The organism is Nocardioides sp. zg-1230 (assembly GCF_013155335.1).
Classification (GTDB): Bacteria; Actinomycetota; Actinomycetes; order Propionibacteriales; family Nocardioidaceae; genus Nocardioides.
Genome location: NZ_JABJQZ010000001.1, coordinates 57,515 through 112,830, shown reverse-complemented (window position 1 = coordinate 112,830; position 55,316 = coordinate 57,515). Strand labels below are relative to the sequence as shown.

The 55,316-nt window shown below is 72.9% G+C and carries 54 protein-coding genes, 1 tRNA gene and 1 pseudogene (2 of these 56 running past the window's edge); 36 read left to right on the top strand and 20 right to left on the bottom strand.

Annotated elements, in window-relative coordinates; genetic code table 11:
• Nucleotides 1–572 carry the final stretch of an extracellular solute-binding protein gene (locus HOO61_RS00535; protein ID WP_172255961.1) on the top strand. 835 nt of this gene lie to the left of the window's left edge, so the window shows 572 of its 1,407 coding nt (coding positions 836–1,407); its start codon lies beyond the left edge, outside the window; the stop codon is at nt 570–572.
• Between the two features lie 19 nt (nt 573–591).
• Here HOO61_RS00535 and HOO61_RS00530 read toward each other — a convergent pair whose 3' ends face one another.
• Nucleotides 592–1,911: an HRDC domain-containing protein gene (locus HOO61_RS00530; protein WP_172255959.1), complete on the bottom strand. Its 1,320-nt coding sequence runs from the start codon at nt 1,909–1,911 to the stop codon at nt 592–594.
• Between the two features lie 4 nt (nt 1,912–1,915).
• On the bottom strand, nt 1,916–2,536 hold the full coding sequence (locus HOO61_RS00525) for a DUF3000 domain-containing protein (RefSeq protein ID WP_172255957.1): 621 nt from the start codon (nt 2,534–2,536) through the stop codon (nt 1,916–1,918).
• 71 nt (nt 2,537–2,607) lie between these two features.
• Between HOO61_RS00525 and hemE the strand changes: the two genes are divergently transcribed.
• Nucleotides 2,608–3,669, top strand: a complete 1,062-nt coding sequence (gene hemE / locus HOO61_RS00520) for a uroporphyrinogen decarboxylase (RefSeq protein WP_367649963.1) — start codon at nt 2,608–2,610, stop codon at nt 3,667–3,669.
• Here hemE and HOO61_RS00515 read toward each other — a convergent pair.
• Nucleotides 3,615–4,559, bottom strand: coding sequence for a LysR family transcriptional regulator (locus tag HOO61_RS00515; protein ID WP_172255955.1), 945 nt, complete (start codon nt 4,557–4,559; stop codon nt 3,615–3,617). The two genes, hemE and HOO61_RS00515, sit on opposite strands and share 55 nt — an antisense overlap.
• Nucleotides 4,560–4,689: 130 nt before the next feature.
• On the opposite strand from HOO61_RS00515, the gene HOO61_RS00510 reads away from it, so the two are divergent.
• The 5 genes from HOO61_RS00510 (at nt 4,690) to HOO61_RS00490 (ending at nt 9,844) form a co-directional block, all read left to right on the top strand.
• Nucleotides 4,690–6,003, top strand: a complete 1,314-nt coding sequence (locus HOO61_RS00510; protein WP_172255953.1) for an acyl-CoA dehydrogenase family protein — start codon at nt 4,690–4,692, stop codon at nt 6,001–6,003.
• 202 nt (nt 6,004–6,205) lie between these two features.
• Nucleotides 6,206–7,348: an LLM class flavin-dependent oxidoreductase gene (locus tag HOO61_RS00505; RefSeq protein ID WP_172255950.1), complete on the top strand. Its 1,143-nt coding sequence runs from the start codon at nt 6,206–6,208 to the stop codon at nt 7,346–7,348.
• Complete coding sequence (locus HOO61_RS00500; RefSeq protein WP_216658495.1) at nt 7,345–7,890, top strand: NAD(P)H-dependent oxidoreductase; 546 nt, start codon at nt 7,345–7,347, stop codon at nt 7,888–7,890. The genes HOO61_RS00505 and HOO61_RS00500 overlap by 4 nt, the downstream gene beginning before the upstream one ends.
• On the top strand, nt 7,887–8,498 hold the full coding sequence (locus HOO61_RS00495; RefSeq protein WP_172255947.1) for a flavin reductase family protein: 612 nt from the start codon (nt 7,887–7,889) through the stop codon (nt 8,496–8,498). Before HOO61_RS00500 ends, HOO61_RS00495 begins: the two co-directional genes overlap by 4 nt.
• A complete protein-coding gene (locus HOO61_RS00490; protein WP_172255944.1) occupies nt 8,495–9,844 on the top strand; it encodes an MFS transporter in 1,350 nt (449 codons plus the stop codon). Before HOO61_RS00495 ends, HOO61_RS00490 begins: the two co-directional genes overlap by 4 nt.
• Before the next feature lie 77 nt (nt 9,845–9,921).
• Here HOO61_RS00490 and HOO61_RS00485 read toward each other — a convergent pair whose 3' ends face one another.
• Together HOO61_RS00485 and HOO61_RS00480 are read right to left on the bottom strand one after the other, a co-directional pair.
• Nucleotides 9,922–10,908, bottom strand: coding sequence for a DUF4349 domain-containing protein (locus HOO61_RS00485; protein WP_172255941.1), 987 nt, complete (start codon nt 10,906–10,908; stop codon nt 9,922–9,924).
• A gap of 58 nt (nt 10,909–10,966) precedes the next feature.
• Nucleotides 10,967–11,824, bottom strand: coding sequence for an NYN domain-containing protein (locus HOO61_RS00480; protein ID WP_172255938.1), 858 nt, complete (start codon nt 11,822–11,824; stop codon nt 10,967–10,969).
• Nucleotides 11,825–11,878: 54 nt separating this feature from the next.
• Between HOO61_RS00480 and hemG the strand changes: the two genes are divergently transcribed.
• The 3 genes from hemG to HOO61_RS00465 all read left to right on the top strand — a co-directional run bounded on the left by hemG (nt 11,879) and on the right by HOO61_RS00465 (nt 14,864).
• The gene (hemG, locus tag HOO61_RS00475; RefSeq protein ID WP_367649962.1) at nt 11,879–13,228 is read left to right on the top strand and encodes a protoporphyrinogen oxidase; all 1,350 of its coding nucleotides are present in this window, start codon (nt 11,879–11,881) and stop codon (nt 13,226–13,228) included.
• A 4-nt stretch (nt 13,229–13,232) separates the two neighbouring features.
• Nucleotides 13,233–13,952: a hydrogen peroxide-dependent heme synthase gene (hemQ, locus tag HOO61_RS00470; protein WP_172255936.1), complete on the top strand. Its 720-nt coding sequence runs from the start codon at nt 13,233–13,235 to the stop codon at nt 13,950–13,952.
• A gap of 66 nt (nt 13,953–14,018) precedes the next feature.
• A complete protein-coding gene (locus tag HOO61_RS00465; protein WP_172255932.1) occupies nt 14,019–14,864 on the top strand; it encodes a hypothetical protein in 846 nt (281 codons plus the stop codon).
• A gap of 86 nt (nt 14,865–14,950) precedes the next feature.
• On the opposite strand, the gene HOO61_RS00460 is transcribed toward HOO61_RS00465, so the two are convergent.
• Nucleotides 14,951–16,357 carry an FAD-binding oxidoreductase gene (locus HOO61_RS00460; RefSeq protein WP_172255929.1) on the bottom strand — a complete coding sequence of 469 codons (1,407 nt, stop codon included), beginning with the start codon at nt 16,355–16,357 and terminating at the stop codon, nt 14,951–14,953.
• Between the two features lie 172 nt (nt 16,358–16,529).
• On the opposite strand from HOO61_RS00460, the gene HOO61_RS00455 reads away from it, so the two are divergent.
• The gene (locus HOO61_RS00455) at nt 16,530–17,705 is read left to right on the top strand and encodes a helix-turn-helix transcriptional regulator (protein ID WP_172255926.1); all 1,176 of its coding nucleotides are present in this window, start codon (nt 16,530–16,532) and stop codon (nt 17,703–17,705) included.
• On the opposite strand, the gene msrB is transcribed toward HOO61_RS00455, so the two are convergent.
• Nucleotides 17,689–18,087 carry a peptide-methionine (R)-S-oxide reductase MsrB gene (gene msrB, locus HOO61_RS00450; RefSeq protein ID WP_172255923.1) on the bottom strand — a complete coding sequence of 133 codons (399 nt, stop codon included), beginning with the start codon at nt 18,085–18,087 and terminating at the stop codon, nt 17,689–17,691. The genes HOO61_RS00455 and msrB overlap by 17 nt on opposite strands.
• 51 nt (nt 18,088–18,138) lie before the next feature.
• Here msrB and HOO61_RS00445 point away from each other — a divergent pair, with 51 nt between their 5' ends.
• The gene (locus tag HOO61_RS00445; protein WP_172255920.1) at nt 18,139–19,236 is read left to right on the top strand and encodes a DNA polymerase domain-containing protein; all 1,098 of its coding nucleotides are present in this window, start codon (nt 18,139–18,141) and stop codon (nt 19,234–19,236) included.
• A gap of 61 nt (nt 19,237–19,297) precedes the next feature.
• Here the strand turns inward: HOO61_RS00445 and HOO61_RS00440 are convergent, their stop codons facing one another.
• Entirely contained in the window at nt 19,298–22,054 is a 2,757-nt protein-coding gene (locus HOO61_RS00440; protein WP_172255917.1) for a stealth conserved region 3 domain-containing protein, read from the bottom strand.
• Nucleotides 22,055–22,130: 76 nt separating this feature from the next.
• Between HOO61_RS00440 and HOO61_RS00435 the strand changes: the two genes are divergently transcribed.
• Nucleotides 22,131–23,264 carry a sulfotransferase family protein gene (locus HOO61_RS00435; protein WP_172255914.1) on the top strand — a complete coding sequence of 378 codons (1,134 nt, stop codon included), beginning with the start codon at nt 22,131–22,133 and terminating at the stop codon, nt 23,262–23,264.
• An 11-nt stretch (nt 23,265–23,275) separates the two neighbouring features.
• Here HOO61_RS00435 and HOO61_RS00430 read toward each other — a convergent pair whose 3' ends face one another.
• Entirely contained in the window at nt 23,276–23,860 is a 585-nt protein-coding gene (locus tag HOO61_RS00430; protein ID WP_172255912.1) for a hypothetical protein, read from the bottom strand.
• Nucleotides 23,857–24,978 (bottom strand): ATP-dependent DNA ligase, encoded by a 1,122-nt coding sequence (locus tag HOO61_RS00425; RefSeq protein ID WP_367649961.1) that lies wholly within the window; start codon nt 24,976–24,978, stop codon nt 23,857–23,859. The genes HOO61_RS00430 and HOO61_RS00425 overlap by 4 nt, the downstream gene beginning before the upstream one ends.
• 40 nt (nt 24,979–25,018) lie before the next feature.
• On the opposite strand from HOO61_RS00425, the gene HOO61_RS00420 reads away from it, so the two are divergent.
• The 5 genes from HOO61_RS00420 (at nt 25,019) to HOO61_RS00400 (ending at nt 27,883) form a co-directional block, all read left to right on the top strand.
• Nucleotides 25,019–25,414 (top strand): hypothetical protein, encoded by a 396-nt coding sequence (locus HOO61_RS00420; protein ID WP_172255910.1) that lies wholly within the window; start codon nt 25,019–25,021, stop codon nt 25,412–25,414.
• An 81-nt stretch (nt 25,415–25,495) separates the two neighbouring features.
• A complete protein-coding gene (locus tag HOO61_RS00415; RefSeq protein ID WP_172255908.1) occupies nt 25,496–25,855 on the top strand; it encodes an SAV_915 family protein in 360 nt (119 codons plus the stop codon).
• Nucleotides 25,852–26,148: a hypothetical protein gene (locus HOO61_RS00410; RefSeq protein ID WP_172255906.1), complete on the top strand. Its 297-nt coding sequence runs from the start codon at nt 25,852–25,854 to the stop codon at nt 26,146–26,148. Before HOO61_RS00415 ends, HOO61_RS00410 begins: the two co-directional genes overlap by 4 nt.
• Nucleotides 26,145–27,425 (top strand): hypothetical protein, encoded by a 1,281-nt coding sequence (locus HOO61_RS00405; RefSeq protein WP_172255904.1) that lies wholly within the window; start codon nt 26,145–26,147, stop codon nt 27,423–27,425. The genes HOO61_RS00410 and HOO61_RS00405 overlap by 4 nt, the downstream gene beginning before the upstream one ends.
• Nucleotides 27,413–27,883: a hypothetical protein gene (locus tag HOO61_RS00400; RefSeq protein WP_172255902.1), complete on the top strand. Its 471-nt coding sequence runs from the start codon at nt 27,413–27,415 to the stop codon at nt 27,881–27,883. The genes HOO61_RS00405 and HOO61_RS00400 overlap by 13 nt, the downstream gene beginning before the upstream one ends.
• Here the strand turns inward: HOO61_RS00400 and HOO61_RS00395 are convergent.
• From HOO61_RS00395 to HOO61_RS00375, 5 genes are all read right to left on the bottom strand, one after another.
• Entirely contained in the window at nt 27,804–28,505 is a 702-nt protein-coding gene (locus tag HOO61_RS00395; protein WP_172255900.1) for an ABC transporter permease, read from the bottom strand. The two genes, HOO61_RS00400 and HOO61_RS00395, sit on opposite strands and share 80 nt — an antisense overlap.
• The gene (locus tag HOO61_RS00390; protein ID WP_172255898.1) at nt 28,502–29,413 is read right to left on the bottom strand and encodes an ABC transporter ATP-binding protein; all 912 of its coding nucleotides are present in this window, start codon (nt 29,411–29,413) and stop codon (nt 28,502–28,504) included. Before HOO61_RS00390 ends, HOO61_RS00395 begins: the two co-directional genes overlap by 4 nt.
• Nucleotides 29,410–30,306, bottom strand: a complete 897-nt coding sequence (locus tag HOO61_RS00385) for an ABC transporter permease (protein ID WP_172255896.1) — start codon at nt 30,304–30,306, stop codon at nt 29,410–29,412. Before HOO61_RS00385 ends, HOO61_RS00390 begins: the two co-directional genes overlap by 4 nt.
• Nucleotides 30,299–31,258 carry an ABC transporter ATP-binding protein gene (locus HOO61_RS00380; RefSeq protein ID WP_367649960.1) on the bottom strand — a complete coding sequence of 320 codons (960 nt, stop codon included), beginning with the start codon at nt 31,256–31,258 and terminating at the stop codon, nt 30,299–30,301. Before HOO61_RS00380 ends, HOO61_RS00385 begins: the two co-directional genes overlap by 8 nt.
• Nucleotides 31,259–31,333: 75 nt before the next feature.
• Nucleotides 31,334–31,792 (bottom strand): hypothetical protein, encoded by a 459-nt coding sequence (locus HOO61_RS00375; RefSeq protein ID WP_172255893.1) that lies wholly within the window; start codon nt 31,790–31,792, stop codon nt 31,334–31,336.
• A gap of 158 nt (nt 31,793–31,950) precedes the next feature.
• On the opposite strand from HOO61_RS00375, the gene HOO61_RS00370 reads away from it, so the two are divergent.
• A tRNA-Gln gene (locus HOO61_RS00370) sits at nt 31,951–32,029 on the top strand.
• 109 nt (nt 32,030–32,138) lie between these two features.
• On the opposite strand, the pseudogene HOO61_RS24710 reads toward HOO61_RS00370, so the two are convergent.
• From HOO61_RS24710 to HOO61_RS00355, 3 genes and pseudogenes are all read right to left on the bottom strand, one after another.
• Nucleotides 32,139–32,708 (bottom strand): annotated as a pseudogene (locus HOO61_RS24710) (alpha/beta hydrolase); the annotation flags it as partial.
• Nucleotides 32,709–33,137: 429 nt separating this feature from the next.
• Nucleotides 33,138–34,151: a zinc-dependent alcohol dehydrogenase gene (locus HOO61_RS00360; RefSeq protein ID WP_172255890.1), complete on the bottom strand. Its 1,014-nt coding sequence runs from the start codon at nt 34,149–34,151 to the stop codon at nt 33,138–33,140.
• Nucleotides 34,148–35,653, bottom strand: a complete 1,506-nt coding sequence (locus HOO61_RS00355; RefSeq protein WP_172255887.1) for a DUF4389 domain-containing protein — start codon at nt 35,651–35,653, stop codon at nt 34,148–34,150. The genes HOO61_RS00360 and HOO61_RS00355 overlap by 4 nt, the downstream gene beginning before the upstream one ends.
• Nucleotides 35,654–35,854: 201 nt before the next feature.
• Here HOO61_RS00355 and HOO61_RS00350 point away from each other — a divergent pair, with 201 nt between their 5' ends.
• A complete protein-coding gene (locus tag HOO61_RS00350; protein WP_172255883.1) occupies nt 35,855–36,139 on the top strand; it encodes a hypothetical protein in 285 nt (94 codons plus the stop codon).
• On the top strand, nt 36,136–37,497 hold the full coding sequence (locus HOO61_RS24400; protein ID WP_172255880.1) for a glycosyltransferase: 1,362 nt from the start codon (nt 36,136–36,138) through the stop codon (nt 37,495–37,497). The genes HOO61_RS00350 and HOO61_RS24400 overlap by 4 nt, the downstream gene beginning before the upstream one ends.
• Nucleotides 37,498–37,503: 6 nt before the next feature.
• Here the strand turns inward: HOO61_RS24400 and HOO61_RS00340 are convergent, their stop codons facing one another.
• Nucleotides 37,504–39,201: a SulP family inorganic anion transporter gene (locus HOO61_RS00340; protein ID WP_172255877.1), complete on the bottom strand. Its 1,698-nt coding sequence runs from the start codon at nt 39,199–39,201 to the stop codon at nt 37,504–37,506.
• Nucleotides 39,202–39,353: 152 nt separating this feature from the next.
• On the opposite strand from HOO61_RS00340, the gene HOO61_RS00335 reads away from it, so the two are divergent.
• The 6 genes from HOO61_RS00335 (at nt 39,354) to HOO61_RS00310 (ending at nt 45,421) form a co-directional block, all read left to right on the top strand.
• Nucleotides 39,354–40,256, top strand: a complete 903-nt coding sequence (locus HOO61_RS00335; protein WP_172255875.1) for a CPBP family intramembrane glutamic endopeptidase — start codon at nt 39,354–39,356, stop codon at nt 40,254–40,256.
• Between the two features lie 12 nt (nt 40,257–40,268).
• A complete protein-coding gene (gene glmU / locus HOO61_RS00330; RefSeq protein WP_172255873.1) occupies nt 40,269–41,729 on the top strand; it encodes a bifunctional UDP-N-acetylglucosamine diphosphorylase/glucosamine-1-phosphate N-acetyltransferase GlmU in 1,461 nt (486 codons plus the stop codon).
• 111 nt (nt 41,730–41,840) lie between these two features.
• Entirely contained in the window at nt 41,841–42,812 is a 972-nt protein-coding gene (locus HOO61_RS00325; RefSeq protein ID WP_172258063.1) for a ribose-phosphate diphosphokinase, read from the top strand.
• 59 nt (nt 42,813–42,871) lie between these two features.
• On the top strand, nt 42,872–43,858 hold the full coding sequence (locus HOO61_RS00320; RefSeq protein ID WP_172255871.1) for an ABC transporter ATP-binding protein: 987 nt from the start codon (nt 42,872–42,874) through the stop codon (nt 43,856–43,858).
• Nucleotides 43,855–44,625, top strand: a complete 771-nt coding sequence (locus HOO61_RS00315; RefSeq protein WP_172255869.1) for an ABC transporter permease — start codon at nt 43,855–43,857, stop codon at nt 44,623–44,625. Before HOO61_RS00320 ends, HOO61_RS00315 begins: the two co-directional genes overlap by 4 nt.
• Nucleotides 44,626–44,635: 10 nt before the next feature.
• Nucleotides 44,636–45,421: an ABC transporter permease gene (locus HOO61_RS00310; RefSeq protein ID WP_172255867.1), complete on the top strand. Its 786-nt coding sequence runs from the start codon at nt 44,636–44,638 to the stop codon at nt 45,419–45,421.
• A gap of 16 nt (nt 45,422–45,437) precedes the next feature.
• On the opposite strand, the gene pepN is transcribed toward HOO61_RS00310, so the two are convergent.
• Complete coding sequence (pepN, locus tag HOO61_RS00305; RefSeq protein WP_253941999.1) at nt 45,438–47,891, bottom strand: aminopeptidase N; 2,454 nt, start codon at nt 47,889–47,891, stop codon at nt 45,438–45,440.
• A gap of 229 nt (nt 47,892–48,120) precedes the next feature.
• On the opposite strand from pepN, the gene HOO61_RS00300 reads away from it, so the two are divergent.
• The 9 genes from HOO61_RS00300 to HOO61_RS00260 all read left to right on the top strand — a co-directional run.
• On the top strand, nt 48,121–48,798 hold the full coding sequence (locus tag HOO61_RS00300) for a 50S ribosomal protein L25/general stress protein Ctc (protein WP_172255862.1): 678 nt from the start codon (nt 48,121–48,123) through the stop codon (nt 48,796–48,798).
• A 128-nt stretch (nt 48,799–48,926) separates the two neighbouring features.
• A complete protein-coding gene (gene pth / locus HOO61_RS00295) occupies nt 48,927–49,532 on the top strand; it encodes an aminoacyl-tRNA hydrolase (protein ID WP_172255859.1) in 606 nt (201 codons plus the stop codon).
• A gap of 92 nt (nt 49,533–49,624) precedes the next feature.
• Nucleotides 49,625–50,329, top strand: a complete 705-nt coding sequence (locus tag HOO61_RS00290; protein ID WP_172255856.1) for a hypothetical protein — start codon at nt 49,625–49,627, stop codon at nt 50,327–50,329.
• A gap of 110 nt (nt 50,330–50,439) precedes the next feature.
• On the top strand, nt 50,440–51,279 hold the full coding sequence (locus HOO61_RS00285) for a glycosyltransferase family 2 protein (protein WP_172255853.1): 840 nt from the start codon (nt 50,440–50,442) through the stop codon (nt 51,277–51,279).
• A complete protein-coding gene (locus HOO61_RS00280) occupies nt 51,276–51,905 on the top strand; it encodes an acyltransferase (RefSeq protein WP_172255850.1) in 630 nt (209 codons plus the stop codon). The genes HOO61_RS00285 and HOO61_RS00280 overlap by 4 nt, the downstream gene beginning before the upstream one ends.
• Nucleotides 51,902–53,044, top strand: coding sequence for a Gfo/Idh/MocA family protein (locus HOO61_RS00275; protein WP_172255847.1), 1,143 nt, complete (start codon nt 51,902–51,904; stop codon nt 53,042–53,044). Before HOO61_RS00280 ends, HOO61_RS00275 begins: the two co-directional genes overlap by 4 nt.
• Nucleotides 53,041–54,048: an NAD-dependent epimerase/dehydratase family protein gene (locus HOO61_RS00270; protein WP_172255844.1), complete on the top strand. Its 1,008-nt coding sequence runs from the start codon at nt 53,041–53,043 to the stop codon at nt 54,046–54,048. Before HOO61_RS00275 ends, HOO61_RS00270 begins: the two co-directional genes overlap by 4 nt.
• A complete protein-coding gene (locus tag HOO61_RS00265; protein ID WP_172255841.1) occupies nt 54,045–55,208 on the top strand; it encodes a DegT/DnrJ/EryC1/StrS aminotransferase family protein in 1,164 nt (387 codons plus the stop codon). Before HOO61_RS00270 ends, HOO61_RS00265 begins: the two co-directional genes overlap by 4 nt.
• Nucleotides 55,205–55,316, top strand: the 5' end (the start) of a protein-coding gene (locus tag HOO61_RS00260) for a NeuD/PglB/VioB family sugar acetyltransferase (protein ID WP_172255838.1). The gene runs 533 nt beyond the window's last position; the window shows 112 of its 645 coding nt (coding positions 1–112); the start codon lies at nt 55,205–55,207; its stop codon lies off the right edge, out of view. Before HOO61_RS00265 ends, HOO61_RS00260 begins: the two co-directional genes overlap by 4 nt.

Here is a 55,316-nt window from a genome sequence, read left to right as displayed (position 1 = left end):
AGCTCGCTCGCGCGACGCCGGTGCAGCTGTTCAAGCGCGGTGAGCTCGCGATGGTGGCCGGCTTCCGCAACCTCGTGCCGGAGCTGCGCGAGGCCGAGGACCTCGACTTCGACGTCCTGCCGATGCCGGTCATCGACGACCGCGCCACGGTCGGTGACATCAGCGGGCTGTGCATCTCGGCCGACTCCGAGGTGACCGGGGACGCGGCCGACTTCATCGCCTACGCCGTCTCGGACTCGGCGATGTCCACGGTCGCCACGACCGGATACATCGTCCCGGCCAACACCTCGGTGGCCGCCTCGCCCCAGTTCCTCGCGCCCTACGACGAGCCCGCCAACGCGGCCGCGTTCAACTCCAGCATCCGCTACATGGTCGTGCCGCCGTTCATCGACCAGCGTGAGGAGCTGGTCGAGGCGGTGACGCCGCTGCTGGAGCAGCTCGTCACCGCGCCCGGCGTGCTCGACCTGGAGACGACGACCGAGCAGATCGACGAGGTCTCGCGGACCATCCTCTCCCCCGAGGAGACCGAGGAGACCGAGTCGCCGGAGCCGACCGAGTCACCGTCGGAGTAGGCGTCGGGGTCGGGCCGGCCTACTCCCGCTCGGCGCCGAGGATCGCGCCCACCAGGGCGCCGGTGACCAGCTCGGCCTGCCAGGGCCGGGCGCCGTACGACGTCAGCTGGGCGCGGACGGCCTCGGCCAGCTCGGCCGGCTCGCGGGTCGCCGGGGGCGCCCACATCAGCCGGCGGAGGTAGTCGGGGGTGAGCAGGTTCTCCACCGGCAGGTGGTGCACCTCGGCGAGGTTGAGCATCGCCTCGCGGGCAGCCTTGAAGCGACGGTCGGCGACCGGCTCGCGCTCGGCCCAGGTGCGCGGGTGCGGCGGTCCGTCGCCGCGGGGAGCCCGGGTGGGCAGGTCGTCCTCGTCCATCTCGCGGACCCGGCGCAGGGCCTCGACCCAGGTCGCGGCGTAGCGGCTGGCGCCGCGGCCGTGGAAGCCCTGCGTGGCGAGCAGGGCGCGACGGTCGGTGGGCATGGCCGTCGCTGCGACCACGATCGCCGAGTCGGGCAGGATCCTGCCCGGGGTGACGTCGCGCTCGGCGGCGATCTCGTCGCGCGCCTCCCACAGCGCGCGGGCAGCACCGAGGGCGCGGCGCCCGCGCAGCCGGTGCACGCCTGACGTACGACGCCACGCGTCGACCCGGACGGCCGGCTCGAAGCCCAGCAGGTGGTCGAACTCCTGGCGCGCCCACTCTGCCTTGCCGGCCCGCTCGAGCTCGGTGGCCATGTGCTCGCGCAGCTCGAGGAGCACCTCGACGTCGAGCGCGGCGTACTCCAGCCACGACTCCGGCAGCGGGCGGGTGGACCAGTCGGCGGCCGAGTGCTCCTTGCGCATCCGCTGGCCCAGCACGGTCTCCACCAGGGTGGCCAGGCCGACGCGCGGGTAGCCGAGGAGGCGGCCGGCGAGCTCGGTGTCGAAGAGGCTGGTCGGGGTGAGGCCGACCTCGCGCAGGCACGGGAGGTCCTGGGTGGCGGCGTGCAGGATCCACTCGGAGCCCTCGAGGGCCTCCTGCAGCGGTGCGAGCGTCGACATCTCGATGGGGTCGACGAGCCACGTGCCGGCGCCCTCGCGGCGCAGCTGGATGAGGTAGGCGCGGTTGGAGTACCGGTAGCCCGAGGCCCGCTCGGCGTCGATGGCGACCGGACCGGTCGCGGCGGCCAGCGCGGCGCATGCCTCCAGCAGGCCGGCGTCGGTGTCGACGACGTCGGTCAGCCCGTCGCGCAGCTCCAGCAGCGGGGCGGGCGGCGGGGGCGGTACGTCGACCGCGTCAGCCGTCACGTCAGCGGCGGGGCCGTCGTCCGGCCCGTCGTCGGGTCGGGCTCCGGTCGGGGTGTGGTCTGCGCTGTCGGGCATCGGGTCAGGTGCCGCGCTGTCCGCGTCGGCTGGGGATGGCCGTGACGCCCTCGGGCACCGGCGGCAGGCCGACGGCGGTGCACATGAGCTCGCCCCACGCCTCGACGTGCGCGGTCATGTCGAGCCCGCCGTCCTCGTCGACGTCGGGCGTCCACGAGGCGCGGATCTCGACCTGGGCGGAGCCGGCCTCGTCGGCCATCCCGCCGAAGCTCTCGGTGGTGACGCACGTGACCGTGCCGGACGCCGCGTGGTGGCCGGCGCCGTGGGCGTCGAGCGCCTCGACCAGCCACGACCAGCCGACGGCGGCGAGCATCGGGTCGGCGCCGAGCTCGGGGTCGATGTCGGCACGGGCGTAGGCCACGCAGCGGAACGTGCCGTCCCACGCGTCGTTGCCGGCGGGGTCGTGCAGCAGGATCAGCCGCCCGGTGCCGAGGTCGTCCTCGTCGACGGTGACGTCTGCGCTCAGCGCGGACGACCACGGCGCGATGCGCTGCGGTGCGGGCATCTCCTCGCAGAAGACCTCCGGGCGCAGCGAGGCCCGACGCATCGACTCCACAGCCGCGCGGAACTCCGCGGGCCCAGCCGCGGCAGCATTGCCCGGGTGGGTCTCGTGACGGGCCACCATGAGGTCAGAGTAGGCCAGCGCCCGGCTCTGCCGATGTGCCGCCACGCCGCCCCACCTGCGAAGATTCGGGGGTGACCGACGCCGTACCCACGCCCCATCCCGGACTGGCCCGGAGCCCCTTCCTCGCGGCGGCGCGCGGGGAGGTCCCGTCCCACACCCCGGTCTGGTACATGCGACAGGCGGGCCGCTCGCTGCCGGAGTACCTGAAGGTGCGCGAGGGCATCGGGATGCTGGAGTCCTGCATGGACGCCGACCTGGTCACCGAGATCACCCTGCAGCCCGTACGCCGCTACGGCGTGGACGCGGCGATCTTCTTCTCCGACATCGTGCTGCCGCTCAAGGCGGTCGGGGTCGACCTGGACATCAAGCCCGGCGTCGGGCCCGTGGTGGCCTCGCCGGTGCGCACGCTCGCCGACGTCGAGGCGATCCCCGACCTGACGCCCGAGCACGTCCCCTACATCTCCCAGGCCGTGCGCCAGCTGACCGCTGAGCTCGGCGCGACGCCGCTCATCGGCTTCGCCGGCGCCCCCTTCACCGTCGCCTCCTACCTCGTCGAGGGCGGGCCGTCGAAGGAGCACGCGAAGACCAAGGCCATGATGTTCGGCGCTCCCGACGTGTGGGACGCGCTCATGCGCAAGATCGCAGGGATCGCCGCGGCCTACCTCGGCATCCAGGTCGAGGCCGGCGCGTCGGCCGTGCAGCTCTTCGACTCCTGGGCGGGCGCGCTGACCCCGGCCGACTACCGCGCGTCGGTGATGCCGCACTCGCAACGGGTGCTCGCCGCGGCCGGCGAGCTCGGCGTGCCGCGCATCCACTTCGGTGTCGGCACCACCAACCTGCTCGGCCTGATGGGCGAGGCCGGTGCCGACGTGGTCGGTGTCGACTGGCGTACGCCGCTGGAGCAGGCGATCCCGCTCGTGGGCGACCGGTCGGTCCAGGGCAACCTCGACCCCACGCTCGTGTTCGCGCCCACCGAGGTGATGACCGCACGGGCAGCAGAGATCCTCCGGGCGGGGCGGGCGGCCAAGGGCCACATCTTCAACCTCGGCCACGGGGTCATCCCCTCCACGGACCCGGGTCAGCTCACGGCGCTGACCGAGTTCGTCCAGGGCTGGTCGACCGAGGCGAGGTAGATCCGGGCCTGGCGCACCAGGGCCCGCTGCAGGTCGTGCAGCGGCTCGGGCACGCGTTCGGCCCGCCGGCGCAGCATCAGCAGCGTCACGGTCGTCTGGTCGGTCCGGATCTGACGCGTGGTCAGCACGCCGGCGTCCACGAGCGGGTCGGCGACGATCGAGAAGTCGGGCAGCACCGAGATCCCGAGCCCGGCCGCCACCATGGCCTTGCCCATCTCGGCCCCGTCGGTGGCGTACGTCGTGCCGGGCAGGCTGCCGGCGAAGAGCCGGTGGGCGTAGCGGTGCATCACGAACCCGGGCCGCATGAGGACGTGCGGCTCCGCACGGAGGTCGTCGACGGTGACCTCCTCCTGCGTGGTCAGCCGGTGCCCGACTGGGAGGCAGGCGACCGGGGTGCCCTCGATCAGCCGGTCCGCGACGAGCGTGGGCGGAACCTCGTCGCCGGGCAGCACGTTGACCAGGCCCAGGTCGAGCGACCCCTCGGCCAGGCCCTGCTGGATGTCGACCTGCCGCCCGTTGACGACCTCGACGCCGCCTGACCCGTGGCGGGCGTGCAGGTCGCGCAGGGCGGGGGCCAGGAGGCTGGCCGAGGCGGTGACGACGGTGCCGATGCGCAGGTCGCGACGGCGTACGGACTGCTGGCCCGCGGCCTGGCGCAACCGGTCGACGGCCTCGAGGACCTCCGTCATGTTCTGAAGGAGGTCGAGGCCCTGGCGGCTGATCCGCGAGCCGGTGCGACGACGGTCGAGCAGCGTCGCGCCGAGCTCCTTCTCCAGCTTGGTCACCGCCTCGCTCAGGGCCGGCTGCGAGATGTGCATCGCCTCGCTCGCACGGCGCAGCGAGCCGTGCTCGGTCACCGCTGCGAGGTACTCCAGCTGTTCGATCCGCACCTGATTGCTCCTGCTCTCGCTCGCCCGTCGACCGGGGTGGTCGGCAAAACCTGCTACCGGAAGGTCGTGATCCGCGATCCGGCTCCCTAAAGTCTACTAAGTAACTATACAAAACGGGAGGAACTCACCCATGACCACCCTGCGTGTCCGGCCCACCCGCCGCCGGAACGACGACCTCGTCGGCCGTCCGACCACCGACCTGCTGTCTGAGTGGGCGCCCGTCCTCGAGGCCGTCGCCGACGGCGCCTTGGAGCGGGAGCTCGACGGAGAGCTCCCTGTCGAGGCGGTCCGCCTGCTGAAGGCCGAGGGGTTCGGGGCGCTGCGCGTGCCCGTCTCCTTCGGCGGCGGCGGGCACGACCTCGTCGACCTCACGCGGCTGTGGATCGAGCTCGCTGCCGTCGACGCCAACCTGCCGCAGGCGTTCCGTGGGCACTTCGCGCTCGTCGAGGACCGGCTGTGGCACCACGCTCGCAGCAGCGACCAGCGCGTGTGGTTCGACCGGTTCGTGGCCGGCGAGACGGCCGGCAACGCGTGGTCGGAGGTCGGTTCGGACATCGACCTGCCGCGCACGGTGCTGCGCCCGCGCGCGGACGGGTCGTACCGCCTCGACGGCACGAAGTACTACACGACCGGGACCATCTTCGCGGAGTGGGCCGATGTCCACGCGCGCCTGGCGCGGCCTGGGCACCCGGACGAGGTGGAGGAGCCCACGGCCATCGCGCTCGTCGACACCCGGGACCCGGGCGTGGGCGTCGTCGACGACTGGAACGGCTTCGGCCAGAAGGGCACGGGCAGCGGCACCACGACGTTCGACAACGTCGGCGTGCCGGCCGAGCACGTGCTGCCCTTCGAGGACCGGTTCCCCTACCAGACCGCGTTCTACCAGCTCAACCTCCTCGCCACGCTCACCGGCATCGCGAGGGCCGCGCTGCGCGACGTGGTCGACGCCGTGCAGAGGCGCACCCGCAACTTCTCCCACGCCAATGCGCCTCGCGTGCGCGACGACGCCCAGGTGCTCGCGCTCGTCGGCCAGGTGGCCGCTGCCGTGTACGCCGCCGACGCAGCCACCCTGCGCGTGGCGGCCAGCGTCCAGGCCGTCGCGGGTGCACCCCTCGCGAGCGCCGAGAAGATCGCGGCCCTCGTCGAGGCGAGCGAGATCGAGTCCTCGACCGCGCAAGTCGTGGTCTCCGAGCTGGTCCTGCGGGCCACCTCTGACATCTTCGACGCCCTCGGTGCCTCCGCGACCGCCCGACCGCTCGCCCTCGACCGCCACTGGCGCAACGCCCGCACGGTCGCCTCGCACAACCCGCGCATCCTCAAGGCGCGGGTCGTCGGCGCCCACGCCGTCAACGGCACGCCGCCGCCGTACGCCTGGTCGATCGGCGCGACGCGGCGGCGCCAGGACTGGGACGACGCGCGGCCCCGGCCCGTCGACGCCGGCTGAGACCGACCGGTCACGCACCGGCTCCGGAGGGGGTGGAGGGAGGTGCCATGTGCTGCCTGCAAGGCACCGCCTTCCGCCCCCTCGACATCCCCGGGCGAGGTGGGTCCGCAGTGTTGGAGGAGTCGCTGCTACGTTTGTCTACAAGATCAATAGAATTTATGTGTCGCCGACCCGGCGCTCCGACCTCCCGAGAGGATCGACGATGAAGTTCCACTGGTTCCTGCCCACCAACGGCGGCGACGGCCGACAGGTCGTCAGCGGCGGCCACGGCGTCTCCCACGGCGCCGGCGGGCGCCCCGCGAGCGTGCCCTACCTCGGGCAGGTCACCCGCAGCGCCGAGCAGCTCGGCTTCGCGGCGGCGCTGACCCCGACGGGGGCGTGGTGCGAGGACGCGTGGCTGACCACGGCGATGCTGGCTCCGCTGTCGGAGCGGCTGAAGTTCCTCGTCGCGTTCCGCCCGGGCATGACGTCGCCGACGCTGGCCGCGCAGATGGCCGCCACCTTCCAGAACCTCTCGGGCGGCCGGCTGCTGCTCAACGTCGTGACGGGCGGCGAGTCGCACGAACAACGCGCCTACGGCGACTTCCTCGACAAGGACGCGCGCTACGAGCGCTGCGACGAGTTCCTCGAGATCGTCCGCCGGCTGTGGACCGGTGACGAGGTGACGTACGCCGGACGCCACCTCCGGGTGGAGCACGCGCGCCTGCAGCAGCTGCCCGACCCGGTCCCGGGGATCTACTTCGGCGGCTCGTCGCCCGCCGCCGGCCTCGTGGCGGCGAAGCACGCCGACGTCTACCTGACCTGGGGCGAGCCGCCGGCCGCCGTGGCCAGGAAGATCGCGTGGATCCGCGAGCTGGCCGAGCAGCAGGGCCGCGAGATCCGCTTCGGCATCCGGATGCACACCATCAACCGCGACACCGCCGAGGAGGCGTGGGCCGAGGCCGACCGCCTGCTCGAGGGCATCGAAGACGCCGAGATCCGCCGGGTGCAGGAGGGCCTGAGGAAGTCGGAGTCGGTCGGCCAGCAGAACATGCTCGCCCTCAACAACGGCTCGCGCGACAGCCTGGAGATCCACCCCAACGTCTGGGCCGGTGTCGGCCTGGTCCGCGGCGGGGCCGGCACCGCGCTCGTCGGCAGCCACGAGGAGGTCGCCGACCGCATCGAGGAGTACGCCGACCTCGGCATCGAGGAGTTCGTGCTCTCGGCCTACCCGCACCTCGAGGGCGCCTACCACTTCGGCGAGGGCGTGCTGCCGGTGCTGGAGAAGCGGGGCCTGTGGACGAACCCGGCACCGGTCGCCGCCAACGCGTCGGTGCCGTTCGGCGGCCAGCGGGCCGCTTCGTGAACGCGCCGGTGAGCGCCCGGGTCGCCGTCGTGGTCGGCAACCCCAAGCCACGTTCGCGCACGTACGAGTCCGCGCTGACCCTCGCCGACCGGTTCGGTGGTGCCGACCTGGTCGTCGACCTGGCCGACCACGCCGCGGAGCTCTTCGACTGGGGAGCGCCGCGCGTCACCGAGCTGGTCGAGGAGGTCGCCTCGAGCCTGGTGGTGATCGTCGCCAGCCCCATCTACAAGGCGACCTACACCGGCCTGCTCAAGGCGTTCCTCGACCGCTTCCCCCACCAGGGGCTCGGCGGCGTCACCGCCGTCCCCCTGATGCTCGGCTCGTCGCCGGTCCACTCGCTCGCGACCGAGCACGGGCTCAGGCCCCTCCTCGTCGAGCTGGGCGCGTCGGTGCCGACCCGCGGTCTCTCCCTCCTCGACTCCGAGCACGACCGCCCCGAGCCGTACGACGCCTGGTTCGCCACCGCGCAGCAGCTCTTGCCCACCCTGCCCGCTCCCACCCCTTCCCTGGAGGCAACTCACATGGAGGCGACGTCCGCATGACCGCACCCGCCCACGCACGTACCGTGTCCTTCCCGGCCATCGACCAGCGCACCCTGCGCGACGCCTTCGGCGCCTTCCCCTCCGGCGTGGTCGCCGTCGCGGCGTCGGTGAAGGGGCAGCTCACCGGCATCGCCGCGTCGTCGTTCACCTCCGTGAGCATCGACCCGCCGCTCGTGTCGTTCTCCATCTCGACCACGAGCTCCACCTGGCCGCTGCTGCGCGAGGCCGACCACCTCGGCATCAGCGTCCTGGCCGACCACCACGACGCCGTGTGCCGGCAGCTGGCCGGGCCGCGCGAGGAGCGCTTCGCGGGCCTTCCGTTCGTGGTCACCGGCACCGGGGCGGTGCTGCTCGACGAGGCCGTGGCCACCTACGACTGCTCCCTGCACGAGGAGGTCGTCGCGGGTGACCACGTCATCGTGCTCCTCGAGGTGCACCAGGTCGGAGGCGGCGACGGTGAGCACCCACTCGTCTTCCACCGCTCCGCCTTCGCCAAGCTGCACCGCGACGACCTCGACCACGCCCGCCTCGACGGCCGGATCAACGGCGCCGAGGTCGACCGGGGTGATCGGGAGTCCGGCTCCTCCGACGCGGAGGACGCCGCGTGAGCGCCCACGCCGCGCCGAAGCCTGCGCAGGCGCCGCCCACGCCCCGCCGAGTGGCGCTCGCCTCGGCCGTCGGCGCCACCATCGAGTGGTACGACTTCTTCCTCTACGGCACCGCCGCCGCCGTGGTCTTCGACAAGCTCTACTTCAACGGCCTCGACGGTCCGGCCGCGCAGTTCGCGGCCTTCGCCACCTTCGCCGTCGGCTTCTTCGCCCGTCCCATCGGCGGCCTCGTCTTCGGCCACTACGGCGACCGCATCGGCCGCAAGCAGATGCTGCTGCTGACCCTGGTCATCATGGGCGTCGGCACCGCCCTCATCGGCATGCTGCCGACCTACGACCAGATCGGTGTCTGGGCCCCGATCGCCCTGGTGCTGCTGCGGGTGCTGCAGGGCATCGGCGTCGGAGGGGAGTACGGCGGCGCCGTCCTGCTGGCGGTCGAGTACGCCCCGGCCGGGCGCCGTGGCTTCTACGGCAGCTTCGCCCACATCGGCGTGCCCGGTGGTCTCGTGCTGGCCGCCGGTGCCTTCTCCCTTGCCGGGATGCTGCCCGAGGACGACTTCCTCGCCTGGGGCTGGCGCGCCTGCTTCCTGGTGAGCATCGTGCTGCTCGGCATCGGCGCCTACATCCGGCTCTCGGTGATGGAGACCCCGGAGTTCGCCAAGGTCCAGGAGCGCAAGGAGATCTCTCGCCTGCCATTGCGCGACCTGCTGCGGGAGCAGCCCCGGCCGCTGCTGCTCGGCATGGGCACCCGATACATCGAGGGCTTCACCTTCAACCTGTTCTCGGTGTACCTGCTCGCCTACGTCGCGACCAACCTCGAGCTGCCGCGCAGCTGGGCGCTGGACGCGATCCTGGTCGGCGCCGCGCTCGGGGTCGTGCTGGTGCCGGTCGCCGGTGCCCTCAGCGACCGGGTGGGCCGCAAGCCGGTCTACCGTGTCGGCGCCTGGATCGGCCTGCTGTTCGCCTTCCCGGCGGCCTTCCTCGTCCAGACCGAGGACCGGTGGGCCATCTCGCTGGTCTTCGTCGTCGGGCTCGGCGTCATCTACGGGACGGTCTACGGACCGCTCGCGGCGTTCTGGTCCGAGCTGTTCGACACCCGCTACCGCTACACCGCGCTCAGCACGCTCTACCAGGTCTCCGGCATCCTCGCCTCCGGCCTGACCCCGCTCATCGCGGCGTGGCTGGTGACCCGCGGCGACGGCACGTTGTGGTGGGTCGCCGCCTACAACGTCCTCGTCGCGGCGATCTCGCTGGTGTGCGCCCGGTTCCTGCCCGAGACCCGCGGCCGTGGCCTCGACCGGGCGGACGCGGCGCCGGAGCCTGTCCACGAGCGGGTGCCCGCGTAGACGCACGGACACAACCCTCGACGGGGCGCCCGGACCACGCGTGGCACCCCGTCGCGGGACGGGTTCTGTCCGCGCGGCTACGCGGCGGGCGTCCGGGTCGCAGCCGTCCGGCGGCGGCGTAGGACGAGCCAGACCGGCAGCCCGAGCACCAGCGCGACAGCGGCGAAGGGCAGCAGGGCGCCGAGGATGGTGCTCAGGACGGTGACCACGGCCCCGAGGGCCTTCGAGCCGCCGTCGAGCCCGGCCAGGAAGCCTGCGGGCCGCTCCTTCTCCTCGGGCTCGTCCTCGACGACCTGGTGGGTGGAGATGTCGACGGTGATGGTCGACAGCGAGGTCTGGTCGGACAGCCACGACTGCTGCGACTTCAACGAGTCGAGCTCGGCCTGCCGGCCGGTGAGCTGGGACTCGATCCAGATCACGTCCTTGAGGTCGCGGGCCTCGGCGAGCAGCAGCTCGACCCGGCGCAGGCTGGCCTCCTGGGCGCGGACCCGGGCTCCGGTGTCGATGACCTGGGTGGTCACGTCCTCCGAGCCGCGGGCGGACGAACGCAGCACCCCGACCTGCTCGAGCGCGGACATCGTCTCGCCGAACTTCGCGCTCGGCACGCGCACGACCATCCGCACGTACGACGTGTCGCCCTCGGAGTCGGTCTCGGTGGTCTCGTCGGTGATCTCACCGCCCTGCGCGTCGACCACGCGCTGCACGTCCCGGCGGGTCTCCCGGACGTCCTCACCGGCGAGCGAGACCGTGCCGCTGGAGATGACCGACCGCTGCAGCTCGGGAGTGGTCGGACCGTCAGTCGATCCGTCCTCCGAGCCGGCGGTGTCGCCCTGCGAGGTCGACCGGTCCGCCCCTGACGAGGTGGCCGACGAGCTCCCGGACGAGCTGCCGGACGAGTTCCCGGCCGAGTCGCCGGACGTCTCGCTCGACACCTCCCCGGAGACGGCATCCCCGCCGCCGCTGTCGTCGGCCGAACAGGCGGCCAGCAGGGCCGTCATGGCGAGGGCGGTGGCGAGTCCGGTGAGGAGTCGCGCGCTGCGGGAGCGGGTCGCGGTGAGGGTCATGGCCGTCCGACGCCGCCGGGTCGGGTGCCGGTTCCGGTCGTGACTGAACTGTGACTCGTCAGGCCTTCTTGCTCGACGCCCGCTTCGCGGTGCGCTTGGTGGTGGTGACCTTCGGCGGCGCAGCCGTGGGCGGCGCCTCCTTGTCGGGCACCTTCTTGTCAGCGGCCTTCCTCCCAGCAGGCTTGTGGCCCTTGAGCCGGACCCGCAGGGCGTTCCCGCTGCCCGAGGCCTCGAGGTAGGGCTGGGCGGCGACGAGGGTGCTCAGCCGCGCCCCCGGCCCGGCGAAGTTGCGCGCGTCGAAGGACGGGTGGGTGCGGATCAGCTGGTTGCCCAGCGCGGGCAGGAGTGCCCAGCCGTCGTCGTCCGAGACCGCGTTGACCGCGCGGGTGAGCGCGCTCTGCAGGTTGATGGACGGCGTGTCCGTCTCGTCGGCGTCGCCGGCCTCGTCGTCGGCGTCCTCGTCGTCGGACTGGTCGGTGACGACGGCGAGGTCGATGAACTTGTCGCAGGCGTTGCGCAGCGACTCCGGCGCCTTGTTCTCCCCGAGCACGTAGACCTTCTTGCCCGACTCGCGGAGACGGTGGGCGAGGCTGGTGAAGTCGCTGTCGCTCGTGACGAGCGCGAACGCCTCCACGTTGCCGTCGTACAGCAGGTCCATCGCGTCGATCACGAGCGCGAGGTCGGTGGAGTTCTTGCCGGACGTGTAGGCGTTCTGGTGCATCGCGCGCAGGCCGAGGCGGTTGAGCTTGCGCGCCCACTGGGTCAGGTGCGGATTCGTCCAGTCGCCGTAGACGCGCCGGATGGTCGGGTCGCCGTACTTCGCGACCTCGCCGAGCACCTCGTCGGCGTAGGCGGGTCGCGTGTTGTCGGCGTCGATCATGACCGCGATGCGGTCGGCGGCTCCCGTGGACTCCATGGGTGCAGCCTAGGTCCACGCAGGCCTGCGGGACGGCTCTGGCAGGCTGGTGGCGTGAGGCGGGACGCGGTGGTCGTGGGTGGCGGGATCGCCGGGCTGGTCGCCGCACGGGAGCTCGCCGCGACCGGACGTGACGTGCTGCTCCTCGAAGGCTCCCCGCACGTCGGCGGCAAGCTCCGCAGTGCCGAGGTCGCCGGGCTCACCGTCGACGTCGGCGCCGAGGCCATGCTGGCCCGCCGGCCCGAGGGCCTGGCGCTCGCCGCGGAGGTCGGCGCCGACGTGGTGCACCCGACGCCCGCTGCGTCGGCGGTCTGGTCCCGGGGAGCGCTCCGCACCATGCCGCGCTCGCTGATGGGCGTGCCCTTCGACCTCGACCAGCTGGCCGCCAGCGGGGTGCTGAGCGCTGACGGCCTGGCCCGTGCCGGCGCCGAGACCGACGTGCTCGTCGACGACGACGTCTCGGTCGGCGACCTGGTGGCCGCCCGGCTCGGCGACGAGCTCGTCGACCGGCTCGTCGAACCCCTGCTGGGAGGGGTGTACGCCGGCCACGCGCGCCGCATCTCCGCGGCCGCGGCCGTGCCCCAGCTGCTCGCCATGGCCCGCCGCGGCAGCCTGCTCGAGCAGGCAACGGCCGTGCCGACCTCGACCGCCCCGGTCTTCGCCACGCTCCCCGGCGGCATGGGTCGCCTGCCCGGCCTCGTCGTCGAGGGCGGCGGCTTCGAGGTGCGCACCTCGGCGACCGTTCGCGCCCTCAGCCGTACGACGAGCGGATGGGCGCTGACCGTCGGACCGACCACCCGCCCCGAGACCGTCGAGGCCGACGTGGTCGTCCTTGCGACCCCGGCCGCCGCCACCGCCCGCCTGCTGGGCGAGGTCGCTCCGGACGCCGCGGAGGAGCTCGCCGCCGTCGAGGCCGCGAGCGTCGCCGTCGTCACGCTCGCCTTCCGGTCGCGCGACGTCCCCGACGCGCTGTTCGACCGGTCGGGGTTCCTGGTACCGCCCGTCGAGCGGCGCACCATCAAGGCCTCGACCTTCTCCTTCGCCAAGTGGGCATGGGTGCGCGACCTCGATCCCGACGTCGTCGTGCTGCGCACCTCCCTCGGGCGCCACGGCGAGGAGGCCGTCCTGCAGGCCGACGACGAGGGGCTGGTGCGCGTCTCGCTCGCCGACCTCGCCGCGATGGCCGGCATCACCGCCCGACCCGTCGACACCCACGTGCAGCGGTGGGGTGGCGCGCTGCCGCAGTACGCCGTCGGTCACCTCGACCGCGTCGCGCGGATCCGCGCCGCGGTCGCCGGTCAGCCCGGGCTCGCGGTGTGCGGGGCGGCGTACGACGGCGTCGGCATCCCCGCGGTGATCGGCTCGGCCCGGCAGGCCGTGGCCTCGGTCACACGGGCAGAATGAACTCATGACCGAGACGGACCAGGAGAAGACCAACGCCGCCCGCACCCGGGAGCTCAACGACACCATCCGCTACACGATGTGGTCGGTGTTCCGGCTCCGCGACGTCCTGGGCGACGACGCCGACCGCGCCGCCGAGGCGACCGACGTCGAGGCGCTCGTCGAGGTGCTGGCCGAGCAGGACGTCAAGGTCCGCGGGATCTACGACGTCAGCGGGCTGCGCGCCGACGCCGACGTCATGGTGTGGTGGCACGCCGCCGACTCCCAGCAGCTGCAGGGCGCCTTCAACGCGTTCCGGCGCACCGCCTTCGGCCGCCGCCTCGAGCCGGTCTGGTCGCAGATGGCGCTGCACCGCCCGGCGGAGTTCAACAAGTCGCACATCCCGGCGTTCCTCGCCGACGAGGAGCCGCGCGCGCACGTGTGCGTCTACCCCTTCGTGCGGTCCTACGAGTGGTACCTCCTCGACGACGGCGAACGCCGCCGGATGCTCGCCCAGCACGGCCAGCAGGCCCGCGGCTATGCCGACGTACGCGCCAACACGGTCGCCTCGTTCGCCCTCGGCGACTACGAGTGGATGCTGGCCTTCGAGGCCGACGAGCTGCACCGCATCGTCGACCTGATGCGCGACCTGCGCGCCTCCGACGCCCGCCGCCACGTGCGCGAGGAGGTGCCGTTCTACACCGGTGCCCGCGTCACGCCGAAGGAGCTGCTCGACCGCCTGCCCTGACCCGCCTGCCTGACCCGCCCGGTGCTGACCCGGGAACGGCTCGGGCAGCGGTAGCGTCGGAGGACCATGAGGATCCTCGCCGCTGCTGCCGTGCTGTCCCTGCTGGGCGCCGCCACCGCCTGCTCCACCGAGGCCGAGATGAAGGCCGTCGACCCGTCGAGCTCGGGTGACTCCGCCGCGACCGCGACGACGGGTGAGGCGCCGACACCGGTGCCGGACGGTGAGGTGCGCACGAGCGGGCTCGTGACCGTGCTCGACTCCGGCGGCGGTCCGGAGATGTGCCTGGGCGCCGTCGCCGAGTCCTACCCGCCCCAGTGCGGCGGGCCCGCCCTCGCCGACTTCGACTGGGGCGACGTCGGCTCGGAGGAGGCGGGTGGGGTGACCTGGGGGCAGTACGCCCTGACCGGCACCTACGACGGCACGACGTTCACCGTCACCGACGCCATCCCGGCCGCGCTGTACGACGTGATGAAGCAGCCGGGCGCCGGTGGCCTGGACCCGGCGTGCGACGTCGCGACCACGACCGATCCCGAGAAGGCGACCCCCGAGGACATGGACGCCACCCTCGCGGCTGCCTCCGCGCTGCCGACCTATGCCAGCTCCTGGCTGAGCAACGGCACGATCAGCGTCGCGGTGACCGGCGACGCCGAGGCGGCCGAGTCGACCCTGCGCGAGACGTGGGGCGGGCTGCTGTGCGTGACGGTCGTCGAGAAGAGTGACGCCGACCTCAACGAGGTCAACCAGGAGCTGCAGGCCGCGCTCGGCGACCAGCTGCTGACCAGCGGGTCGTCGGCGCCCGACTCGCTCGACGCGCAGGTCGTCTACGACGACGGTTCGATCCAGGAGTGGGCCGACGCGACGTACGGCGACGGGCTCGTGCGGATCAGCTCGTCGCTGGTCCCCGCCTCCTGACCCGGGCCGGCAGATATCTGAGGACGCGGTGAACGCGGATCGGGCCGATCCACGTGCATCACGTCCTCAGATATCGGGTGGGTGGATCAGATGACGTGCCCCGCCCGCATCCGGCCACCGGGGTCGACCTGTGCCCGTAGCGCGCGGAGACGCGCCCAGTCGGCCTCGTCGTAGCAGCGGCGGGCGCTGTCGGCGTGCTCGGCGAAGGTGGGCAGCTCTCGCTGCGCGGACCACGGCTCGAGGGCGGCGACCACGCGGGCGGCGTCCGCGCGGACCGCTGCGTACGCCTCGGGCGTGGGCGCGATGCCGACGAAGAACGCCGCGAACCGGGCGTCGACCGCGCCCACCGCCCCGCCCGACTCCGTACGACGGGCGAGTGCGCCGCCGAGCTGACGGAGCTCCGCGGCCAGCAACGTCGTCGTCGTGCCGGGTCCGACCTCCGTGAGGAAGGCCTGCACGGCCTCCTCCGGCAGGTCGGCCAGCAGCGTGTGGTCGGCCCCGGACGGCGCACCGCCCTCGGGGTCCATGTGGATCCGGGTGACCGCGGTGGCCGGCACCCGGGCGAAGGTGTCCATCTCAGGGGCGAGCGCGCGCAGGGGCGCGAGCAGCTCCTCGGCCGTCCGGTCGTCGGCCAGGACGGCTCCGTCGATGACGACGAGCTGGCGCCCGCTGAGGAACGGCGGCAGCTCGGGCAGCGGTGGGAAGGACAGCACGCGGAACGACGTGGTGACCTCCTCCGGCGCGTCCTGCGTCCACGCCGCCCAGGCGCGCAGCACCTCCGGCGCGGCCTCGCGGTCCCAGAGGAGCATGCCGGCGTAGGCGTCGGCGTGGGGCAGGAGGGAGATCTCCAGCGCCGTCACGACGCCGAAGTTGCCGCCGCCCCCGCGTAGCGCCCAGAAGAGGTCGGCGTGGTGGTCGGCGTCGACGCGCAGCAGCTCGCCGTTGGGCGTCACCAGCTCCACGGCGGCGACGCTGTTCGCGGCGAAGCCGTGCTTGCGGGCGTACCACCCGATGCCGCCGCCGAGGCAGTAGCCGGCGACCGCCACGTCGGGCGAGCTCCCGTGGAGCGCGGCCAGGCCGTGCTCGGCCGCCGCCTCGACGACGTCCTGCCACAGCGTGCCGCCCTCGACGCGGGCGATCCGCGCCTCAGGGTCGACGGTGACCCCGGTCAGGGCCGACATCCGGACCACGACGACGTCGTCGAGGGAGCCCAGGGTGAGCAGGGCGGCGGCGTGGCCCGTGCTGATCGGGGCTACCCGGAGCCCGGCGTCGAGCGCGGCGTGCATGACGTCGGCGACGTCGGCCGCGCTGCGGGGAACGGCCACGGCCGCGGGCCGCAGGTCGGCTGCCAGGTTCCACGGGGTACGGAGGACGTCGTACGCCTCGTCGCCCGGGAGGTGCACGGCTCCGCCGCAGAGGCCTCGCAGGTGCTCGGCCGGGGTGTCGGCTGGGGTGTCGGCCGGGGTGTCGGCCGGGGTGTCGATGGTGGTCATCGTGGGTTCTTCTCTCGTTCGGGTGGAGCTGACCCGACGAGGATGGCGCCGGCGACGGGGCCGCGGCGATCCCAGTCAGCAGGGGAGTTGCGCTCCCAGTGATCTGGACCAGTGGTGCCTCCCAGAGTTATGGGAGTGCGCTGGCGGCGGTCCGTCCCCCACACTCGGGTCCATGCCCACGCCCCTGCTCGCCGAGCGCGTGCGCCGCGACGTGGACGTCGTGTCGCGCGCGGGGCTCGACCTCGAGACGTTCCTCGAGGAGGCGGTCGAGTCTGTCGGCCGCGCCGTGCCGGCGGTCGGGGCGTGCCTCGGCACGCACGACCCGGCCACCTTCCTGCTCACCAGCGCCCGCAAGTACGGCGCGCTCCGCGACACCAACACCTACGACCACGAGTTCGGGCTGATCGAGTACGGCACCAGCGAGCCGACCGCGTTCGGCGAGCTGGCGCGCGCTGCGGTGCCGGCCGCGGGCGTGCACGCCGTCACCGACGGCGAGGTCGAGCGGTCGGGCCGGATGAGCCGGTTCATGAAGCCCAACTTCGGATTCGCCGACGAGCTGCGCCTGGTCTTCCGCGAGGCGGGCGCGGCGTGGGGCGCGCTCGCGCTGTTCCGCGGCCCGGACGACGCCCCGTTCGGCACCGCCGAGGTCGAGTTCATGGCCTCCCTCACCGAGGTGTTCGCGCGCGGCGTGCGCACCGGCATGCTCTGCCGGCTCTCCGAGTCGGACGCAGGCGCGGCGGTCGGGGGACCGGCCGTGCTCATCGTGGGCGCCGACGACAGGATCACGCAGATGAGCCTGGGGGCCGAGGCCCGCCTGCGCGAGCTCAGCTCGGGCGACTCGGGCGGCGACCCGGCCGGGATGATCGCCTCGCTCCTCGGTGCGGCCCGTCGCCTCGCCCGCGGCGAGACCGCCACGATGCCGCGGTCCCGTGTCCGGACGAGCAACGGGACGTGGCTGGTGCTGCACGCGGCGCCCCTGTCGGCAGCCGGGGACCGCGGCGTGGGCGACGTGGTCGTCACCATCGAGGAGGCGCGGCCGCCCGAGATCGTCTCCCTCGTCGTGGCCGCCTTCGACCTCACGCCGCGCGAGCGTGACGTGACCCAGCTCGTCCTGCAGGGCCTCGACACCAAGGAGATCGCCGCCAGCCTGCACGTGTCACCGTGGACGGTGCAGGACCACCTCAAGACGGTGTTCCTGAAGGCCGACGTGCGCAGCCGCCGTGAGCTGATCTCGCGGGTCTACTTCGACCAGTACGTCCCTCGGATGGGCGCGGAGCTCAGCCCGTCGGGCTGGTTCGCCCCGGCGGTGCCGGAGCCGCGTCAGGAAACCGCTACTTCTTCTCGTTGAGCGTGATGCTGATCGAGTTGATGCAGTAACGGTCGCCGGTCGGCGTGCCGAAGCCGTCGGGGAAGACGTGGCCGAGGTGCGAGCCGCACGTCGCGCAGCGGACCTCCACGCGCTTCATCCCGTGCGAGTTGTCCTCGATGTACTCCACCGTGTCGGTCATCGGCTGGTAGAAGCTCGGCCAACCACAGCCGGAGTGGAACTTGGTGTCGCTGGTGAAGAGCTCCGACCCGCACGCCTTGCAGGAGTAGGTGCCCTCCGTCTCGGTGTCCGTGTACTCACCGGTGAACGCCCGCTCGGTGCCGGCCTGCCGCAGCACGGCGTACTCCTCGGGGCTGAGCTCCTCGCGCCACTGCTCGTCGGTCTTCTGCACGTCGTAGGCCATGGCGCCAGTTTACGGAGGCGCTCCAGCGATGGGCCCGGCTAGGGTCGTGACATGGCGAAGGCGTCGGAGGCGTACGTCCGCGCGGGGGAGCGCGAGGTCAGGATCTCCTCCCCGGAGCGGGTGATCTACGAGGCGACCGACTCGACGCCCGAGGTCACCAAGCTGATGGTCGCGGAGTACTTCGCGAGCGTCGAGGACGGCCTCATGCGCGCCCTGCGCGACCGGCCGACGGCACTCGAACGGTGGACGAGCGGCGTACGTCCCGGCATGAAGCTCGCGACCGGGCCGCAGGACCGCAACGCCGACGCGTTCTACCAGAAGCGGGTGCCCAAGGGAGCTCCCGACTACCTCGAGACCGCCACGATCACCTTCCCGTCGGGCCGCACCGCCGACGAGATCTGCCCGACCGAGATCGCGGTGCCGGTGTGGTGCGCGCACATGGGCACGCTGACCTTCCACCCCTGGCCCGTGCGACGCACCACTGCGTCTGATTCCTGGGGGGACCACCCCGACGAGCTGCGCATCGACCTCGACCCCCAGCCCGGTACGACGTTCGCCGACGCCGTGCGCGTCGCCGGGGTCGCGCGCGAGCTGCTCGCCGACCTCGCGATGACCGGATTCGCGAAGACGTCGGGCAACCGGGGGATCCACATCTACGTCCGGATCGAGCCGCAGTGGGACTTCGCCGCCGTCCGGCACGCGGCCATCGCCTTCGGTCGCGAGCTCGAGAAGCGTGACGAGGGTGTGACCACCGCCTGGTGGAAGGAGGAGCGCGGCGAGCGGATCTTCGTCGACTTCAACCAGAACACCCGCGACCGCACGATCGCGTCGGCGTACTCCCTGCGCCCGATCGCCGGCGCCCCGGTCTCGACGCCGGTGACGTGGGACGAGCTCGCGTCCCTCGGCTCGCCGTCGGGCTTCAACCTCTTCACCGTGCCGGAGCGGCTCGCCGCCGACGGCGACCCGTGGGCCGCGATCGACGACGTGCACCACTCGCTCCAGCCGCTCCTCGACCTCTGGGAGGAGCACCCCGTCGAGCTCAACTTCCCGCCCGACCACCCGAAGATGCCGGGCGAGCCGCCCCGCGTGCAGCCGTCGAAGAAGGTCGAGTCCCACTGGGACGCCGACGGCAACCGCATCGCCGACTGAGCGCGTCCCGAGCGGTGAGTGGCGCAGGTTCTGAGCGCTGAGAAGGTGTCTCACGCACCGCTCAGGCCTGCTCCCAGGGGGCGGGGATCGGGAAGTACTGCTCGAGGAAGTCGTGGAGCAGCGTGTCGGCGCGCTCCTCGTCGAAGGCGGCGAGGAGGTTGTCGGCGATGCAGAAGAAGTCGCGGTCGCGCTTGAGCATCTGCTTCAGCTGGACCGGCAGCTGCTGGTGGCCGAGGTCGACGTAGCCGTGGTGGGCGCTGGCGCGGAAGGCCTGGCCGGTGACGAGCCCGTAGCTCTGCGCGAAGGACGACAGCATCGACAGGTCGGTATCGGAGCGGAACGGTGCGTGCGTGGTGCGCTCGACCTCCTCGGGGAAGCGGGCCGAGATCTCCTCCAGCGTCGTACGCCGCTGCGGGTGCGGGCTGTGCATCATCGTGTGGGTCAGCGTCACCCCGAAGGCGTCGGCGAGCACGCGGCGGTTGTTCTGCGCGGCGGTCAGGTAGGGCCGGTCGTCGGTGCCGGGGAGCCCGACGGCGCGGTGGTCGGCGACGAAGGCCGCGTACTGCCCGCCGGGGGCGAAGAAGTGCTCCGGGCGCCGCGGCCGGCCGAGGAAGACGTCGTCGTTGACGTAGACGAAGTGGTCGGCGAGGTCGGGCACGGCGTGCAGGCGGGTCTCGATCGCGTGGGAGCTGAAGGTCGGCAGCGCCGACGCCGGCAGGATCTCGCGGTGGTCGACGACCCGGACCCGGTCATGGGTGGTGTCGAGCCACGGCGGCACCTGGCCGGCGGTCACCAGGTGGATCCGCCGCACCCACGGTGCGAAGAGGTGGATGCTGCGCATCGAGTAGCGCAGCTCGTCACGGCTGCGGTAGCGCGAGGCACCGCCGGCGCGGTCGCTCGGGGTGCCGCCGAGCGAGCGGATCCGCTCGTCGCGGGCGGAGAGCCACGCCTCGTCGTCGCCGTCGACCCACGTGTAGACGACGTCGACGTCGAAGCGGACGTCGTCGATCGTGGGCAGCGCCATGAGCTCGAGCGTCGGGACCTCGACGTCGTCGACCGTGGTCGTGGTGCGGGGGGTGCCGGCCGGCACGCGATCGCCCCAGCGGTTGGGGCCGGGCGCCAGCAGGTCGCCCTCGGGCGACTCCTCCCAGAACTGCACGGCCACCTCGACGCCCTCGCCCAGCACCCCGTCGTGCCCGCCGCGCATCGGCCACGGCTCGAGGAGGAGCGTGGCCGTGCGGGTCCTCGCCAGCTCGGACGTCATCACCGCGACCGTGCCGCGGCGTTCGGGCCAGCCGCGCTCGGCCGGGTCGCGCACGGACAGCCAGTCGGGCACCGGGCCGGCGGCCAGCGCCGACAGGAAGTCGCCCCGGTGCGAGGACGGGACGACGACCACGGGGTGCGGGTCGAGCCCGCGCGCCGGCACCACGAACCATCCCCCGCCGGTCGCAGCCGCGGCGGAGGTCAGCGCCCGCAGGGACGTCGTACGCGCCTGGGCGGGAGTGACGCCACGCGCGCCGTCGGTCTCGGGAAGGTCGCCGAGCGGGCCGGGTCGCAGGCCGTGCAGCACCCGACGCGGGGCGAGCGGGTCGGCGCGGCGGGCGACGGCGGTGCGGAAGGTCTCGACCCACTGGCGGGCCAGCACCTCGCCGTCCCAGCCGTGCGAACGCTCGAGCGCGGCGGCGCCGAAACGGGCTCGCAGGTCGTCGTCGGTCGCGATCCGCAGCATCGCCGCGGCCAGCGCCGCCTTCGACGCCGGCGGCACGAGGAGCCCGTCGACGTCGTGGGTGATCATCTCGCGCGGGCCCGACGGGCAGTCGTACGACACCGGTGGCACGCCTGCCGACATCGCCTCCTGCAGCACGAGCGGGTAGCCCTCGCCCCGGGAGGCGAGGACCGCGACGCTGGCGCGCGCCCACTCGGCGGCCAGGTCGTCGGTCGAGCCGGGCATGTGCACGCGGTCCTCGAGGCCGAGCTTGCGCACCTGCGCGGCGAGGTTGTCGGCGCGGGGCCCGTCGCCCCAGATGGTGAGCGTCCAGCCCGGGACCTGCTCGTGGATGCGCCAGAACGCGTCGACGAGGTGCTCGAACTGCTTCTCCGGCGCCAGCCGACCGGCGCTCACGAACGTCCGCTGGTCGAGCGACGAGCGGGCCTGCGCGTGCGAGGGCAACGGGTTGGGGATGACCTGGAGCTCGGGCGCCGCCCCGCCGAGGCGTCCGGCCAGCCAGCGCGACATCGACTCGGTCAGCGACACCACGACGTCGGCCCGCGGCGCGAACTGCAGCAGCGCGCCCAGGTCGTTGACCCGGCTCGAGGACGCGCGGTGCTCCTGGTGCACCAGCGCGACGTCGGCGGGGGCGAGCTGGGCCACCACGGCCAGCAGCTCGGGAGTGGTGGTGACGAGGACGTCTGCCTCGATGCTGCCGAGCGCCTCGCGCATCGTGACGTCGGTGAGGCCGTTGTAGAGCGCGTCCCAGCTGCGCGGCACGATCGTGGACTCGCGCTGCGCCAGCTCGGCCGGATGGCCGCCGGCGACCGCGACGGGGCGCTCGGGTCGTACGTCGACGAGGTAGGTGACGTCGACGCCGTCGGCCAGCGGGTAGTGGGTCGCGTCGCCGCTGCGCGTCACGCTGAGGATGCGCACGCGATGACCTTCGCCGAGCCCGACCAGCGCGTTGGCCTGCTCGATCCCGGACCGGGCGGTGCCGCCCATGCCGTCGGCGTTGAAGAGGACGTACACGACGTCCAGCGGGCCGTCGCCGCGCACCCGGCGCATCGCGGAGCGCACCTTCCCGCCGAGCCTGTCGGTCAGTGCCACGTGGTCCTCAGTCCTGTCCGGGAGCGGGGTCGCCACGATCCTAGGGGGAGCGCCACCGGCCGATAGGGTGACCCGCATGCCGACGTCCCCCGACCAGCCGGATGCCCGCACGAACGCTCAGCAGGGCACCCCGCTGGTCCTGGTCTCCGGGTCCGGTCGCAGCGGCACGAGCTCGCTCGCCGGCACGTTGAAGCGGCTCGGCCTGCACGTGCCGCAGCCCGAGGTCGAGGCCTCCGAGACCAACCCGCGTGGGTTCTACGAGCCGCAGTGGGTCATCGACTTCCACAAGCGCCACCTCAAGGAGCTCGCGCTCTTCAACATCGACAGCCGTCCGGCCGCCGTCGAGATCGTCGCCCGGCACGTCGAGACCGGCGTCCCGACCGGCGAGCTCCACGAGTGGCTCGCGGGGCAGCTCACGGCGCCGGAGCGAGGGGGCGCCCAGATCGTCGTCAAGGACCCGCACGCGTTCTGGTTCGCCCAGGTGTGGGAGGTTGTCAGCGCCGAGCTCGGCGCCGACCTGCGCTGGCTGACCGCGCTGCGCCACCCCGCCGAGGTCGTCGGCTCCCGCGACATCGCCTACCTGTCCAGCCAGTCCGAGGAGCTTCGCCTCACCAAGGAGACCTCCAACGTCGCCGGCTGGGTGCACGCCGCGCTGCTCACCGAGCAGGCCGGGCGTGGGTCGAAGCGCTCGTTCGTGAGGTACGTCGACCTGCTGGCCGACTGGCGCGCAGCGCTCGCGCCGGTGCAGCAGCAGCTCGAGCTCGAGCTGAACATCGACCTCTCGGCGGCTCCCGGTGAGCGCGAGCACCACGCCGTCGACGACTTCATCGAGCCGTCGATGCGGAAGTCGCAGCTCACCTGGGACGACGTCCGCACGCCCGACTGGCTGCGCGACATGGCCGAGGAGGTCTGGCAGCTGCTCGGTGTGCTCACCACGATCCCGCACGACCCCGGCACGCTCGCGCGGCTCGACGAGATCCACGAGGACTACCGCTCGCGCTACGCCGACGCCGTCGCGCTCACCTTCGACCACACGAAGGCCGAGTCCACCCTCGCCGGCCGGCAGGCGCGTGACGCCCAGCGGGCCACCGTGCAGCAGCTGCGCCGCGATCTCGAGCAGGCCCGTAGCGCGCCCCAGCCCACCGTCGGCGGCCGGGAGGCGGCCGCGATCCTGCGCCGCGCCGTCGTACGCCGCGTCGCCCGCCGCTGAGACAGGCCGGCTCAGACGCCGGTGACGCCCTCGCCGGAGCCGGAGGCCTGCTCGTCGAAGTTCTCGTGCTCGATGAGGTGGAGGACCGGGACGCCGAGCTTGCGGCGGGCCCGCGACGTCCAGTCGACGTGGAAGAACTCCGCGACCACGTGGGGGCGGGTCAGGATGATGGCCTCGCGCGCGTCGACCGCCGTGACCAGCGCGGCCAGTGCGTCGACCGGGGGCTCCGAGGTGACCTTGCCGTGGGCGGTGCCGCCGGCGTCGTGCATGGCGAGGATCGTCTTCTGCAGGTCGGAGGAGGAGTGCTCCTCGCACTCGCGGCGCAGCGCCTCGATGTCGACGTCGTTCATCGCCAGGGCGGGGGCGGCCATCAGGTCACCGGCGCCGAGGGTGCCGAGCGAGGCCTCGATGCGCGCCGCGGCGTCCTCGAGGGGCAGCAGCACGTGGTAGACGACGGGGTCCTCGATCTCCGTGTGGAGCGAGCGCACCTGCTTCGCATCGGCAGGCGTGAGGGCCTGCTCGACGAGGAGCACCACGTCGTAGGTGCCCTGCCCGTCGTGGATCGAGTCGTCGGGGTGGTCGGTGTGGTCGGTCATGACTCGCCTCCGGGGTCGGTACTGAGGATTCTAGTGAGGTCGTAGCCCGCCGGCTCGTCGAGCTGGGCATAGCCGCAGCTCTCCGGGTCGCGGTCGGGGCGCCACCTCTTGAAGTGGGCGGTGTGCCGGAACCGGCGGCCCTCCATGTGGTCGTACTTCACCTCGAGCACGCGCTCGGGTCGCAGTGCGGTGAACCCCAGGTCCTTGCCGGCGCTCCAGCGGCTCTGGGTGCCGGGGACCCGGTCCGGGTTCGCGGTGAGGAACTCGTTCCACCGCCCCCACGGGTGCTCGGCGATGTCGCAGACCAGCGGCTGCAGCTCGTGCCACAGCTCGGCGCGGCGCGCGGCGGTGAAGCTGGCCGAGACACCGATGTGCTGCAGCTCGCCCTCGTCGTCGTACAACCCGAGGAGGAGCGAGCCGACCAGCGGCGCCTCCGGCGTGGACGTCTTGTGCTCACGGTAGCCGGCGAGGACGACGTCGGCGGTGCGCTCGTGCTTGATCTTGAGCATGGTGCGCTTGTTGGGCTCGTACGCCGACCCCAGCGGCTTGGCGACCACACCGTCGAGCCCGGCGCCCTCGAACTCGTCGAACCAGCGCTCGGCCTCGGCGGGGTCCTCGGTGGTGCGGGTGAGGAAGCACGGGCCGGACCCGTCGAGGTGGCCCAGCGCCTCGACGAGCGCGGCGCGGCGCTCGGAGAGCGGGCGGTCCATGAACGAGTCGTCGCCCAGCGCGAGGAGGTCGAAGGCGACGAACCCGGCGGGCGTCTCGGCAGCGAGCTTGTCGACGCGGCTCGCAGCCGGGTGGATGCGCTCCTGCAGGGTCTCGAACTCGAGCCGCCAGCCGTCGGGCCCCTGCAGGCCGACGAAGATCTCGCCGTCGAGCACGATGCGCTCCGGCAGCTGGCGGCGGCAGGCCTCCACCACCTCGGGGAAGTAGCGGGTCAGGGGCTTGGTGTTGCGGCTGGCGAGCTCGACCTCGTCGCCGTCCTTGAAGACCAGGCAGCGGAAGCCGTCCCACTTGGGCTCGAAGCTCAGGCCCCCGTGCTTCGCCGGGTCGGGCACCCCGCTGACGCTCTTGGCGAGCATCGGCTGCACGGGCGGCATCACGGGGAGGTCCACACCGCGAGCCTAGTGGGGAGCGCCTTCCTAGACTGCCCGCATGACACGCGCCGTCGCACCGTCGCGAACCCGTGGCCGGTGGGTCGAGGTCGCGCTCGACCTGCTGCTGGTCGCGGTCGGCGTCCTGCTGGGGTGGAGCATCCTCGCCACCGGAGCCGGCGACCTGCCGGCGATGCAGGCGTTGGCGGTCTACACCTTCTACGCCGCTGCGGCGACACTCCTCCTGGCGATCGCGCGTGCCGTGGGAACCGACGCGGCTGTGGCAGCCGCCGACCTCCGGCACGGCACCGCGCTCGACCTCGGCCTGGCCGTCCTGGCGGGCTGGCTGACCGTCCTCGGGCTGCGGACCGGTGGCGAATGGGTGGTCCCGAGCCTGCTCGTCGCGGCGGTGGGGGTCTGGTTCCTCGTGCGCGTCGTACGTCGGCGCTCGACCTGACTCGGGGCCGGTGGGATTGAGCCTGCGCGAAGTGGGCATGATGAGCGGCGTCATCGTCCGCGTAGCCCCAGGAAGGCCCGCATGTTCGACGCCTCGACGCCGCCGCACCCCGAGGAGGGGGGCCGGCCGAGCTTCCCTCCCGTGGTCTACGTCCCCACCACCGGCGAGGACGACCCGGCCACGCGTCGCGTGCTCATGCACCAGGTCCAGGACGGGCGGACCGCGCTCTACACGTACTCGGCGATCGACCGGCTCCACCGCTTCTACCTGCCCGACAACAGCTGGGTGCTGTGCGACGTCGCGGCCCTGCAGCGGATCCACGACGAGACGCCCTACGACCTGCTCTTCCTCGACGTCGACCCGGGCCTGCGCGACGACCCGGCGGGCGCTGACGACGGTCCCGGCAACAGCGCCGACGACGTACGAGCGGTGCGGGCATGAGCGGCCACATCGACGTCGACCTCGCCACCCTCGACTCCATAGCGACCGACCTCGACGGTGCCGCCGACGGCCTGGAGGGGCTGGCCGGGAGCGTTCCGCGGGGCGTGGACGCCGGGCCGATGACGGCCGTGGTGGCCAGCATGCTCAGCCAGGTCGTGACGAGCTCCGGCAACGTCGCCAACGCCCTGACCGGGACGGCCGAGGGCGTCCGGCTCGCGCGCGGCTACTACCAGCGCGCGGACGCCGACGCCTCCGCCGACATGAACCGGATCCGGCAGGTGATGGAGTCGTGAGCGTCGACACCGAGATCACCGGCTCACCGGGCGGGATCGAAGGCGCTGCGACGTGGCTGCGCGGCAGCCTGGAGCCGAAGCTCACCGCCGCGGCTGACGCCGCCAACGGCGCGCGCCGCGACGGCGAGACGAGGTGGAGCTCGGTCGCCGGCGAGGAGTTCGTCGACACCGCCCGCCGCATCCGCGACAGCTCCGACGACCTCGCCGGGGCGGCGAAGAAGATGGCCGGCGACCTCGACGACTTCGCGGGCAAGCTGCGTCGCTCGCAGGACCAGATGGGCGACGTGCGGTCCACCGCCCGCGGCGCCGGGCTCACCGTCAGCGGCTTCACGGTGCAGCACCCCGGCGACGGACCGGCCCGGCCCCCTGACCTCTTCGAGGGGACGCCGCAGGAGGTCGCGGCCCACGACCAGCGGGTGGCGGCGTACAACGCCCACCAGGACCTGCTGCAGGCCTACTACGACGCGGAGGCCGAGGCCGCCCGCATCGACCGCTACTACGCCGCCGCCTGCCGCGAGCTCCAGGAGGAGTACCTGCCCGGCACGCACGCGTCGTGGATCGTCACCCTCAGCGACATCGTGGGCGACAGCGCGGCCGCCGTCATCGGGGCCACGATCGCCGTGCGGCAGTCCCGCCTGCTGCAGTCGGCAGCGGACCTCGTCGACGAGGCGTCACGCGCCGTCGACGACCTCCAGGCCCACCCGGAGCGCTACATGAAGCGCAAGTGGTTCTTCTTCCAGACCCTCGACGAGGCCCGCCTCGAGGCCGACCGCCTCGCGATCCAGGGCAAGCTCGACCGGGCGGAGGAGCTGCTGCGGCAGTCGCAGGAGGTCGCCGACTCGCGCGCGCTGCGCTACCTGGGTCGCGCCGGCAAGGTCCTCGGCCCGCTGGGCATCGGCCTGGGCGTCGTCAACGACTGGCAGGAGGGCGAGACCGGTCCGCAGATCGCGGTGTCCCAAGGCGTCTCCGCCGGTCTCGGTGCGGCCGCCGGCTACGGCGTGGGTCTCGGGGCGAGCGTCGGCACGGCCGCTCTGATCGGCGCGACCGCCGGCTCGGTCGTGCCGGGCGTGGGAACCGCCGTCGGGGCCGTGGTCGGCACGGTCGTCGGTGCCGGCATCGCGATCTTCGCCGACGGCGCCATCGACTCGCTCTTCGAGAACGGTCCTGACGTCGGCGCGGCGTGGGACGAGGGCGTCGAGGCGCTCACGGACACCGGAGAGGCGATCGCCGACGGGGTCTCCAGCGTCGGCGAGACGATCGGTGGGTGGTTCAGCTGAGCACGCGGGCGCCCAGGATCGGCGCGGTGTCCGCGGCCCTCGGGGTCGGCGCGGGCCTCCTGGCCGTGGCGCTCGGTGTCGGGCTGGTGCTCGAGGCCGAGTCCGGCTTCGGACGGGCCTGGGCAGCGGCGTTCGTCGTCTTCGGCATCGTGTCGCTGCTGGGTGTCGCCGTCGGCAGGCGCCCGCCGGAGCGGGGCTCACCGCGGGCGCGGCCGCTGGCGCTGACCATGCTCCTGCTGCTTGCCGGCTGGGCGGGCATCACCGCCGTGGTGGGCGTGCTCGAGGAGAACTGGCTGTGGGGGGTCCTCCTCGGCGTGCCGGCGGCGTACCTGCTGTGGGCCGCGGCGCGGGTGTGGCGAGCGACCCGGCCGGAAACCGCTAGTCGTCGCCCCGGAGCGAGAACGAGCGCAACCGGTCGCCGGCGAACCACACCCCGACGACCGTCACCGCCAGGCTGACGACGATCGCGTAGCCGAGGTTGGCGGGGTCGGGCAGGTAGTCAGAGATCTCGTGGCCGATGCGCAGGCCCCACTGGCCGATGCTGAGCCACGCGACGCCGCTGAACAGGTTGCCGAGCAGGGTCTCCCAGATCAGCACGAACACCAGCGACGCGATGACCGCGTGGCGGGTGACCGCGGAGATCGCGAGGAACAGCGCGGAGTACGCCGTCCCGGCGACGGCGGCGGCGACGAACAGCGCCGTCGCGCGGGTGCTGTGGCCCGTCACCGGCCCGGCGAGGAGGAACGGCAGCGCACCCGCCACGAGCGTGGCCGCGAGCGCCACCAGCCACTTGCTGATGGCGATGCCGTAGCGGTTCACCGGCTTGGACAGCAGGTAGACGATCGAACCGTCGTCGACCTCCGGGCCGAGCACCGAGCTCGTGGCGAGGATCGCGACGAGCGGCAGCACGAGCGGGTAGCCGAGGTTGGGCAGCACGGAGAAGGCCGCATCGCCGTCGACCAGCGCGGTGACCAGCGCGACGAGCCCGAGGAGCAGCACCGGGAAGGCCAGCAGGAGGAAGAAGCGGCGTCGGCCCAGCAGTGCCTGCAGGGCGAGCTTGGCAATCGTCGTGTTGATCATCGGGCCACCAGGTAGGCGAAGACGCTCTCCAGCGACTCGTCGCTGGGGGAGAGCTCGAACAGGGTCACGTCGTGCTGCCGGGCCAGCCCGGGCAGGTCGACCGCGAAGCGGCCCAGGTCACCGACCTGGACGTCGAGGCGGTCGTCGCGCAGGCTGACCGCGCGCACGGACTCCTGGGCCATGAGCGCGGCGGCGAGGGTGCGGTTGTCGCTCGACTGGACGGCGTACTGCACCGGTCGGTCGGTCATCAGCCGGCGGATCGCGCCGAAGTCGCCGGACGCGGCGTGCCGGCCGGAGACGACGACCTCGATGTGGCGGGCGAGCCGCTCGACCTCCTCGAGGATGTGGGAGCTGAAGAGCACGGTGCGGCCCTCGTCGCCGAGGCGGCGCAGGAGGTCCATCAGGTGCATCCGCTGGCGCGGGTCGACGCCGTTGAAGGGCTCGTCGAGCAACAGCACGGTGGGGTCGTGGACCAGCGCCGCGGCGATCTTGATGCGCTGCCGCATGCCCTTGGAGTAGGTGTCGAGCCGTCGAGCGGCCGGCTCCACCATGTCGACGACCTCGAGGATCCGCTCGGTGGCGGCGGCCGCGTCGGGGAGGCGGTGCAGGTCGGCGTTGGCGCGGACGAACTGGCGCCCGGTGAGGTAGCCGAAGCTCAGCTCCCGCTCGGGCACCAGGCCGATCTGGCGGTAGGTCTCGGTGTTGCGCCAGACCGGCTTGCCGTCGAGGGTGACGTGCCCGGCCGACGGGGCGAGGAAGCCCGACATCAGCGCCATCAGCGTCGTCTTCCCGGCACCGTTGGGGCCGAGCAGGCCGGTCACGCCGGGGCCGATGGAGAGCGAGACGTCGTTGACCGCGACGACGTTGCCGAACCAGCGCGAGGCCGAGTCGAGGACCAGGGTGCTCATCGCGACCCCACCTTCCGGAAGCGGGCGACGAGCCCGAGCAGGCAGGCCGCGACGAGCAGCACCGCCACGATGGCGTACGCCGGCACCCAGGCGCCGTCGACCGGGACCGGGGTCTCGACACCGGCGTCCCAGGCGTTGGCCAGCCCGTTGTGGAGCGACCAGGGGGACAGCAGTCCGACGCCGACCGAGACCGACTCGCTGTCGCCCTCGTAGTAGGCGATGTTCTGCAGCACCGTGACGATGCCGGTGAGGACGATGAGCGCCATCACCGAGCCGACCACGGCGAAGCCGCGGCGCAGGGAGACCGACGAGATCAGACCGCTGACGCCGGCGACCATCATCGCGAGCAGGGCCTGCAGGGCCACTGCCTTGAGCACCGCGGTGGTCTGGTCGCTCTTGTCGAGCCCGGACAGCAGCGCGCCGGCGAAGAGCACCACGGTCGGGATCGCGGTGAAGAGGAAGACCGCGAGGGTGAGCGAGAGCCACCGCACCAGCGCGAACACCGGCGCGGGCAGCGGGCGGGCGAGGTAGAGCACGATCGAGCGGTGTCGCAGGTCGCGGGCGAACAGCACCGGGGCTTGGGAGGCCGCGAAGAGGCTGACCAGCAGCTGCGTCTGGTTGGTGTAGTCGGCGTAGGACACGGGGAGCTCGTCGAGGCCGGTGAGGACGACGACGCCGACGACGATGGTCGCCGGCAGCAGCGACATCGCCAGCAGGACGAACGGCATCACCTTCGACTTGCCCGAGCGCCCGAGGCCGTAGGCGTGGCGCAGGCCGGTGACGAAGAGGGTGCGCGCGATCGCCGGGGTGCCCTCGCGCAGTCCGTCGAAGTGGCGGTAGCCGAGGTCGTGGATGACGCCGGCACGACCGGCGTCGGGGGAGGGCTCAGACACGGGTGCCTCCTTCGAGGAAGACGTCCTCGAGGTGGCGCCGGTCGGGCTGGAGCCGCATCAGGCCCAGGCCGAGGTCGGCGGCGACGTCGCGGATCAGGTCGTGGACGGCCCCGCCCTCGGCGAGCTCCGGCGGCGGCGGGTCGATCGCGACCATCGCCCCGCGGGGGCGGCAGGTGAGCCCGCGCTGGGCGAGCGCCTCGCCGAGCCGGTCGCGCTCGGTCTCGGTGCCGACGACCTCGACCAGCAGGCTGCCGGTCCGCTGGAGGAACTCGCCGGTCGCGCTGCTGCGCAGCAGGTGCCCGCCGTCGAGCACGATGACGTGGTCGCTGACCTGCTCGAGCTCGCCGAGGAGGTGAGAGGTGACGAGCACGGCGATGCCGAAGTCGCTGCCGATGCGTTGCACCAGGCGCAGCATGTCGGTGCGTGCCGCCGGGTCGAGGCCGTTGGTGGGTTCGTCGAGGAAGACCAGTCGGGGGTCGTGTGCGAGGGCCTGCGCGAGCTTCGCGCGCTGCTTCATGCCGGTGGAGTAGCCGCCCATCGGCCGGTAGCGCTCCTCGTCGAGGCCGACGTGGCGCAGCACGTCGGCGGCCCGCTCGCGCGCTGCCGACGCCCCGAGCCCCGACATGCGCGCCATGTGCACGACGAAGTCGCTCGCGCTCACGTCGGGCGGCAGGCAGTCGTGCTCGGGCATGTAGCCGACGAGCCGCCGGATGTCCTGGCTCTCGTGCTCGATGTCGTGTCCCAGCACGCTCGCGTGCCCGCCCGTCGGCTCGAGCAGCCCGAGCAGGATCTTGATGAGCGTCGACTTCCCGGCCCCGTTGGCGCCGACCAGTCCCGTCACGCCCTCCCCGACGTCGACCGTGAGGTCGGTCAGCGCATGGACCGTCCCGTAGTGCTTGGTGAGCCCCGCGGTCGAGATGACCGGCGGGTGCCCCATGAATTCCCCCGTCACGCGCCTCACGCTAGCGGGGGTGGCCACCCTCCGGCATCAGGGATGGCCCCGATCCGTGTGGAGGAGTCGTGAAGATCAGGGACGCCACGCGACGCAAGCGACCTCCCACTTCCGTCCGTCGGTCCCGAGGTCGCGCATCCTGTGGGTGCCGCCGCCGAGGTACCACCTCGGACGTACGCCGTCGTGCTGGGTGGCGTACTCCTCGAACCTGTCCCGACACTCGCGCTCGGCCTCCCCGCGGGCCTCCCTGACCGCGTCCTCGCCCTCGCTCCCGTAGGTGCTGAAGCTGTCGGACCACACGACCTCGGAGTCGTGCGGCTCGGCGCAGTCGAGCACCGTCACCTCGGTCTCATCGGCCTCTTCGTCGAAGGTCGGGCCCGCGTGGAAGCAGTCACCCGCGTCGAGGAAGGCGACGCGCGACCGGTCGCCCGGCTCGGAGGTGGTGGGGTTGTCACCCGTGACGAGCGTCGTGACCGGGATGATCGCCAGCGAGCCGAGGACGAGGAGTCCGCCCACCACGAGTCGCCCGTCCATCCGGTCAGGCAACACGAGGACGGCGGTGCTGTCCTCACACGTAAGGCGGGACGTCATGGGATGTGGCGGTTCGAACCGCAGATTGTCATGACGTCCCGCCGTGAGCCGCAGGGTCTTTGGCAGCCCCGCCCGAGGCGGGCCCTAGGCTTGGGCACCTATCCCCGGTTGGTCTGCCGGTAGGGCCCGCCTGACTTTGAATCAGGACTAGCGACGTAGGTTCGACTCCTACCCGGGGAGCTAAGCCGCCGGCGTCCCCAGGTGCTCGTCGAGGAAGCCGACCACCCGGCGCTCCCAGTCCTCCGGTGCCGTCTTCAGGCCCCGGAGGACTGGGAGCGCCGGGGACCGTCCAGACCTCCACGTCGGTGCTGTCGCCGCCGATGTAGTCGGCCGCGAGCGGCTCCGTCTCCACGTCTCCCGCGGCGACGAGCAGGAACGCCGTGGGGTCGTTGCGGCCGGTCGCCGTGCCCACGGCCTGGCGCAGGGGGTCGGGCGTCGGGGCGTCGGTCAGGAGGTCGACGACGCCGTAGGTGAGGTGGTCCACCCACCGCTGCACCTCCCCGCGGGCGCCGTACGCCGCCAGGAAGCCCTTGTCGTCCGCGGTGCGGTTGGTCGCGCCCTCCGCCACGACCGCCGCGACGCGGTCGTCCACGCCGGCCGCGCCGATCGCCTGCTCGCCGCCCATGGACAGGCCGACGAGCCCGATGCGCCCGGGTGAGACGTCGGCCTGGTCGGCCAGGAAGTCGACGGCCCCGGCCGCGTCGCGCTCGCCGTACCACCCGAAGTCCATGCCGCGGCCCGCGCTGCCGCCGTGGCCCCGCGCGTCGTAGAGCAGGACGCCGTAGCCGTGCCCGGCGAGCACGGCCGCTTGGTCCAGCACGGCGGATCGGGTCGAGCCCGCGCCGTGCAGCAGCGCCACGGCGGCGCCGTTGCGGGAGGGGACGTACCACCCCTCGAGCCGTACGCCGTCGCTGCTGGGGAAGGCCACGTCCTGGTAGGTCAGGCCCACGTCGGCCGGCGTGCGGCCGTCGAGCTGCGGGCGCGGCGGGTAGGCCGCGGCGACCGCCTGCCCGATCGTCCACAGCGCGAGGTAGGTGCCCACCAGGACGAGCGGGAGGGTGAGCACCCACCACCGCCGCCGCGTGCTGCGCAGGAGCGCCACGACCGCCCAAGCGGTCGCGGCGAGGCCGACGGCCAGCAGGACGAACCCCAGCGCGGCCGCGGTGGTGAGGCCTGCGGCGGCGTAGTGGCGGGGCCCGGTCCCGACGCCGACGGCGAGCAGGACGAGCCCGGCCGCGAGGACCAGGCACGCGACGCCGCGGCGCGAGGCCGTGCCCACCGCGGCCTCCTACATCTCGAACACCAGGCGCGCGGGCACCTCGCCCGCGAGCACCTCGTCGAAGCAGGCGTTCACGTCCTCGAGGCGACGGCCCTCCGTGACCACCCGGGTCAGCCCGCGCGCGTGCAGGTCGAAGCAGTCGGCCAGGTCGTTGCGGGTGCCGACCAGCGAGCCGATCACCGAGATGCCCTTGAGCACGGTCTCGAAGACAGGCAGCTCGAGGCGGTTGTCCGCGGGCAGGCCGACCAGGACGAGGCGGCCGTTGGGGTTGAGGGCGGCGTGCGCGGCGCGCATGGCGGCCGGGGAGGGCACGGTGACCAGGGCGACGTCGACGCCCCCGAGCGCCTCGATGTCTGCCTGCTGGTCGCCGCGGCCGTCGACGACGTGGTCGGCCCCGAGGTCCTTGGCCAGCTGCAGCTTGTCGTCGTGGACGTCGACCGCGACCGTGCGGGACCCGAAGATGCGCGCGTACTGCAGGCCGAGGTGTCCGAGCCCGCCGATGCCGACGACCATCGCGGTCTCGCCCGGCTGCGGCGCCGCGACCTTGAGCCCCTTGTACGTCGTCACGCCGGCGCAGGTCAGCGGGGACGCGTCGCGCGCAATGACCGAGTCGGGCACCGGCACGACGTGGCTCGCGAACGCGACGGCGTACTCGGCGTAGCCGCCGTCCATCGTGTAGCCCATGTAGGACGGAGCCGTGCAGTAGGTCTCCCAGCCCGCCACGCAGGAGCGGCAGCGTCCGCACGCGTGACCGAGCCAGGGGAGGGCGACGCGCTGGCCGACCTGCACCGGGAGCCCGTCGTCGCCCGGACCGACCGCCTCGATCGTGCCGACGCCCTCGTGGCCCGGGATCAGCTGGTCCTTGGGCTTCACGGGCCACTCGCCGCGGGCGGCGTGGATGTCGGTGTGGCACAACCCGCAGGTCTCGATGCGGACGAGCACCTGGCCGGGGCCGGGCTCGGGGACCGGGACGTCGCGGATCTCGAGGGGTGCCCCCAGGGTGGGCACGATTGCTGCCTTCATGCGTGTCTCCTTGTTGCCGAACGGACGGGGATGGCGATGAGCAGGGCGCCGGCCAGCAGGAACAGGCCGGCGAGGACGAAGAGGACCGCGACGACGGCGTCGAGGACGGGCAGCTCGGCCCCGGTGGAGACGTCGGCCGAGACGCCCGGTGCGCCGTCCGCGCGCATCAGCACGATGGTCCAGTCGCCGTCCTCGACGTCCCAGGTCATCGTGGCGTCGGTGCCGGTCGCCTGCGCCGTCCAGAACGTCTGGTCGGTGGGCGGCGTCGTGGGCGTCCTTCCGTCCACGGTCACCAGGACGGCCCGGCCGCCGGCGCGGAAGTCGCGGAGCACGGCGTGCGAGACGCCGCCGAGGTAGCCGTTCACCTCGGACGTCGGGGCGACTCCGACGAAGAGCGGGTCCCCCGTGTCGGACCGGGCGTTGACCCGCACCTCGCCGAGCCACAGGGACGGCACCCACGAAGGGGCGCCCTCCGTGTCGACCTCCGCGTCCTCGGAGGTGATGGCGTGGGTGTCGCTGACGAGCGACGTCGTGGGGGTCATCAGGAAGCCGTCGTCACGCTCGGTCGCGTCGGCCAGGGCCAGCGTGCCGCCGGCTCCGGCGAAGGCCAGGCCCATGAGCACGAGCACGGACCCCACCGTCACGGAGATGATGCGACCGGCCGTCCAGCCGCCGCGGCCGCCCGCTCCGGGGGGCGGGGGTGCGTACGGCGACGGGGGCGGGGGAGCCGGCTGCGCTGCCTGCGGGGGAGCCACCGGCTGGGCTGCCTGCGGGGCCGCCTGCTGGGCGAGGTGCGACGGAGTGTCAGGGGTCGGCGGCGGCAGCACCGTGCTGTGCGGCTCGTGGCCGCCCATGTCGAGACGGAAGGGCGGGTACTGGTCGGTCATCAACGCCACGTAGCCCGCCACCCGCAGCACCCACCTGTTGAGGCCGAGGACGAGGTCGAAGACCTGTTGCGGGTAGCGGCCGGTGAACAGCAGCACGACGCCGGCGACCAGGACGAGGACGCCGATGAGGCTGATGCTGATCCACGCCTCGTCGTCGGCCCCCTGCACGCCGTACGCCACCCCCCCGGCGAACAGGGCCAGGATCAGGTAGTGCGGGATGGCCAGCAGCCACCACTTCACGAGCACCAGCCCGCGCGAGAGCCGCTCGGGGTAGTCCACCGAGAGGTGTGCGGGGTAGTCCGGCACCTCGGCGAGGGTGAACGGGGGGTAGCGGTCGGTGCCGAGCGCGCCGTAGGCGTAGTAGGACACGCGCCAGCTCCAGCGCATGACCCCGACGTTGAAGTCGAAGATCGCGCGTGGGTAGCGGCCCGTGAACAGGATGGCGAAGAACGCGACCACGCTCAGCACGGCGAAGGCCAGCCACAGGAAGGCGAGCACGACGTAGTGGGGGATGGCGAGCAGCCACTTCACCAGCCAGAGCCCCCGGCTGAGGCCGGGGTCGAGGTCGGCGTCGACGTGGACGGGGTAGGCGGGCGGAGCCGTCGAGGTGGTCATCGGGGGGTCTCCTCTCCAGTGCGCGACCCCGGGCGCGGGCGTGCCCGGAAGGGGCCGCTCCTGCCTCGATCGTCTCGTCGCAGGCCGGCGGCGGGCAGGGCCGAAGGGCCTCTCACCGGGTGCCGGAGGGGGGACCTAGGACCCTGTCGGCCCGGGTGCGCCCGAACCAGACTCGGCAGTGATCCGAGGAGGAACCCTGTGATGCCCCATGCGCCAGCCGCCCGCCCGCCCGACCCGGTGCGGGTCGTCGTCGAGGACGTCCCCGACCTGTCGGAACGCGTCCGGCTCGCGGCGCGACGGGCCCGCGCCTCGGCGCGCGCGTTCGAGCTCGTCGAGCCGGCCGTGCCCGCGTGCGACCATGCCGCACGGGCAGGGGTGATCCGCCGCATGGACGAGGCCCTTGACGTCGCCCGGCGCGCCGCACCGGGCCTGGAGATCCGGGTGGGCGGGCCCATCGAGCTCCCCCGGCCGCGGCACACGCCGTGACCCTCGTGGGGGGCGTGCAGGAGGTCCGGGTCGTCCCGGTCCCGCTCAGGCGCCTGGACTCGTTGCTCCCGCCGGACCGCGTCGAACGGCTCGACCACCACGTCGTCGCCGCCCGCCGGATGCTCGCCCGGCGCACGGTGTGGAACATCAACTCGACGGCGCGCGGTGGCGGCGTCGCAGAGATGCTGCACGGGCTGGTCGCCTACGCCGCCGGGACCGGGATCGACATCCGCTGGCTGGTCGTGGCGGGGGACCCCGACTTCTTCGCCGTCACGAAGCTGATCCACAATCGCGTGCACGGCGTCGCCGGGTCCTCGGGAGCGCTCGACGCGGCCGCACGGGCGACGTACGACGCCACGCTGGCGCGGCAGGCCCAGGAGATCGTCGACCTCGTCCAGCCGGGCGACGTGGTCCTCCTGCACGACCCCCAGACCGCCGGGCTCGCCGCACCGCTCCGCTCCCGAGGCGCCTGGGTGGTCTGGCGCTGCCACATCGGGCTCGACGAGCACAACGCGTGGACGCGCGAGGCGTGGGGGTTCCTCCGCGACCTCGTCGAGCCCGCGCACGCCTGTGTCTTCTCGCGCGCGCAGTTCGCTCCCGACTGGGTCGACCCCGCGTGGCTGCGGGTGATCCCGCCGTCGCTCGACCCGTTCAGCCCCAAGAACGTCGACCTGGCGGACGAGGAGGTCCGGGCCCTGGTGCACCGCGCGGGCCTGGTGGTCGAGGGCGGCCCGCTGCCGGTCGACGGGCGGGTGGTGCTGCAGGTCAGCCGTTGGGACCGGCTCAAGGACATGGCCGGGGTCCTGGACGGGTTCGCCCGGCACCTCGCCGACCTCCCGCGGGACGTCCACCTGGTGCTCGCCGGGCCGGAGGCGACCGGGGTGGCCGACGACCCGGAGGCCGCCGGCGTGCTGGCCGAGTGCCGGTCGCTGTGGCACTCCCTGCCGGCGGCGGCGCGCAGGCGCAGCCACCTGGTCGCGGTGCCGATGGACGACCTCGACCTCAACGCGCGCACGGTCAACGCGCTGCAGCGGTGGTCGACCGTGGTGGTCCAGAAGAGCCTCGCCGAGGGGTTCGGCCTCACGGTCACCGAGCCGATGTGGAAGAACCGGCCGGTGGTGGCCTCCGCGATCGGCGGCATCCAGGACCAGATCGAGCACGGGGTCAGCGGGCTGCTCCTCGACGACCCACGCGACTCCGCGGAGCTCGCGGGGGCGCTGTCGTCGCTGCTGTCCGACCCCGACCGCTGCGAGGCGATGGGCAGTGCCGCCCACCTCCGCGTGCGCGACCACTTCCTCGCCGACCGGCACCTCATCCAGTACGTCGAGCTCTTCGGGCAGCTCCTCGGAGAGGTCTGACCGCAGTCACTCCCGTCCGGTGGCCGCCCGGAAGGCCTCCAGCGCGGTGGGCAGGGTGGGAAAGATGTGCTCGGCGCCGATGCGGTCCAGCACCCCGCTCGGCTGCAGCACGTCCCGCGGGTCCTGCTTGAGCCGGGCGATCGCCAGCACGACGCCCTGCTCCTCGAGCTCGGCGCGCAGCGTCTCGAGCGCGTCCGCGCCGGTGAGATCGACCTCGCCCATCGCCTCGAAGTTGAGCAGCACCCACTCGGGGTCGTACGCCGCCACCGAGTCCCGCACGCGGGACAGGAAGTTCTCGGCGTTGGCGAAGAACAGCGGGGCGTCGTAGCGGTAGACGAGCAGTCCGGGCACCGCCACGGCGTCGTCGTAGTCGTCGACGTCGTGCATGCCGGCCAGGTCGGGGACGAGGCCCTCGACCGCGTCGTGGGGCCGGGCGACCCGGCGGAACACGTCGACGAGCGAGAGGCTGACCGCGACCAGCACGCCCTGGAGCACCCCCAGGACCAGCACGCCGAACGTCGTGGCGAGCGCGATGAGCAGCTCCGCACGTCGATAGCGCGCGATCCTGGTGAACTCCCTCACGTCGATCAACCGGAGGCCGGCGTAGACGACGACGGCAGCCAGCGCCGCGTCGGGGAAGCGGGCGAGCACCGGGCGCAGCGCCACCACGAGGACCAGCGCGGCACCGAGCGTGGACAGCCCGGCCCAGCGCGACCGGCCACCGACGGCGTCGACGATCGCGGTCCGACTGCCGGAGCTGCTGACCGGGATGCCGTGCACCAGGCCGGCGGCGAGGTTGGAGGCGCCGAGCGCCAGCAGCTCGCGCCGCGCGTCGATCCGGTCGCCGTGCCGGGCCGCGAAGGCGCGGGCGTCGATCACGTTGTCGGTGAAGCCCACCACGGCGATGGCGAGCGCCGTGGTGAGCAGCGCCCACGACCCCAGGGACGACAGGGCCGGCAGGCCGACCTCCGGCAGCCCGAACGACAGGTCCCCGACGACCGTCACCCCCTCGTCGGAGAGCCCGGCCAGGGCCACCGCGGCCGTCGCGGCGAGCATCCCGACCAGCGGCACCGGCCCGGTGGGCCACCACCGTGCCCCGAGCAGCAGCACGGCCAGCGTGCCGAGGCACACCGCGAGGGTGGGACCGTGGATCGCCGACGGGTGCTGCACCACCCACCACGCCTCGGCCAGGGGATCGCCGTCGGGCACGTCGGCCCCCGTCCCGCGGGCAGCCTGGGACAGGATCATCAGGCCTGCGATGCCGGCCATGTAGCCGACCAGCACCGGCTTGGACAGCAGGTCGGAGAGGAAGGCGAGCCCCCCGGCCCAGGCGAGCAGGCACACGGCGCCCACGGCCAGCGCCAGGAGTGCAGCCGTGTCCTGGGCGGAGTCACCGGGCGTCGTGATGGTGGCCAGGGCGGCGCCCGTCATCAGGGCCGTCGTGGACTCCGGCCCCACCGACAGCTGGGGCGAGGAGCCGATCACGAAGTAGACCGCGAGGGCGGCGAACGCCGCCCACAGCCCCGCCTCGGGCGGCACCCGGGCCAGGCCGGCGTACGCAAGGACCTGGGGCACCAGGTAGGCCGCGACCGTGATGCCGGCGGCGGCATCGGCCCGCAGCGCCCGTCCCTCCGGTGGCCGCAGGGTGCCCGGGCGCACGATCGGCCCCCGGCCACGCCGTGGCCGGCCCTTGCTGTCGGTCATCGTGCCCTCCTCGCGTCAGTCGACCGCGAACCGGAGGCGCGCGGCAAGGGCACGACGGCCCCGGGAATCCTCCGCCCGACGGGACCTTCGTCACTGGCTGGCGCCGCACGTCAGGGGCGAGTCTGGAGGCAGACCTCGAAGAAGAAGCCGTCATGTCCACCACCTCCCGACACCCCTCCCGACACCCCTCGCGCACAGCGGCCGTCCGCGGCGGCGCTGCCCCTGCTCGTGCCGACGGGATGTCGCTCCGCACGGTGCGGACCTTCTTCCTCGCCACGTTCGCGTTCTCGTGGTCGCTCGGGGTCCTCATGGTCGTGTTCATCGACCAGGTCGAGGCGGTGTTCGGGCCCATGGGCTACACCAACCCGGTCTTCGTCCTCGTGGTCTGGGGACCCGGAATCGTCGGCCTCGCGCTGGTCGCCCGCCACCACGGCATGCCGGGTGTACGCCGGTTCCTGGCCCGCCTGGGCCTGTGGCGGATGTCGCGCACGTGGTGGCTGGTGCTCGTCGTCGGCATGCCGGCGGTGTTCTACGCCGGCGCCGCCGTGAACGGGACGCTGGACGACGGGTTCCCCTTCGACCCCTGGTACGGCGTCCTGCCGGCGCTGCTGCCGGCCCTGCTCATCGGGCCCGTCGAGGAGCTCGGCTGGCGGGGTGTTGCCCTGCCGCTGCTGCAGCGGCGGCTCGCGCCGCTGTGGGCGGCGCTCGTCGTCGGGGTGGTCGCGGCCGTCTGGCACACGCCCGCCTTCCTCATGTCCGGGACCAAGCAGAGCGCCTGGGACTTCGGCCCGTTCTTCCTCGGCGTCGTCGCGATCAGCGTCATCCTCACCGCGATGTTCAACGCCGCTCGGGGCAGCCTCCTGGTCGCGGTGCTGTTCCACGCCCAGATGAACGGCCCGGCCTGGCCCGACGCGCAGCCGTGGGACATGTACCTCTTCGTCGCGGTCGCAGCCCTCGTCGTGCTGCTCGACCGGCGCGCGAGGCTGACCCGCGGCAGCGGCGCCACGGAGGTGCTCCTCGACGACGCCGACAAACGGGGTGCGCCGGCGCGGTGACACACTGCGGCCATGGACAACCTCACCGTCATCGTCCTCGCCGCCGGTGGCGGCACCCGCATGAAGTCGAAGACCATGAAGGTGCTGCACCCGATCGGCGGGCGCTCCATGATCGGCCACGTGCTCCACGCCGTTCAGGCCGTGGAGCCGACCAGCGTCGTCGCGGTGGTCGGCCACCAGCGCGAGCAGGTGGGGCCGCACATCACCGGGCTGCTGCCGTCCGCGGTGCTGGCGGTCCAGGAGACCCAGGAGGGCACCGGTCACGCCGTACGCGTCGCGATGGAGGCCTCCGGGACGACGACCGGCACCGTGATCGTCGCCGCCGGTGACACTCCGCTGCTCGAGGGGGAGTCGCTGCGTGCGTTCGCCGAGGAGCACCACGCCGCGCAGCGTGCGGTGAGCATCCTGAGCGGCCGGCTCGCCGACCCCTTCGGCTACGGCCGGATCGTGCGCAACCACGAGGGCGACGTCGAGGCCATCGTGGAGGAGAAGGACGCGACGCCCGAGCAGCGCGAGATCGACGAGATCAGCTCCGGGATCCTCGCCTTCGACGCCGAGTTCCTGGTCTCTGCGCTGGCCCGGATCTCCAACGACAACGCCAAGGGCGAGTACTACCTCACCGACGCCGTCGGGCTGGCGCGCGAGGACGGGCTCACCGTCGGTGCCCACCTCATCGACGACGTCGCCCAGACCGCCGGCGCCAACGACCGCGCCCAGCTGGCCGACCTCGGCCGCGAGCTCAACCGTCGCATCGTCACCCGCTGGATGAAGGAGGGCGTGACGGTGATGGACCCGGCGACCACCTGGATCGATGCCGACGTCGTCCTCGAGCCCGACGCCACCATCCTGCCCGGCACCCAGCTCCTCGGCGCGACCGTCGTGCACGAGGACGCCGTGGTCGGCCCCGACACGACGCTGAAGGACTGCGAGGTCGGCGCCGGCGCGCGCGTCGTACGCACCCACGGCGAGCTCGCCGTCGTCGGCGACCAGGCCTCCGTCGGGCCGTTCGCCTACCTGCGCCCGGGCACCCGCCTCGGGGTCGGCGGCAAGATCGGCACGTTCGTGGAGACCAAGAACTCGACGATCGGCGACGGCGCCAAGGTGCCGCACCTGTCCTACGTCGGCGACGCCGAGATCGGCGACGGCACCAACATCGGGGCCGGCACGATCTTCGCCAACTACGACGGGGTCGCCAAGCACCGCACGGTCATCGGCCGCCACGCCAAGACCGGCTCCAACAACACCTTCGTCGCGCCCGTCGAGGTCGGCGACGGCGCAGGCACCGCGGGCGGCACCGTCGTACGCCGCAACGTCCCGGCCGGCGCGCTCGCGGTCAGCAGCTCCCCGCAGCGCAACCTCGAGGGCTGGACCGAGTCGAAGCGGGCCGGGACCGCCCAGGCGGAGGCCGCGCGAACGGCCCGTGAACGCGCGGAGACGGACACGGAGACGACCGGGGAGACAGCCGAGGCGTGACCCCGGGGTTGGTGGTGGCCGCGATGTGGGTCAGACTTCTGCCAGCACCTCCGAACGAGCCACCCCCCGAGGCTTGACCAGGACAGCGAGGAGTCGCGTCGCGTGACCGGAATGAAGCGGACCACCGAGAAGAACCTGATGGTCTTCAGCGGCCGGGCGCACCCCGACCTCGCCACGGAGGTCGCCGACCTCCTCGAGTGCGGGCTCGTGCCCCAGGACGCGCGGGCGTTCGCCAACGGCGAGCTCTACGTGCGCTACGAGGAGTCCGTGCGGGGGTGCGACGCCTTCGTGATCCAGAGCCACACCGCTCCGATCAACGAGTGGATCATGGAGCACCTGATCATGGTCGACGCCCTCAAGCGCGCGTCCGCCAAGCGGATCACCGTGGTCATGCCGTTCTACGGCTACGCCCGCCAGGACAAGAAGCACCGCGGCCGCGAGCCCATCTCGGCCCGCCTGGTGGCCGACCTCTTCAAGACCGCCGGGGCCGACCGGCTGATCACCGTCGACCTGCACGCCGACCAGATCCAGGGCTTCTTCGACGGTCCCGTCGACCACCTGATGGCGCTGCCGATCCTCACCGACTACGTCAAGCACAAGTACGGCGACCAGCAGCTGGCCGTCGTGTCGCCGGACGCCGGCCGGATCAAGGTCGCCGAGCGCTGGTCGGCCCGCCTCGGCGGCGTCCCCCTGGCGTTCATCCACAAGACGCGGCGCACCGACGTCGCCAACGAGGTCGTCGCCAACCGCGTGGTCGGCGAGGTCGAGGGCAAGATCTGCATCCTGACCGACGACATGGTCGACACCGGCGGCACGATCGTGAAGGCCGCCGAGGCGTGCGTGGACGCAGGGGCCGCCGGCGTCATCATCGCCGCGACCCACCCGATCCTCTCCGACCCGGCCGTCGACCGGCTCAAGAACTCCTCCGCCATGGAGGTCGTGGTCACCAACACGCTCCCGGTGCCCGCCGACAAGCAGTTCGACAAGCTCACCACGCTCTCGATCGCCCCGCTCATCGCCCGCGCCATCCGCGAGGTCTTCGAGGACGGATCCGTCACCTCGATGTTCGACGGCCACGCCTAGGCAGACCGTCCGCCGCTGACCTCCGACGGCGCCGAGCCGGGAGCGACTACTGTCAGGCGGTGCTCTCGGACCAGCCTGCCGTCGTCGCCCGCGACCTGTGTCGCACCTTCACCACCCGGCAGGGCGCCTTGCGGCGCACCGCGAAGACGGTCGAGGCCGTCAAGGGCGTGAGCTTCGAGATCGCCCCCGGCGAGCTCTTCGGCCTGCTGGGCCCCAACGGGGCGGGCAAGACCACGACGATCAAGATGCTGATCACCTTGCTGATCCCCACCTCGGGCACCGCCTCCGTGCTGGGCCGCGACGTGGTGGAGGACGTGCGCGAGGTGCGCCGCTCCATCGGCTACGTCTTCGGCGGCGACCGCGGGCTCTACGAGCGGCTCAGCGGCCTGGACAACCTGCGCTACTTCTCCGAGCTGTACGGCGTCTCGCCTCGCGAGCAGAAGGCCCGCATCGGCGAGCTCCTCGAGCTGGTCGGGCTCACCGGCCGCGAGGGCGAGAAGGTCGAGGGCTACTCCCGCGGCATGCGCCAGCGCCTCCACATCGCGCGTGGGCTGCTGCACGACCCCGACGTCATCTTCCTCGACGAGCCCTCCATCGGCATCGACCCGGTCGGCGCCCGCGAGCTGCGCGCCACGGTCGCGGGGCTGCGCGAGCAGGGCAAGACGGTGCTGCTGACCACGCACTACATGTTCGAGGCCGACGAGCTCTGCGACCGGATCGCGGTGATCCGGTCCGGCGAGATCGTGGCCGAGGGCACGCCGGGCGCCCTCAAGGGCCTGGTCAGCGCGGGGCGGGTGATGGAGGTGGAGACCTACGGGGTCGTCGAGAACGAGGTGGCGGGCGTGCGCGTGGTGCCGGGCGTGCGCGCCGCCGTCGTGGAGGAGCGCGGCCCGGTGCAGGTGCTCGTGGTCTCGGTCGAGCCCGGGGCCGAGGTCACCCAGCAGGTCCTGAAGTGCCTCGACGGGACCCGCGTGGGGCGCGTCAGCCACCGTGAGCCCACCCTCGAGGACGCCTACGTCGAGCTGGTGACCGGGGCGCACGCGTGACGCGTCTGCGCCAGCTGCTGGTGTGCTACCGCCTGCAGCTCAGGGTCATGATGTTCTCCCCGTTCGAGGGGTTCCTGCAGGTCTTCTTCCCGCTGATGTTCGCCACGGCCGCGCTCCTGGTCTATCGGGTGAACAACGATCCCGCGGCCATGCTCTACGCCGGCATCGGTGCGGCCGCGATGGGCATCTGGACCTCGCAGACGACCACGGCGGCGACCCTCGTGCAGCGCGAGCGGTGGGCCGGCACGCTCGAGCTCGTCGTCGCGGCCCCGACGCCCTTCGCCTTCGTCGTGCTGCCGATCACCTTCGGCATGGCCACGCTCGGCCTCTACAGCGTCGTCGCGGTGATCCTGTGGGACTGGTGGCTGTTCGACCTGCCGTTGCAGGTGGAGAACTGGCCGGGCTTCGTCCTCAGCATCCTGATGGCCACGTTCTCGATCGCCCTCTTCGGCTTCCTGCTGTCGGTCACGGTCGTGCGCTACCGCACCGCCTGGGCGCTGGGCTCGGCGCTGGAGTACCCCGGCTGGCTGCTGTGCGGCTTCGTCGTCCCGCTGGCGGTGCTCCCCGGGTGGACGCAGCCGCTGTCCTGGGCGCTCGCTCCGACGTGGGGGGTGGAGGCCATGCGTGACGCTGCCGCGGGGGAGAGCCCGTGGTTCGCGCTGGCGATGTGCGCGGCGGTGGGCCTGGCGTACGCCCTCCTCGCCGCATGGCTCGGCGAACGGCTCATCGACTCGGCCCGTCGCCACGCGACGTTGTCCCTCACGTGAGGAGCTCGGCATGACGAGCGTGCGCGTCTTCTTCGTCGGGGGGCTGATGAGCTTCCGGGCGCTCTTCAACTGGATGAACCCCTGGATCTTCGTCCCCACGATCCTCCTGGGGCCGATCACCCAGATCCTGCTGTTCGCCTACATCGGGCGCGCGGCCGGGGTGGGCGACGACGAGTTCTTCATCATCGGCAACGCCCTGAACTATGCCGCCATCCCGGGGATGTTCGCCATGACCTTCACCATCGGGGGCGAGCGGTTCGCCCAGACCCTCGGACTGGTGCTGGTCAGCCCGGCGCGGCGGGTCCCGCTGTTCATGGGCCGGGCCCTGCCGGTGATCCTCACCGGGTGGGGCACCGCGATGATCGGCATCCTGTCCGGGGTCTGGGTGCTCGACGCCGACATCGCCGCGGGAGCGTGGCCGTTGGTCGGGCTCGTCGTCGCGGTCGGGGCGTTCGCCACCGCGGGCATCGGTCTCGTGATGGGCGCGATCAACCTCGTGTGGCGCGACGGCGCCACGCTGGGCAACGTGGTGTTCCTCATCCTTCTGGTCTTCACCGGCACCAATGTGGCGCTCGAGGACCTGCCGGCCTGGATGGAGCCCATCGGGCGTTGCCTGCCGCTCACCCACGCGATCGAGGCGACCCGCATGGTGGCGGACGGTGCCGCGTGGAGCGCGGTGTCGTCGCTGGTGGCCCTCGAGCTGCTGATCGGCGCGGTCTACGTCGTGCTCGGCCTCGTCGCGCTGCGGTGGCTGGAGGACATGAGCCGCCAGCACGCGACGCTCGACCGGGTGTGAGTCCGCGCCCGTCGGCTCAGAGCGTCCGGTCGAGGTCGTCGAGCGCGTCGTTCCACGACCGCGCCAGCACCGTCGGCACGTCGCCCTCGAGGGCGGTGGCGACCGCGGCGCGCAGCTCACGGCGTACGTCGAGCGGGAGCGGCAGCCGCGGGAAGGCGTCGCCGATCACGTCACCCATCGCCTGCCCGGACCGGCGGGCCAGGGCGAGGCCGTCGGTGACGTAGCGCTCGAGGTAGGGGCCGACGAGGTCGGCCTGCTCCCAGCCCCAGAACCCGGCGCCGACGGCGTTGAACTCGTGGCTGCCGAGCTCCCCGCCCATCAGCCGCGCCCAGACCTCGGCCTTCGACGCCTCGGTCGGCACGAACGCTCGCGCCATCAGGGCGGCGTGGTGCCCGGCGACCGACCTGTCGCGCTCCTCCTCGGGCCCGATCCAGGAGTCGTCGCCAAGCTCGGCGAGCCGCTGGACGGCGGCCCAGCGCACCGCCTGGTCGACGTCGCTGCCGTCGAGCCAGCCGACGAGGAGGTCGCGGTCCGTGCTCAGGCGGGCGAGCACGCGCGCCGCTCCCGGCGCGAGGGCCGGGTCGCCGCCGTCGACGGCGTGGCGGGCCACGTCGGCGACCACCGCGAGGTGCGCGCCGACGTCGTCGGGCAGGGCGTGGTCGCGCAGCAGCGCGGGGGACCAGTTCGTCGCGCCCGTCGAGCCGACGAGGGCGCGCATCACGCCCTCGAAGACCACGGGGTGCGTCTCCGGGCGGAGGTGCTGGTCCACCAGCGCGACGAGCTCGCCGGCCCCGATGACCCGCGACTCGCACAGGTCGACCGCGGTCCACCACAGCATCGCGCGGGTCAGCTGCGACTCGACCGACGAGAGACCGGCGGTGATCGCGGCCCACGATTGCTCGTCGGGGCGGACCACCGCGAAGGTCTCGTCGCCCGAGTTGGGCACGACGACCCTGCCGGCGAGCTCCTCGAGTCGCACCGGCTCGTCGCCGAGGTGCACGTCGCGGGAGTCCACGAGCCGCATCGCGTCGTCGTACGCCGACACGGTGAGGCGGTGTGAGCGCGAGCCCTCGCGGGTCAGCACCGGCACGCCGTCGTCCTCGCGCGTGACCCGCAACGTGTCGAAGCCGGTCGAGCGCAGCCACGCCTCGGCCCAGCCGCGCACGTCCTTGTCGCTGGCAGCGTCGAGGGAGTCGAGGAAGTCGGCCAGGGTCGCGTTGCCGAACGCGTGGGTGGTGAGGTGGCGGTTGACGCCTGCGAGGAAGTCCTCCTCGCCGAGCCAGTGACCGAGCTGCGCGAGCGCGGCGTTGCCCTTGGCGTAGGTGATCATGTCGAAGTTGGCGAAGGCGGTGTCGACGTCGACGACCTTGTCGGTGTCCTCCGCGATCGGGTGCGTCGAGCGACGGCGGTCGGCGCGGTAGCCGGCGGCCTTGCGGATGATCGCGGCCGAGGTCCAGGCGTCGGTGTAGCCCGCCGCCACCCCGGCCACGTCATAGCCCATGAAGTCGGCGAACGACTCGTTGAGCCACGAGTCCTCCCACCACTGCATCGTCACCAGGTCGCCGAACCACATGTGCGCCATCTCGTGGGCGATCGTCGAGGCCAGCCACTCCCGCTGGAGCTCGGTGGGGGTGCCCGCGACGAGGGCCTCGTCGCGGTAGACCACGCAGCCGGGGAACTCCATCGCGCCCCAGTTGAGGCCCGGCGCGAAGACCTGCTGGTAGTCGGCGTAGGGGTACGCCGGCTCGAAGATCGACGTGTAGTGCTGGAAGCACGCGCTGGTGATGCGCCGGAGCTCGTCGGCGTCCCGCTTCAGCTCGCGGCCCTGCGACGCCCGGGCATGCCAGCCGAACGGCAGGGTGCCGCCCGGTGCGGGGGCATAGGGCTCGTCCCACGTCACCGAGACCCACGGGCCGCCGACGAGGGTGAAGAGGTACGACGAGAACGGCGGGGTGGTGCCGAAGGTCCAGGTGTCGTGGTCGGTCCCAGCGTCGTCAGCCGAGGTGCGCCCCTCGAGCGGCCCGTTGCCCAGGACCGTCCAGTGCGAGGGCGCCGTGACGGTCAGCGTGAAGGTCGACTTGATGTCGGGCTGGTCGAAGCAGGGGATCACCTTCTGGGTGATGTCCATCGAGGTGTGGGCGCAGACGTAGCGCTCACCGTCCGCGGGGTCGATCGTCACGGTCATGCCGTCGCCGTCGGTGACGTAGGGCATGCGGGCCGTCACGCGGACCGTGTTGGTCACGTCCAGGTCGGTCAGCGCGATCCGCCCGTCGGCGTACGGCGCCGGCGTGCCGTCGAGCGTCACGTCGGTGCCGCCGTTGAGCTCGAGGAACGTCGACGCGCCGGGCTGCGTGCAGCCGAAGGAGATCGTCGCCTCGACGCCGAAGTCCTCGGTCGAGGTCAGGTCGAGGTGGAGCTCGGTGTGGACGTCGGTCAGCAGGACGGCGCGCTCGCGCGCCTCGGGGAGCATCAGGGGCACCGGGACACCCTAGTTGCCCGGGTGTGCGCAGATTCGACCTCGCGCCCGTCCCGGGTCTAGAGTTCACGGGTTGCCTCGGCGAGGGAGCCCGCACGACCAGGACTCCGTGATCGACTGGGCCGGACCGCATCACTGCGCCGCGCCCCCGATCCGGAGCGCGGCGTTCGTCGTCTCCGGCCGAGGCCCACGAACCCCACACCGACGTACGGAGAGAACAACGATGTCTGCCCCCGAGAAGATCGCCGCCGAGTCCCGCACCGAGTTCGGCAAGGGCGCCGCGCGCCGCATCCGCCGCGAGGACAAGATCCCCGCCGTCATCTACGGCCACGGCAACGAGCCCGTCCACGTCATCCTGCCCGGCCACCAGACGATGATGGCCCTCAAGCACGGCGGCGCCAACGCGCTCCTCGCGCTCGACGTCGAGGGCTCCGAGCAGCTCGCCCTGACCAAGGACGTGCAGATCGACCCCATCCGCCGCGTCATCGAGCACGTCGATTTCGTCGCGGTCAAGCGCGGCGAGAAGGTCACCGTCGACGTCCCGATCCACGTCGTGGGCGACGCCGCCGCCGAGACCCTCGTCGTCACCGAGAACGCGGTCGTCTCCGTCGAGGCCGAGGCCACCCACATCCCCGAGTTCTTCGAGGTGTCGGTCGAGGGCGCCGAGGTCGGCACCCAGGTCCACGCCAAGGACCTCGACCTGCCGTCGGGCACCACGCTGCTCGCCGACGAGGAGCTCCTCATCGTCAACGTGACCCAGCAGATCTCCGCCGAGGCCCTCGAGGCCGAGCTGGAGGATGCCGAGGCCGAGGCCGGCATCGAGCACGACGCGCCCGAGGCCGAGACCGAGGGCGCCGAGGCTCCCGCCGAGGACGCTGCCGAGGGCACCGACTCCGAGTGACCCACTGAGCGGGCACTTCCTCGCGCTGGATCACACTGACCGGGCGATTCCTCGCGCTACAGCGCGAGGAATCGCCCGGTCGGCGCTTTGGAGCGCGAGGAAGTGCCCGGTCGCCGCTGGATGGAAGGATGGACTCCGTGACTGACGCCCCTGCCTCGGGCGACGTGTGGCTGGTCGTCGGGCTCGGCAACCCCGGTCCGACCTACGCCGGGCACCGCCACAACGTCGGCTACCTGGTCGCCGACGAGCTGACCTCGCGCATGGGGTCGTCGTTCAGGAGCCACAAGTCGGGGCGCGCCGACGTCGTCGAGGGACGGCTGTCCCTCGGCGGTCCCCGCGTGGTGCTCGCCCGTCCTCGCAGCTACATGAACGAGGTCGGCGGGCCGGTGAAGGCCCTGGCCACGTTCTACAAGGTCGCCCCCGACCACGTGATCGCGATCCACGACGAGCTCGACATCGCCTTCGGCACGCTGCGGATCAAGCTCGGTGGCGGCGACAACGGCCACAACGGGCTGAAGTCGATGCGTTCCTCGCTCGGCACCGGTGACTTCCACCGCGTGCGCGCCGGCATCGGGCGCCCGCCCGGCCGCCAGGACGTCGCCGACTTCGTGCTGTCCAACTACTCGACCGTCGAGCGCAAGGAGCTGCCGTTCCAGGTCTCAGACGCCGCCGACGCGGTCGAGTCGCTCATCACCGACGGCCTCGAGAAGACCCAGCAGCGCTTCAACTCCTAGTCCGGACCCCGCTGGACCGTCCCCCGTTTGGGGCATGAGGTCGACCCCCGACCCCGCCTAGCGTCGGAGGACGGGACGGACGGGGGACCTCGATGGCACAGCGCTCGCGGCTGCGCCGCCTGCTGGCGGTCGTCACGCTGCTCGGCGTGCTCGGCCTCGCCGCGGCCGTCGGGCTCAACCTCCACCTCGCCAGCGGGATGGGGCGCATCGACGGCGCCTTCGACGGCCTGGCCGGCCGACCACCCCCTGCGCCCGGCGACACGATCCTGATGGTCGGGACCCGTCCCGGCGGCAGTCGGGAGGGGGCCGCGGACGTGTCGTGGCTGCCGGGGGAGCAGTCGGTCGAGTCGGTGATGCTGGTCGAGGTGGACGCCGACGGGCGCAGTGCCCGGGTGGAGTCGGTCCCGATGCCGTACGACGACCGGGTGGGCCTGGGTGCCCGGCCTGCGAGCGCCGCGGTGGCGGCGGTGGAGTCGACCGTGGACCGTCGTGTCGACCACGTGATGACGATCGACTGGCAGACCTTCGCCGAGCTGGCCGCCGACAACGACGTCGACGCCTCCTACCGCTACGGCTCCGCCCCCGTCGCCCAGCACGACTACCTGCGCCTGGTGCTGGAGGGCACGCTGCACGCCGAGCTGCGCAAGCAGCCCCTCGCGCTCTACCGCGCCCTGCGCACCACCGCGTCCGGCGTCGCGATCGACGACACCTGGTCGGTGGCCGAGCTCGACCTCCTCGTCCTTCACCTGCGCGACCTCCGGTCGGCCGACATCAGCTTCGCCGCGGCCGCCCGGTAGGGCTCCCCAAAATGGGCGAAAGCCCCCGTGCGCGGTCCGTCCGGGCGCTCGCGGTCCACAAGATCGGATCGTGTCGGGCGTGGGGCCCGCACGCGAGTCGGGGGAGTGAGATGGCTGTCGCCAGCGTCGTCATACCCGCCCACAACGAGGCGGCCACGATCGGTCGCAACCTGCGCGCGCTGCGTCAGGGCACCGGGGCCGACCTCGACGTGGTCGTGGTCTGCAACGGCTGCACCGACGACACCGCCGACGTGGCGCGCGCCGCCGACCCCGGCGCCCGCGTGATCGAGATCCCGCAGCCGTCGAAGGTCGAGGCCGTCCGGGTCGGCAACGCCGCCACCGACGTCTTCCCCCGCATCCACCTCGACGCCGACATCGAGCTCGACGGCGCCGCCGCGCTCCGCCTCATCGAGCCGATCGCCCGCGAGGAGGTCCTCGCCACCGCCCCGCGCCGCGACGTGCCGCGCACGGGGTGCTCGCGCTGGGTGCGGTGGTACTACGACGTCTGGGAGGCGCTGCCCCAGGTCGAGTCCGGCCTCTTCGGCCGCGGCGTCGTCGTCCTCTCCGAACTGGGACAGGCGCGGGTCACCGCGCTCCCGCAGATGATGAGCGACGACCTCGGCATGTCCGACTCGTTCAGCCACGACGAGCGCCGTGTCGTGCCGGGCGCCGTCGCCGTGGTGCACCCGCCGCGCACCGTCCGCGACCTCGTCCGCCGCCGCATCCGCATCGCGACCGGCAACAGCCAGGCCGGCCAGCTCGGCGTACGACGCCCCGGCTCGCGCACCAGCGCGCGCACCCTGCTCGGCCTCGCCGTCACCCGGCCCGGCCTGGCCCTCCGACTCCCGGTGTTCGTGGCCGTCCACGTCGCCGCCCGGATCGGCGCCCGCGGGGCGCTGAGGTCCGGGGACTTCACCACCTGGCAACGAGACGAAAGCTCACGCACATGACCTCAGTGTCCAACGCACGTCCCCGCTCCCGGGACCGCGCCCTCGTCGCTCCCACCGCGACCGTCGAGGACGGCGCCCGCGTCGGTCCCGGCGCGCAGGTCTGGGACCAGACCGTCGTCCGCTCGGGAGCGCAGGTGGGCGACGGCACCATCCTCGGGCGCGGCGTCTACGTCGGCCCCGGGGCGCGCATCGGCGAGCGCTGCAAGGTGCAGAACCAGGCGCTGGTCTACGAACCGGCCGTCCTGGGCGACGGCGTGTTCATCGGCCCCGCGGTCGTGCTCACCAACGACACCTACCCCCGCGCCGTCACGACCGACGGCCGGCGCAAGGGCGCCGAGGACTGGGAGCCCGTCGGCGTCACGATCGAGGAGGGTGCGTCCGTCGGGGCCCGTGCGGTGTGCGTCGCCCCGGTGCGGATCGGCCGGTGGGCCAGCGTCGGAGCCGGCTCGGTCGTCACCCGCGACGTGCCCGCGCACGCGCTCGTCGTCGGCTCGCCCGCGCGGCGGATCGGCTGGGTGGGCCGCAGCGGCGTCCCGCTCGTCTCGGACAACCGTGACCGGTGGATCTGCCCGGTCACCGGCGAGGTCTACGTGGAGGTCGACGGCCGACTGGAGGAAGCACGATGAGCACCCGCACTCCCGGCCCGCTGGGCATCGCCGTCATCGGCGCCGGCTACTGGGGCCCCAACCTGGTCCGCAACTTCGGCGGCTCCCCCGACTGGAACCTCGAGCTGGTCTGCGACCTCGACCTCGAGCGGGCGCGCCGGGTTGCCGGCCCGCACGTCGAGGTCACCGACAGCGTGGAGCGGGTGCTCGACGACCCGCGGATCGACGCGGTCGCCATCGCCACCCCGGCCCGTACGCACCACGGCCTGGCGCTGCAGGCGCTCAGCGCCGGCAAGCACGTGCTCGTGGAGAAGCCGCTGGCCGACAGCGTGACCCGCGGCCGCACGATGGTCGACCTGGCGGACGCGCAGGGCCTGGTCCTGATGACCGACCACACCTACTGCTACACGCCGGCAGTGCAGAAGATGCGCGACCTCGTCAGCAGCGGCGAGCTCGGCCAGGTGCACTTCGTCGACTCGGTGCGGATCAACCTCGGGCTGGTGCAGCCCGACATCGACGTGCTCTGGGACCTCGCGCCCCACGACCTCGCGATCCTCGACTTCGTGCTGCCGGGCGGTCTGCCGACCACGGGCATCGGTGCGACCGGCGCCGACCCCATCGGCGCCGGCCGCGCCTGTGTCGGCCACCTCACCCTGCCGCTGCCGGACGACGGTCTCGCCCACGTGCACGTCAACTGGCTGAGCCCCACGAAGATCCGCCAGATGGTGATCGGCGGCTCGCGCCGCACGCTCGTGTGGGACGACCTCAACCCGCAGCAGCGGCTCAGCATCTACGACCGCGGCGTCGACCTGGCTCGCACCTCGGTCGCCGGCGCCGACCGCGCCGCCTCCACCGTCTCCTACCGCCTCGGCGACACCTGGTCGCCGGCGCTGCCCGAGCGTGAGGCGCTGGGGTCGATGGTCACCGAGTTCGCCGGGGCCATCCGCGAGGGCCGTCCGGCGCTGACCGACGGCCGCTCCGGCCTCCGCGTCCTCGAGGTGCTCGAGGCCGCCTCGCAGCGGCTGGCCGACCGCGCCCCGACGTCGTACGACGCCACGCTGCCGGTCCCGGCCGGCCCGCCGCCGGTGCCGCGCCAGGCCGGTGCGACCGCATCCGAGTCGGCGTCGGCGTCCGAGTCCGTGATGGAGGGTGCGCGATGACCGCGCTCGCAGGAGCGACCGCGCTGGTGACCGGCGGTGCCGGCACCATCGGGTCCACCCTGGTCGACCAGCTCTTCGATGCCGGGGCCGCGCAGGTGCGGGTGCTCGACAACTTCGTCCGGGGGCGTGAGGCCAACCTCGCCGACGCCCTCGGGCGCGACGGGGCCGACCTGGTCCTGGTGCGGGGCGACATCCGCGACCGCGACCTGGTGCACGACCTGACCAGCGGCTGCGACGTCGTCTTCCACCAGGCCGCGATCCGGATCACCCAGTGCGCCGAGGAGCCCCGGCTCGCCCTCGAGGTGCTCGTCGACGGGACCTTCAACGTCATCGAGGCCGCGGCCACGACGCCCGGCGTCGACAAGGTCGTGGCCGCGTCGTCGGCGTCGGTCTACGGGCTGGCCGAGGAGTTCCCGACCCCGGAGCACCAGCACCCCTACGACAACGACACGTTCTACGGCGCCGCCAAGACCTTCAACGAGGGCATGCTGCGCAGCTTCCGGGCGATGAACGGCCTCGACTACGTCGCGCTGCGCTACTTCAACGTCTACGGCCCCCGGATGGACGTGCACGGCCTCTACACCGAGGTCCTGGTCCGGTGGATGGAGCGCATCGACGACGGGCTGCCGCCGCTGATCTTCGGCGACGGCCGCCAGACCATGGACTTCGTCTTCACCACCGACATCGCGCGGGCCAACGTGCTGGCGGCGTCCAGTGGGGTGGTCGAGGGTGTCTACAACGTCGCCCGCGGCGAGGAGACCAGCCTGCTGGGGCTGGCCGAGACCCTGCTGCGGGTGATGGGCTCCGACCTGCCCGTCGAGCACGGGCCCGAGCGCGGCGTCAACGGTGTCGTACGCCGCCTCGCCGACACGCGCGCGGCCGAGCGCGACCTCGGCTTCACCGCCACCACCGGCCTCGAGGACGGCCTGCGCCAGCTCGTGGAGTGGTGGCGACCGCAGCGCGAGCAGATCGCCGCGGGACGTGTCGTGGCGGTGGCGCGATGAGCATCGACCACGAGGTGGAGCAGCAGCTCACGCGCATCAACGTGATGCAGCCGTGGCTGGGCGAGGAGGAGGTCGCCGCCGTCTCGGAGGTGCTGCGCTCCGGCTGGGTCGCCCAGGGGCCCCGGGTGGCCGAGTTCGAGGCCGCGTTCGCCGAGTCCCAGCAGGTCGCCCACGCGGTCGCGCTCAGCAGCTGCACGACAGCGCTGCACCTGGCCCTCGTCGTCGCCGGTGTCGGCCCGGGCGACGAGGTCGTCGTGCCGTCGTTCTCGTTCGTCGCCACCACCAACGCGCCGATCTACGTCGGGGCCACGCCGGTCTTCGCCGACGTCGATCCCGTCACCGGCAACCTCACGCCTGCCACGATCGCCACGGTGGTCACCCCGCGGACGCGCGCGGTGATCGCCGTGGACCAGGGCGGCGTCCCCCTCGACCTGCGGGCGATCCGCGCCTGGTGCGACCCGCTCGGCATCACGGTCGTCGAGGACGCGGCCTGCGCGGCCGGGTCCACCTCGCACGGTCGTCCGGTCGGGGCGGAGGCGGAGCTCGCGACCTGGTCCTTCCACCCCCGCAAGCTGCTCACCACCGGCGAGGGCGGGATGCTCACCACCTCGCGCGCCGACTGGGCCGACCGCGCCCGCCGCCTGCGCGAGCACGCGATGAGCGTCTCGGCAGCCGACCGGCACGCGAGCCTGCTCGCACCGCCCGAGAGCTTCGACGAGGTCGGGTTCAACTTCCGGATGACCGACCTCCAGGCCGCGGTCGGGCTGGTCCAGCTGGGCCGGCTACCCGAGATGGTCGTGCGTCGCCGTGAGCTCGCCGCGAGGTACGCCGACGCGGTGGCCGACCTGCCCGGCCTCCGGCTGGTCGGGGACCCCGCCTGGGGCACCACCAACTTCCAGTCCTGCTGGCTCGAGGTCCTGCCCGAGCACCCGATGGACCGCGAGCAGATGATGGAGCACCTCGCCGCCGCCGGCATCTCGGCGCGACGCGGGATCATGGCCGCCCACCGGCAGCCGGCGCACGCCGACCGCCCCCACGCGCCCCTCCCCGTCACCGAGCGGCTCACCGACGCGACGCTGGTCCTGCCGCTGTTCCACCAGATGAGCGACGCCGAGCACCAGCGGGTGTGCGACGCGCTCGGGTCGGCCGGACGCTCGTGAGCGGGCTGGTCCTGGTCGGCGCGAGCGGGCTGGCCCGGGAGGCGACCGCGGTCGCCGTCCTCGTCCAGCACGACGGCCCGGTCCAGGTCGTCGACGACGACCCCGCCC

Excerpts from the sequence above, each read along its gene's own strand:
- HOO61_RS00530 (WP_172255959.1), bottom strand. The coding sequence starts at position 1,911 with ATGCCCGACAGCGCAGACCACACCCCGACCGGAGCCCGACCCGACGAC.
- HOO61_RS00525 (WP_172255957.1), bottom strand. The coding sequence starts at position 2,536 with ATGGTGGCCCGTCACGAGACCCACCCGGGCAATGCTGCCGCGGCTGGG.
- HOO61_RS00510 (WP_172255953.1), top strand. The coding sequence starts at position 4,690 with ATGACCACCCTGCGTGTCCGGCCCACCCGCCGCCGGAACGACGACCTC.
- HOO61_RS00505 (WP_172255950.1), top strand. The coding sequence starts at position 6,206 with ATGAAGTTCCACTGGTTCCTGCCCACCAACGGCGGCGACGGCCGACAG.
- HOO61_RS00495 (WP_172255947.1), top strand. The coding sequence starts at position 7,887 with ATGACCGCACCCGCCCACGCACGTACCGTGTCCTTCCCGGCCATCGAC.
- HOO61_RS00485 (WP_172255941.1), bottom strand. The coding sequence starts at position 10,908 with ATGACCCTCACCGCGACCCGCTCCCGCAGCGCGCGACTCCTCACCGGA.
- HOO61_RS00480 (WP_172255938.1), bottom strand. The coding sequence starts at position 11,824 with ATGGAGTCCACGGGAGCCGCCGACCGCATCGCGGTCATGATCGACGCC.
- hemQ (WP_172255936.1), top strand. The coding sequence starts at position 13,233 with ATGACCGAGACGGACCAGGAGAAGACCAACGCCGCCCGCACCCGGGAG.
- HOO61_RS00465 (WP_172255932.1), top strand. The coding sequence starts at position 14,019 with ATGAGGATCCTCGCCGCTGCTGCCGTGCTGTCCCTGCTGGGCGCCGCC.
- HOO61_RS00460 (WP_172255929.1), bottom strand. The coding sequence starts at position 16,357 with ATGACCACCATCGACACCCCGGCCGACACCCCGGCCGACACCCCAGCC.
- HOO61_RS00455 (WP_172255926.1), top strand. The coding sequence starts at position 16,530 with ATGCCCACGCCCCTGCTCGCCGAGCGCGTGCGCCGCGACGTGGACGTC.
- msrB (WP_172255923.1), bottom strand. The coding sequence starts at position 18,087 with ATGGCCTACGACGTGCAGAAGACCGACGAGCAGTGGCGCGAGGAGCTC.
- HOO61_RS00445 (WP_172255920.1), top strand. The coding sequence starts at position 18,139 with ATGGCGAAGGCGTCGGAGGCGTACGTCCGCGCGGGGGAGCGCGAGGTC.
- HOO61_RS00435 (WP_172255914.1), top strand. The coding sequence starts at position 22,131 with ATGCCGACGTCCCCCGACCAGCCGGATGCCCGCACGAACGCTCAGCAG.
- HOO61_RS00430 (WP_172255912.1), bottom strand. The coding sequence starts at position 23,860 with ATGACCGACCACACCGACCACCCCGACGACTCGATCCACGACGGGCAG.
- HOO61_RS00420 (WP_172255910.1), top strand. The coding sequence starts at position 25,019 with ATGACACGCGCCGTCGCACCGTCGCGAACCCGTGGCCGGTGGGTCGAG.
- HOO61_RS00415 (WP_172255908.1), top strand. The coding sequence starts at position 25,496 with ATGTTCGACGCCTCGACGCCGCCGCACCCCGAGGAGGGGGGCCGGCCG.
- HOO61_RS00410 (WP_172255906.1), top strand. The coding sequence starts at position 25,852 with ATGAGCGGCCACATCGACGTCGACCTCGCCACCCTCGACTCCATAGCG.
- HOO61_RS00395 (WP_172255900.1), bottom strand. The coding sequence starts at position 28,505 with ATGATCAACACGACGATTGCCAAGCTCGCCCTGCAGGCACTGCTGGGC.
- HOO61_RS00390 (WP_172255898.1), bottom strand. The coding sequence starts at position 29,413 with ATGAGCACCCTGGTCCTCGACTCGGCCTCGCGCTGGTTCGGCAACGTC.
- HOO61_RS00375 (WP_172255893.1), bottom strand. The coding sequence starts at position 31,792 with ATGGACGGGCGACTCGTGGTGGGCGGACTCCTCGTCCTCGGCTCGCTG.
- HOO61_RS00360 (WP_172255890.1), bottom strand. The coding sequence starts at position 34,151 with ATGAAGGCAGCAATCGTGCCCACCCTGGGGGCACCCCTCGAGATCCGC.
- HOO61_RS00355 (WP_172255887.1), bottom strand. The coding sequence starts at position 35,653 with ATGACCACCTCGACGGCTCCGCCCGCCTACCCCGTCCACGTCGACGCC.
- HOO61_RS00350 (WP_172255883.1), top strand. The coding sequence starts at position 35,855 with ATGCCCCATGCGCCAGCCGCCCGCCCGCCCGACCCGGTGCGGGTCGTC.
- HOO61_RS00340 (WP_172255877.1), bottom strand. The coding sequence starts at position 39,201 with ATGACCGACAGCAAGGGCCGGCCACGGCGTGGCCGGGGGCCGATCGTG.
- HOO61_RS00335 (WP_172255875.1), top strand. The coding sequence starts at position 39,354 with ATGTCCACCACCTCCCGACACCCCTCCCGACACCCCTCGCGCACAGCG.
- glmU (WP_172255873.1), top strand. The coding sequence starts at position 40,269 with ATGGACAACCTCACCGTCATCGTCCTCGCCGCCGGTGGCGGCACCCGC.
- HOO61_RS00325 (WP_172258063.1), top strand. The coding sequence starts at position 41,841 with ATGAAGCGGACCACCGAGAAGAACCTGATGGTCTTCAGCGGCCGGGCG.
- HOO61_RS00310 (WP_172255867.1), top strand. The coding sequence starts at position 44,636 with ATGACGAGCGTGCGCGTCTTCTTCGTCGGGGGGCTGATGAGCTTCCGG.
- pepN (WP_253941999.1), bottom strand. The coding sequence starts at position 47,891 with ATGCTCCCCGAGGCGCGCGAGCGCGCCGTCCTGCTGACCGACGTCCAC.
- HOO61_RS00300 (WP_172255862.1), top strand. The coding sequence starts at position 48,121 with ATGTCTGCCCCCGAGAAGATCGCCGCCGAGTCCCGCACCGAGTTCGGC.
- pth (WP_172255859.1), top strand. The coding sequence starts at position 48,927 with ATGGACTCCGTGACTGACGCCCCTGCCTCGGGCGACGTGTGGCTGGTC.
- HOO61_RS00290 (WP_172255856.1), top strand. The coding sequence starts at position 49,625 with ATGGCACAGCGCTCGCGGCTGCGCCGCCTGCTGGCGGTCGTCACGCTG.
- HOO61_RS00285 (WP_172255853.1), top strand. The coding sequence starts at position 50,440 with ATGGCTGTCGCCAGCGTCGTCATACCCGCCCACAACGAGGCGGCCACG.
- HOO61_RS00280 (WP_172255850.1), top strand. The coding sequence starts at position 51,276 with ATGACCTCAGTGTCCAACGCACGTCCCCGCTCCCGGGACCGCGCCCTC.
- HOO61_RS00275 (WP_172255847.1), top strand. The coding sequence starts at position 51,902 with ATGAGCACCCGCACTCCCGGCCCGCTGGGCATCGCCGTCATCGGCGCC.
- HOO61_RS00270 (WP_172255844.1), top strand. The coding sequence starts at position 53,041 with ATGACCGCGCTCGCAGGAGCGACCGCGCTGGTGACCGGCGGTGCCGGC.
- HOO61_RS00265 (WP_172255841.1), top strand. The coding sequence starts at position 54,045 with ATGAGCATCGACCACGAGGTGGAGCAGCAGCTCACGCGCATCAACGTG.